This is a genomic window from Streptosporangium nanhuense, assembly GCF_059358815.1.
Window position 1 is genome coordinate 1 of sequence record NZ_JCADBG010000028.1, and the last position, 57391, is coordinate 57391.

At 71.0% G+C, this 57391-nt stretch carries 52 protein-coding genes (1 of these 52 cut by a window edge); 6 read left to right on the top strand and 46 right to left on the bottom strand.

Translation table 11 applies throughout. The features are described 5' to 3' along the window. Positions 1 to 632: 632 nt before the first annotated feature. The 10 genes from tyrS to argC all read right to left on the bottom strand — a co-directional run bounded on the left by tyrS (position 633) and on the right by argC (position 11492). The gene (tyrS, locus tag AC5L38_RS37495; RefSeq protein ID WP_495247563.1) at positions 633 to 1901 is read right to left on the bottom strand and encodes a tyrosine--tRNA ligase; all 1269 of its coding nucleotides are present in this window, start codon (positions 1899 to 1901) and stop codon (positions 633 to 635) included. A gap of 203 nt (positions 1902 to 2104) precedes the next feature. Next, positions 2105 to 2755, bottom strand: a complete 651-nt coding sequence (locus AC5L38_RS37500) for a DNA-3-methyladenine glycosylase (RefSeq protein WP_495247564.1) — start codon at positions 2753 to 2755, stop codon at positions 2105 to 2107. Between the two features lie 129 nt (positions 2756 to 2884). Continuing rightward, a complete protein-coding gene (argH, locus tag AC5L38_RS37505) occupies positions 2885 to 4282 on the bottom strand; it encodes an argininosuccinate lyase (protein WP_495247634.1) in 1398 nt (465 codons plus the stop codon). Between the two features lie 62 nt (positions 4283 to 4344). Then, positions 4345 to 5544: an argininosuccinate synthase gene (locus AC5L38_RS37510; protein WP_495247565.1), complete on the bottom strand. Its 1200-nt coding sequence runs from the start codon at positions 5542 to 5544 to the stop codon at positions 4345 to 4347. Between the two features lie 92 nt (positions 5545 to 5636). After that, positions 5637 to 6143 (bottom strand): arginine repressor, encoded by a 507-nt coding sequence (locus AC5L38_RS37515; protein WP_350967519.1) that lies wholly within the window; start codon positions 6141 to 6143, stop codon positions 5637 to 5639. Between the two features lie 5 nt (positions 6144 to 6148). Continuing rightward, on the bottom strand, positions 6149 to 7159 hold the full coding sequence (gene argF / locus AC5L38_RS37520; protein ID WP_495247566.1) for an ornithine carbamoyltransferase: 1011 nt from the start codon (positions 7157 to 7159) through the stop codon (positions 6149 to 6151). Beyond that, positions 7149 to 8300, bottom strand: coding sequence for an acetylornithine transaminase (locus tag AC5L38_RS37525; protein ID WP_495247635.1), 1152 nt, complete (start codon positions 8298 to 8300; stop codon positions 7149 to 7151). The genes argF and AC5L38_RS37525 overlap by 11 nt, the downstream gene beginning before the upstream one ends. A 56-nt stretch (positions 8301 to 8356) precedes the next feature. Next, positions 8357 to 9319 (bottom strand): acetylglutamate kinase, encoded by a 963-nt coding sequence (argB, locus tag AC5L38_RS37530; RefSeq protein WP_495247567.1) that lies wholly within the window; start codon positions 9317 to 9319, stop codon positions 8357 to 8359. Beyond that, the gene (gene argJ / locus AC5L38_RS37535; RefSeq protein WP_389923944.1) at positions 9319 to 10473 is read right to left on the bottom strand and encodes a bifunctional glutamate N-acetyltransferase/amino-acid acetyltransferase ArgJ; all 1155 of its coding nucleotides are present in this window, start codon (positions 10471 to 10473) and stop codon (positions 9319 to 9321) included. Before argJ ends, argB begins: the two co-directional genes overlap by 1 nt. Next, a complete protein-coding gene (gene argC, locus AC5L38_RS37540; RefSeq protein ID WP_495247636.1) occupies positions 10470 to 11492 on the bottom strand; it encodes an N-acetyl-gamma-glutamyl-phosphate reductase in 1023 nt (340 codons plus the stop codon). Before argC ends, argJ begins: the two co-directional genes overlap by 4 nt. 270 nt (positions 11493 to 11762) lie before the next feature. On the opposite strand from argC, the gene AC5L38_RS37545 reads away from it, so the two are divergent. The 3 genes from AC5L38_RS37545 (at position 11763) to AC5L38_RS37555 (ending at position 15541) form a co-directional block, all read left to right on the top strand. Next, entirely contained in the window at positions 11763 to 13424 is a 1662-nt protein-coding gene (locus tag AC5L38_RS37545) for a class I adenylate-forming enzyme family protein (RefSeq protein ID WP_495247568.1), read from the top strand. A gap of 202 nt (positions 13425 to 13626) precedes the next feature. Further along, on the top strand, positions 13627 to 14880 hold the full coding sequence (locus tag AC5L38_RS37550) for an MFS transporter (protein WP_495247569.1): 1254 nt from the start codon (positions 13627 to 13629) through the stop codon (positions 14878 to 14880). Positions 14881 to 14962: 82 nt separating this feature from the next. Further along, the gene (locus AC5L38_RS37555) at positions 14963 to 15541 is read left to right on the top strand and encodes a Uma2 family endonuclease (protein ID WP_495247637.1); all 579 of its coding nucleotides are present in this window, start codon (positions 14963 to 14965) and stop codon (positions 15539 to 15541) included. Positions 15542 to 15730: 189 nt separating this feature from the next. Here AC5L38_RS37555 and AC5L38_RS37560 read toward each other — a convergent pair whose 3' ends face one another. From AC5L38_RS37560 to AC5L38_RS37645, 18 genes are all read right to left on the bottom strand, one after another. Next, positions 15731 to 15976, bottom strand: coding sequence for a hypothetical protein (locus tag AC5L38_RS37560; protein WP_495247570.1), 246 nt, complete (start codon positions 15974 to 15976; stop codon positions 15731 to 15733). Between the two features lie 195 nt (positions 15977 to 16171). Then, positions 16172 to 18739 (bottom strand): phenylalanine--tRNA ligase subunit beta, encoded by a 2568-nt coding sequence (locus AC5L38_RS37565; protein WP_495247571.1) that lies wholly within the window; start codon positions 18737 to 18739, stop codon positions 16172 to 16174. Next, complete coding sequence (gene pheS, locus AC5L38_RS37570) at positions 18739 to 19788, bottom strand: phenylalanine--tRNA ligase subunit alpha (protein ID WP_389923974.1); 1050 nt, start codon at positions 19786 to 19788, stop codon at positions 18739 to 18741. The genes AC5L38_RS37565 and pheS overlap by 1 nt, the downstream gene beginning before the upstream one ends. Positions 19789 to 19909: 121 nt before the next feature. After that, positions 19910 to 20992 (bottom strand): sensor histidine kinase, encoded by a 1083-nt coding sequence (locus AC5L38_RS37575; protein WP_495247572.1) that lies wholly within the window; start codon positions 20990 to 20992, stop codon positions 19910 to 19912. A gap of 79 nt (positions 20993 to 21071) precedes the next feature. After that, positions 21072 to 21887 carry a TrmH family RNA methyltransferase gene (locus AC5L38_RS37580; protein WP_495247573.1) on the bottom strand — a complete coding sequence of 272 codons (816 nt, stop codon included), beginning with the start codon at positions 21885 to 21887 and terminating at the stop codon, positions 21072 to 21074. A gap of 81 nt (positions 21888 to 21968) precedes the next feature. Further along, positions 21969 to 22352, bottom strand: a complete 384-nt coding sequence (gene rplT / locus AC5L38_RS37585) for a 50S ribosomal protein L20 (protein WP_012892552.1) — start codon at positions 22350 to 22352, stop codon at positions 21969 to 21971. Positions 22353 to 22376: 24 nt separating this feature from the next. Next, entirely contained in the window at positions 22377 to 22571 is a 195-nt protein-coding gene (rpmI, locus tag AC5L38_RS37590) for a 50S ribosomal protein L35 (RefSeq protein ID WP_030920046.1), read from the bottom strand. 130 nt (positions 22572 to 22701) lie between these two features. After that, positions 22702 to 23319: a translation initiation factor IF-3 gene (gene infC / locus AC5L38_RS37595; protein WP_495247574.1), complete on the bottom strand. Its 618-nt coding sequence runs from the start codon at positions 23317 to 23319 to the stop codon at positions 22702 to 22704. Between the two features lie 370 nt (positions 23320 to 23689). Next, on the bottom strand, positions 23690 to 24514 hold the full coding sequence (locus AC5L38_RS37600) for a shikimate dehydrogenase (RefSeq protein WP_495247638.1): 825 nt from the start codon (positions 24512 to 24514) through the stop codon (positions 23690 to 23692). Further along, positions 24511 to 25686, bottom strand: coding sequence for an endolytic transglycosylase MltG (gene mltG / locus AC5L38_RS37605; protein WP_495247575.1), 1176 nt, complete (start codon positions 25684 to 25686; stop codon positions 24511 to 24513). The genes AC5L38_RS37600 and mltG (AC5L38_RS37605) overlap by 4 nt, the downstream gene beginning before the upstream one ends. 163 nt (positions 25687 to 25849) lie before the next feature. Continuing rightward, complete coding sequence (mltG, locus tag AC5L38_RS37610; RefSeq protein WP_495247576.1) at positions 25850 to 26887, bottom strand: endolytic transglycosylase MltG; 1038 nt, start codon at positions 26885 to 26887, stop codon at positions 25850 to 25852. Continuing rightward, positions 26884 to 27384, bottom strand: coding sequence for a Holliday junction resolvase RuvX (gene ruvX / locus AC5L38_RS37615; protein WP_495247577.1), 501 nt, complete (start codon positions 27382 to 27384; stop codon positions 26884 to 26886). The genes mltG (AC5L38_RS37610) and ruvX overlap by 4 nt, the downstream gene beginning before the upstream one ends. 52 nt (positions 27385 to 27436) lie before the next feature. Then, the gene (gene alaS / locus AC5L38_RS37620; RefSeq protein ID WP_495247578.1) at positions 27437 to 30106 is read right to left on the bottom strand and encodes an alanine--tRNA ligase; all 2670 of its coding nucleotides are present in this window, start codon (positions 30104 to 30106) and stop codon (positions 27437 to 27439) included. A 1-nt stretch (position 30107) separates the two neighbouring features. Continuing rightward, complete coding sequence (locus tag AC5L38_RS37625) at positions 30108 to 30362, bottom strand: hypothetical protein (RefSeq protein ID WP_495247579.1); 255 nt, start codon at positions 30360 to 30362, stop codon at positions 30108 to 30110. Further along, complete coding sequence (locus tag AC5L38_RS37630; protein WP_495247580.1) at positions 30359 to 30751, bottom strand: DUF948 domain-containing protein; 393 nt, start codon at positions 30749 to 30751, stop codon at positions 30359 to 30361. The genes AC5L38_RS37625 and AC5L38_RS37630 overlap by 4 nt, the downstream gene beginning before the upstream one ends. A gap of 96 nt (positions 30752 to 30847) precedes the next feature. Continuing rightward, positions 30848 to 31045 carry a hypothetical protein gene (locus AC5L38_RS37635; RefSeq protein ID WP_495247581.1) on the bottom strand — a complete coding sequence of 66 codons (198 nt, stop codon included), beginning with the start codon at positions 31043 to 31045 and terminating at the stop codon, positions 30848 to 30850. 161 nt (positions 31046 to 31206) lie between these two features. Further along, positions 31207 to 32517, bottom strand: a complete 1311-nt coding sequence (locus tag AC5L38_RS37640; RefSeq protein WP_495247582.1) for a replication-associated recombination protein A — start codon at positions 32515 to 32517, stop codon at positions 31207 to 31209. Positions 32518 to 32590: 73 nt separating this feature from the next. Further along, positions 32591 to 33052 carry a hypothetical protein gene (locus AC5L38_RS37645; RefSeq protein WP_495247583.1) on the bottom strand — a complete coding sequence of 154 codons (462 nt, stop codon included), beginning with the start codon at positions 33050 to 33052 and terminating at the stop codon, positions 32591 to 32593. A 185-nt stretch (positions 33053 to 33237) separates the two neighbouring features. On the opposite strand from AC5L38_RS37645, the gene AC5L38_RS37650 reads away from it, so the two are divergent. Then, a complete protein-coding gene (locus AC5L38_RS37650) occupies positions 33238 to 34137 on the top strand; it encodes a peptidylprolyl isomerase (protein WP_495247584.1) in 900 nt (299 codons plus the stop codon). A 504-nt stretch (positions 34138 to 34641) separates the two neighbouring features. Here the strand turns inward: AC5L38_RS37650 and aspS are convergent. From aspS to AC5L38_RS37665, 3 genes are read right to left on the bottom strand one after another with little or no spacing between them, the layout of a single operon-like run. Continuing rightward, entirely contained in the window at positions 34642 to 36378 is a 1737-nt protein-coding gene (gene aspS, locus AC5L38_RS37655; RefSeq protein ID WP_495247585.1) for an aspartate--tRNA ligase, read from the bottom strand. Beyond that, complete coding sequence (gene hisS, locus AC5L38_RS37660; RefSeq protein WP_495247586.1) at positions 36375 to 37640, bottom strand: histidine--tRNA ligase; 1266 nt, start codon at positions 37638 to 37640, stop codon at positions 36375 to 36377. Before hisS ends, aspS begins: the two co-directional genes overlap by 4 nt. Before the next feature lie 3 nt (positions 37641 to 37643). Further along, complete coding sequence (locus tag AC5L38_RS37665) at positions 37644 to 38375, bottom strand: MBL fold metallo-hydrolase (RefSeq protein ID WP_495247587.1); 732 nt, start codon at positions 38373 to 38375, stop codon at positions 37644 to 37646. 147 nt (positions 38376 to 38522) lie between these two features. On the opposite strand from AC5L38_RS37665, the gene AC5L38_RS37670 reads away from it, so the two are divergent. Both AC5L38_RS37670 and AC5L38_RS37675 read left to right on the top strand, forming a co-directional pair. Continuing rightward, positions 38523 to 39383 carry a peptidylprolyl isomerase gene (locus AC5L38_RS37670; protein WP_495247588.1) on the top strand — a complete coding sequence of 287 codons (861 nt, stop codon included), beginning with the start codon at positions 38523 to 38525 and terminating at the stop codon, positions 39381 to 39383. A gap of 65 nt (positions 39384 to 39448) precedes the next feature. Further along, positions 39449 to 40678: a DUF349 domain-containing protein gene (locus AC5L38_RS37675; protein WP_495247589.1), complete on the top strand. Its 1230-nt coding sequence runs from the start codon at positions 39449 to 39451 to the stop codon at positions 40676 to 40678. Between the two features lie 236 nt (positions 40679 to 40914). Here AC5L38_RS37675 and AC5L38_RS37680 read toward each other — a convergent pair whose 3' ends face one another. The 15 genes from AC5L38_RS37680 to AC5L38_RS37750 form a co-directional block, all read right to left on the bottom strand. After that, the gene (locus AC5L38_RS37680; RefSeq protein WP_350967490.1) at positions 40915 to 43110 is read right to left on the bottom strand and encodes a RelA/SpoT family protein; all 2196 of its coding nucleotides are present in this window, start codon (positions 43108 to 43110) and stop codon (positions 40915 to 40917) included. A gap of 237 nt (positions 43111 to 43347) precedes the next feature. Then, positions 43348 to 43866, bottom strand: coding sequence for an adenine phosphoribosyltransferase (locus AC5L38_RS37685; RefSeq protein ID WP_495247590.1), 519 nt, complete (start codon positions 43864 to 43866; stop codon positions 43348 to 43350). Between the two features lie 145 nt (positions 43867 to 44011). After that, a complete protein-coding gene (gene secF, locus AC5L38_RS37690) occupies positions 44012 to 45070 on the bottom strand; it encodes a protein translocase subunit SecF (protein WP_495247591.1) in 1059 nt (352 codons plus the stop codon). Beyond that, on the bottom strand, positions 45070 to 46827 hold the full coding sequence (gene secD / locus AC5L38_RS37695; RefSeq protein WP_495247592.1) for a protein translocase subunit SecD: 1758 nt from the start codon (positions 46825 to 46827) through the stop codon (positions 45070 to 45072). The genes secF and secD overlap by 1 nt, the downstream gene beginning before the upstream one ends. 84 nt (positions 46828 to 46911) lie before the next feature. After that, positions 46912 to 47280 (bottom strand): preprotein translocase subunit YajC, encoded by a 369-nt coding sequence (gene yajC / locus AC5L38_RS37700; RefSeq protein ID WP_495247593.1) that lies wholly within the window; start codon positions 47278 to 47280, stop codon positions 46912 to 46914. A gap of 225 nt (positions 47281 to 47505) precedes the next feature. Continuing rightward, positions 47506 to 48564, bottom strand: a complete 1059-nt coding sequence (gene ruvB, locus AC5L38_RS37705; RefSeq protein WP_495247594.1) for a Holliday junction branch migration DNA helicase RuvB — start codon at positions 48562 to 48564, stop codon at positions 47506 to 47508. Positions 48565 to 48676: 112 nt separating this feature from the next. Then, complete coding sequence (ruvA, locus tag AC5L38_RS37710; protein ID WP_495247595.1) at positions 48677 to 49297, bottom strand: Holliday junction branch migration protein RuvA; 621 nt, start codon at positions 49295 to 49297, stop codon at positions 48677 to 48679. Beyond that, positions 49294 to 49878, bottom strand: coding sequence for a crossover junction endodeoxyribonuclease RuvC (ruvC, locus tag AC5L38_RS37715; protein ID WP_495247639.1), 585 nt, complete (start codon positions 49876 to 49878; stop codon positions 49294 to 49296). Before ruvC ends, ruvA begins: the two co-directional genes overlap by 4 nt. A 150-nt stretch (positions 49879 to 50028) precedes the next feature. After that, positions 50029 to 51324, bottom strand: a complete 1296-nt coding sequence (locus AC5L38_RS37720) for a cation:proton antiporter (RefSeq protein WP_495247596.1) — start codon at positions 51322 to 51324, stop codon at positions 50029 to 50031. Positions 51325 to 51398: 74 nt separating this feature from the next. Beyond that, positions 51399 to 52151, bottom strand: coding sequence for a YebC/PmpR family DNA-binding transcriptional regulator (locus AC5L38_RS37725; protein ID WP_362874724.1), 753 nt, complete (start codon positions 52149 to 52151; stop codon positions 51399 to 51401). Positions 52152 to 52154: 3 nt separating this feature from the next. Then, positions 52155 to 52745: a pyridoxal 5'-phosphate synthase glutaminase subunit PdxT gene (pdxT, locus tag AC5L38_RS37730; protein ID WP_495247597.1), complete on the bottom strand. Its 591-nt coding sequence runs from the start codon at positions 52743 to 52745 to the stop codon at positions 52155 to 52157. 134 nt (positions 52746 to 52879) lie between these two features. After that, entirely contained in the window at positions 52880 to 54574 is a 1695-nt protein-coding gene (locus tag AC5L38_RS37735) for an alkaline phosphatase D family protein (RefSeq protein WP_495247598.1), read from the bottom strand. Between the two features lie 191 nt (positions 54575 to 54765). Continuing rightward, on the bottom strand, positions 54766 to 55680 hold the full coding sequence (gene pdxS / locus AC5L38_RS37740) for a pyridoxal 5'-phosphate synthase lyase subunit PdxS (protein ID WP_495247599.1): 915 nt from the start codon (positions 55678 to 55680) through the stop codon (positions 54766 to 54768). 150 nt (positions 55681 to 55830) lie between these two features. Then, on the bottom strand, positions 55831 to 56844 hold the full coding sequence (locus AC5L38_RS37745; protein ID WP_495247600.1) for a DUF3048 domain-containing protein: 1014 nt from the start codon (positions 56842 to 56844) through the stop codon (positions 55831 to 55833). A 115-nt stretch (positions 56845 to 56959) separates the two neighbouring features. After that, positions 56960 to 57391 carry the 3' portion of a LemA family protein gene (locus AC5L38_RS37750; RefSeq protein WP_495247601.1) on the bottom strand. 108 nt of this gene lie beyond the right edge of the window, so the window shows 432 of its 540 coding nt (coding positions 109-540); its start codon lies off the right edge, out of view — the gene reads right to left on this strand; the stop codon is at positions 56960 to 56962.

Below are 57391 nucleotides of genomic sequence, written 5' to 3' on the forward strand. Positions count from 1 at the left end.
GATTGTGCTTCATGCACTGGCTTTTAACACACTGTTGAGTTCTCAAGAAACGGACGCGTACACCATCACCCAAACCCAACCAACCGGTCGGACCCGAACTCCGGGGCGTTCCATTTCGTATTTAAACCGTACAGGCCTGTCAAGATTGTGTCAAATTGCTAGCTATCAGCCGTTTGTCACAAAACCTGCAAACTTGCTAGGATTCCCACCGCCTCGCTTCCGAGGCGACCCCCTGAAGCTACCGTGACATCCAGGACACAGCGAATCAACCGATTTTCCGGTGACCTACGCGGAGTCCGAACGCTCAGGTTCGTTCAGGTGGAGTGGCCCTGGGCCCGTCCGCCGATCGGCGTCCGGCTCGCTCCGGGGCATTGGAAAGATTATGCGCCCCTCGGAACATCGTCAAATCAGCCACGCTCAGCAAAACCGCAGGTCAGCGCAGTTCCTTAAGGAAACCAGGAGCGTTTGCTACCGGAATGTTACGCGGTGAAACGGCTGACGCCCCGGCCTGGGCCGGGGCGTCAGCTGCTCACAATCACCCCGCTGACCTGGCGGAACGCCAGGACGACACGGAAACCCCGCACAACACGGCACGGGGGCCACGCGGAGCAGAGCGGTGGGCGAAGGAGGGATCAGGGTGCGACGATCTCGACACCGCCGACGGAACGCTTGCCGCGGCGCAGCACCAGGAAGCGTCCGTGGAGCAGGTCATCGGCGGACGGCACGTACGCCTCGTCGGTGACCTTGACGTTGTTGAGGTAGGCGCCGCCCTCCTTCACCGCGCGGCGCGCCTCCGACTTCGACTTCACCAGGCCGCTCTCGGCGAGCAGGTCGACGAAGGACGCCCCCAGAGCGGGCACCTCCGCACGCGGCACCTCGGCGAGGGCCTCCCCCAGCGTGCGCGCGGGCAGCTCCTCCAGGGACCCCTGACCGAACAGGGCCGCCGAGGCGGCGATCACCGCGGCGCACTCGTCGGCGCCGTGCAGCAGCGTGGTGAACTCCTCGGCGAGCGCCCGCTGCGCCTCGCGCCCGGCGGGCCGCTCGGCGGCCGCCTTCTCCAGCCCCTCGATCTCCTCGCGGGACCGGAAGCTGTAGATCTTGAGGAACTTCACCACGTCACGGTCGTCCGCGTTCAGCCAGAACTGGTAGAACGCGTACGGGGAGGTCATCTCCGGGTTGAGCCAGACCGCGCCGCCGGCCGTCTTGCCGAACTTGGTGCCGTCGGCCTTGGTGATCAGCGGCACGGTGAGGGCGTGCACGTGGCCGCCCGTCACCCGGCGGATGAGGTCGGTTCCCGCGGTGATGTTGCCCCATTGATCGCTGCCGCCGATCTGCAGCGTGCAGCCATGACGCCTGTTCAGCTCCAGGTAGTCGTTGGCCTGCAGGATCTGGTAGCTGAACTCGGTGTAGCTCAGCCCTTCACCGCCCAGCCGGGCCGAGACCGACTCGCGGGCGAGCATGCGGTTGACCGGGAAGTGCTTGCCGACGTCGCGCAGGAAGTCGATCGCGGACATGCCCTCCGTCCAGTCGAGGTTGCTGACGAGGATCCCGGCCTTCTCGTCCGAGAAGTCGAGGAACTTCTCCACCTGGACGCGGATCCGTGCCACCCATTCGGCCACGACGTCGGAGGAGTTGAGCGAGCGCTCGGTGCTCCGGCCGCTGGGGTCGCCGATCAGACCCGTCGCACCGCCCACCAGGCCGATGGCCCGGTGGCCCGCCCGCTGGAGGCGGGTGAGGGTCAGCAGCGGGACCAGGTTGCCGACGTGCAGGGAGGGGGCGGTCGGGTCGAAGCCGCAATAGACCGTGATCGGACCCTCGGCCATCGCCGCGCGCAGGGCGTCGATGTCGGTGGACTGCGCGATCAAACCGCGCCAGGCGAGGTCATCCAGAATGTCGGTCACGATCCTTGCTTTCCAATGCTCGAAGGGACATGTAGCGCTCTTGTACACCCTGCCCGATCACGGCACCGTCGCGCCACTCGAAACCCTTCTCGCGCACGAGGCGGCAGCGAGAGAGGGGCGAACGGGAGGGAGAAGGCACGGCGGGGAGGGAGCACACGCGACCCCACCGGAGATAAGCGATCTACAGAAGTTCTACCGACGGTCTACCGACGGCGCGGGACGTGCGGGCGGTGCGGAGAGACCGTGGGCTCGCCGTCGATCCAGAAGCGCCACGGCGTCTCCTTGCCCGTCGAGACCCCGGTGCGCGGTCCCGACAGGATGGACGACGCCTTGGCCGGCTCGCCCTCGACCACGGAGAGTGATCCGGGGCCGCAGGCGTCGAGCCCGTTGTGCTCGCGGGTGAAGCCGAGCGCCACCGCCAGCCGTGCCGGTCCCCTGGCGAGGTCGGCCTCCCTGACGGGACGGGCGCCTCCCGCGTTCCGGCGGGCCAGGGCGGTCTCGACACCGGAGATCACCTCTCCGGCCCGCAGCAGCACCCCGGAGCCGACCCCCTCGGGCAGGCAGGTGAGGTTGGCGCAGAAATGCATGCCGTACGTGAAGTAGACGTACAGATGGCCCGGCGGGCCGAACATCACCGCGTTGCGCGGCGTCCGGCCCCGGTAGGTGTGCGACGCGGGATCCTCGCCCGGCACCCCGTACGCCTCGACCTCGGTGAGGCGCAAGGCGACCGGCCCGTGTACGAGCACCCGTCCCAGCAGGTCGGGGGCGACCTCGTGGGCGGGCCGGTCGAAGAAGTCGCGTGCCAGCGGCGCGGACGCGGCGGGCGGTCGCCCGCCGTGCTCGTCAGCTGCCATCGCCGAGGCCCCCCGTGAGCAGCCGGAAGCCGCTCGGTCTCCGTACGGCGAGGGAGTCGCCCGCCCCCCGGACGGCCCCGCGAGCGTGACCCGGCACCCCGGCGGCCTCGGGAGGGCCGTCGCCGGGCATCAGCTTCCGCTCGCCCAGGAGGCCTGGGCGTCGACGATCTCACGCAGCGCGATGAGCTGGTCACGGACCCGGTCGGGTGCCGTGCCGCCGTGCGCCTTGCGGGCGGCCAGCGCGCCGGGCACCGAGAGGACCTCGCGGGAGTCGGGCGTGAAGTGCGGGGAGACCTTGGCCAGCTCCTCGTCGGTGAGCTCGCCGAAGTCCTTGTCGTTGACCTGGCACCAGACGACCAGGTGCCCGACCGCCTCGTGGGCCTCGCGGAAGGCGACGCCCCTGCGGACCAGCAGCTCGGCCAGGTCGGTGGCGAGCGCGAACCCGTCGGGGGCCGAGGCCTCCAGTTTCGCGGTGTTGACCCGCATGGTCGCGACCAGCCCGGCCATGGCGGGAAGGACGAGCAGCAGGCTGTCGACGGAGTCGAACACCGGCTCCTTGTCCTCCTGCAGGTCGCGGTTGTAGGTCAGCGGCAGGCCCTTGAGCGTCGTCAGCAGCGTCATGAGGTTGCCGATGAGACGGCCGCTCTTGCCCCGGGCGAGCTCCGCCACGTCGGGGTTCTTCTTCTGCGGCATGATCGACGAGCCGGTGGAGTAGGCGTCGTCCATCTCGATCCAGCGGAACTCCTGCGAGGCCCACAGGACGATCTCCTCGCCCAGCCGCGACAGGTGCACGCCGATCATCGCCGCGTCGAACAGGAACTCGGCGGCGAAGTCGCGGTCGGCGACGGCGTCCATCGAGTTGGACGCGGCGGAGTCGAAGCCCAGCTCCCTGGCCACGGCCTGCGGGTCGAGCGGCAGGGAGGATCCGGCCAGCGCCCCCGAGCCCAGCGGGGAGACGGCCGCGCGCCGGTCCCAGTCGCGCAGGCGGTCGATGTCGCGGGCGAAGGCGTGCACGTGCGCCAGCAGCTGGTGTCCGAAGGAGACCGGCTGGGCGTGCTGCAGGTGGGTCATGCCGGGGGCGGCCGTCTCGGCGTGCTCCTCGGCCTGGCTCATCAGCGCGGTCTCCAGCTCCACCAGCCGGGACACGATGTGCCTGACGTGGTCGCGGAGGTAGAGCCGCAGGTCGGTGGCGACCTGGTCGTTGCGGCTGCGACCGGCCCGGAGCTTGCCGCCGAGCGTGCCGAGGCGTTCCAGCAGGCCGCGCTCCAGCGCGGTGTGGACGTCCTCGTCGGCGACGGTCGGCCGGAACTCGCCCTCCTTGCAGGCGCGCTCCAGGTCGTCCAGGGCGCCGATCATGCGCGCCAGCTCGTCGTCGCTCAGCAGGTTCGCGCGGTGCAGCACCCTGGCGTGCGCGCGCGAGGCCAGCAGGTCGTACGGCACCAGCCGCCAGTCGAAGTGGACGCTCACCGAGAGCCTGGTCAGCGCGTCGGCCGGACCTCCCTCGAACCGGCCGCCCCACAGCCGCATGGGCTTGCCACCATCAGTCACCGTTGTTCTCCCTCCCCATTCAATCCGCGACCTTAGCCCACTCAGACCAGCCGGGCGTCCCGGGCCGAGGCAATCTTGGAGGGCAGGCTCCACAGCTCGACGAAGCCTTTGGCCAGGGACTGGTCGAAGGTGTCGCCGGTGTCGTAGGTCGCGAGGTTGAAGTCGTACAGCGAGGCCTCGGAGCGGCGCCCGGTGACGGTGGCCCGGCCGCCGTGCAGGGTCATCCGGATCTCGCCGGTGACGTGCTCCTGGGCCTCGGCGACGAAGGTGTCGAGGGCCTTCTTGAGCGGGGAGAACCAGAGGCCGTCGTAGACGAGCTCGCCCCAGCGCTGGTCCACCGACCGCTTGAAGCGGGCGAGGTCGCGCTCGACGGTGACGTTCTCCAGCTCCATGTGCGCGGTGATCAGGGCGATGGCGCCGGGCGCCTCGTAGACCTCGCGGGACTTGATGCCGACGAGCCGGTCCTCGACCATGTCGAGGCGGCCGACGCCCTGGGCGCCGGCGCGGCGGTTGAGCTCCTCGATGATCTGGAACGGGGTGAGGTGCCGCCCGTCCAGCGCCACCGGGACGCCCTTGACGAAGCTGACGATGACCTCGTCCGCGTCGCGCGGCTGCGCCGGGTCGGCGGTGTAGGCGTAGACGTCCTCGATCGGGCCGTTCCAGATGTCCTCCAGGAAGCCGGTCTCGACGGCCCTGCCCCAGATGTTCTGGTCGATGGAGTACGGGTTCTTCTTGCTGGTCTCGATCGGCAGGTTCTTCTCCTCGGCGTAGGCGATCGCCTTGTCCCGGGTCCACGCGTAGTCGCGGGCCGGGGCGATGACCTTGAGCTCGGGGTGGAGGGCGGCCAGGCCGGCCTCGAAGCGGACCTGGTCGTTGCCCTTGCCGGTGCAGCCGTGCGAGACGTGGGTGCCGCCGAACTCCTTGGCCGCCGCGGCCAGGTGCTTGACGATCAGCGGCCGCGACAGGGCGGAGACCAGCGGGTAGCGGTCCATGTAGAGGGCGTTGGCCTGCAGGGCGGGCACGCAGAAGTCGGTGGCGAACTCCTCGCGGGCGTCCACGACGACGGACTCCACCGCGCCGCAGTCGATGGCGCGCTTGCGGACGACCTCCATGTCCTCACCGCCCTGGCCGACGTCGACGGCCACCGCGACGACCTCGGCCCCGGTCTTCTCGGCGAGGAAGGGAATGGCGACGGAGGTGTCGAGTCCTCCGGAGAAGGCGAGTACGACCCGATCGGTCATGATGGGTATCTCCAAGATCTTTGTTGGTCACGGGTGCCGGACGATGCCGTCACGGCTGTCGGATGCCGCCGAGGATGGCCCGCCGGAGCGGGCTAGATACGTCGGTCGGCGTGCCGGAGCAGCCCTTCCGCGACCGCCGCCCCGCCCAGCGGGTCGCGGCTGATGACGAGGATCGTGTCGTCTCCCGCGACCGTGCCGAGGATGGACTCCCAGTCGGCGTGGTCGATGGCGGAGGCGAGGAACTGCGCGGCCCCCGGTGGCGTACGGACGATGACCAGGTTGGCGGAGGCCTCGGCGGAGACCAGGAGCTCCTCCGCGAGCCTGCCGAGCCTGGCGGCCGGGGACTCGCCGGTACCGAGCCTGGCGAGCCTTATCCGGCCGCCGCCCTCTCCCGGCAGGGCGTAGACCAGGGAGCCGTCCTCGGCGCGCAGCTTGAGCGCGCCGAGTTCGTCCAGGTCGCGGGAGAGGGTGGCCTGGGTGACCTCGACACCGCTCTCCAGCAGGAGTTTGGCCAGCTCGGGCTGGGACCTGACCGGCTGCCGCTGCAGGAGGTCGGTGATCCGTGCCTGGCGGGCGACCTTGGTCATCGGGATCGTCATGCGGGTCACCCGCCTCCGGGCGCGTCGCCGCGCGGGGAGTCGTACCCGGTGTCCGGGGACGCGTCCCGGCCCACCACCGCGACCAGCCAGTGCAGCAGGGCCTTCTGGGCGTGCAGCCGGTTCTCCGCCTGGTCCCACACCAGGCTGCGCGGGCCGTCGAGGACCTCGGCGGAGATCTCCAGGTCGCGGTAGGCGGGCAGGCAGTGCAGGACGACGGCGCCGGGGGCCGCCCGGCTCACCAGCGCGGCGTTGACCTGGTACGGCATGAGGTCGGCGATCCGCTGCTCCTTGCCCTCCTGGCCCATGGAGACCCAGGTGTCGGTGGCGAGCACGTCCGCGCCCTCGGCGGCCTCGGCCGGGTCGGCGAGGACGGCGACCGAGCCGCCCGTCTGCGCGGCGACCTCGGCGGCCCGCCGCAGGATCTCCGGGTCGGGCAGGTATCCGGCGGGGGCGGCGACCCGCACGTGCATGCCCGCGACGGCCCCGCCGAGCAGGTAGGAGTGGGCCATGTTGTTGGCCCCGTCGCCGAAGTAGGCCAGCGTGAGCCCCGCCGTCTTGCCGAAGTGCTCCCTGATGGTCTGCAGGTCGGCGAGGATCTGGCAGGGGTGGAACTCGTCGGTGAGGGCGTTGACCACCGGCACCGAGGACGCCGAGGCCATGGCCTCGATCCGCTCCTGGCCCGAGGTGCGCCACACGATGGCGCCCACCTGGCGCTCCAGGACCCGGGCGGTGTCCTCGATCGACTCGCCCCGGCCCATCTGGGAGGAACCGGCGTCGAGGATCAGTGGGAGGCCGCCGAGCTCGCCGATGCCGACCGCGAAGGAGATGCGGGTGCGGGTGGAGTGCTTGTCGAAGAGGACGGCGACGGTCTGCGGCCCCTCGAAGGGCCGGTAGGCGTAGCGGTCCTTCTTCACGGCCTCGGCCAGGTCGAGCACCTGGGCCTGCTCCGCGGGCGAGAGGTCGTCGTCCCTCAGGAAGTGCCTGACGTGCGCCTGTCCGGCGAGGTTACTGGGCATCTGCGGCCTCGTCGAGGATGGCGGGGAGCGCGGCCACGAAGGCCGCGACCTGGGCGGAGGTGATCACCAGCGGGGGCGCGAGCCGTACCGCGTCGGGCTGGAGGGCGTTGACCAGGAAGCCCGCGCGCTGGGCGGCGGCCTGGACCTGGGCGGAGCGGGCGCCGGTCAGCACGACGGCCCGCCACAGGCCCCGGCCGCGGACGCCGGCGAGCAGCGGGTGGCCGATCGCGGCGATGCCCTCGGCGAGTTCGGCGCCGACGGTGCGGGCGCGCTCCAGCAGGCCGTCCGCGTCGATGGTGTCGAGCACGGCGAGCGCGGCGGCGGCCGAGACCGGGTTGCCGCCGAAGGTGGAGCCGTGGTCGCCCTGGGCGAAGACGGTGCCCGCCGCGCCGAAGCCGACGCAGGCGCCGATCGGCATGCCGCCGCCGAGGCCCTTGGCCAGGGTGAGCACGTCGGGCAGGACGCCCTCGTGCTGGTGGGCGAACCAGTGCCCGGTGCGGCCGATCGCCGACTGGATCTCGTCGGCGACCAGCAGCGCGCCGGTGGCGTCGCAGATCTGCCTGGCGGCCGTGAAGTAGCCCTCGGGCGGGGGCACGACCCCCGCCTCGCCCTGGGTGGGTTCGAGGAAGACCGCGGCGCACTCGCCGGTGACCGCGTTCTTGAGCGCGTCGGCGTCACCGTACGGGACGAAGCGGACATCGATCGAGAACGGCCCGAACTGGTCGCGGATGGAGGGCTTGCCGGTCAGGGCGAGCGCGCCGAGGCTACGGCCGTGGAAGCCGTTCTCCGCGGCCACGAAGTAGGTGCGGCCGTTCGACTTCCCGTACTTGAGGGAGAGCTTCAGGGCGGCCTCGTTGGCCTCGGTCCCGGAGTTGGTGAGGAACACCCTGGCCGGGGCGCCGAGCAGGCCGAGCAGGCGCTCGGCGAGCAGCACCTCGGGCTCGTGCAGGAAGAGGTTGCTGGTGTGGGCGAGCGTGGCGACCTGCCGGGAGACGGCCTCCACCAGGGCGGGGTGGGCGTGGCCGAGCGAGCTGACCGCGATGCCACCGATCAGGTCGAGGTACTCGCGGCCGTCGACGTCCCAGACCCTCGCGCCCTCGCCGCGGGCCAGCGCCACCGGGGGCACGCCGTAGTTGGGCATGAAGGCGGCCTCGAAGCGCCTGGCGAGCGCCTCTCCTGCGGAACTGTCCTGCGGGCTCACTGGTCGTTCCCCTTCAGCTGGGCGGGGGCCTCGGGCCGCCGCCTGACCGGATCGGGCGCGGCCGCCGCCTCGGGGGCGTCGGGCAGCACCATGGTTCCTATGCCCTCGTCGGTGAAGATCTCCAGCAGCACCGAGTGGGGCACCCTGCCGTCGAGCACGTGGGCCCGTGGCACACCGCCCTGGATGGCGGTCAGGCACGCCTCCATCTTGGGGATCATGCCGCTGGACAGGCCCGGCAGAAGCTTCTCCAGCTCGGTGGCCGACAGCCGCTCGATGATCTCGTTCTCGTCGGCGTCGGGCCGCCAGTCGCGGTACAGGCCCTCGACGTCGGTCAGGATGATCAGCTTGGACGCCTGGAGCGCCACGGCGAGCGCGGCGGCGGCGGTGTCGGCGTTGACGTTGTAGACGGTGCCGTCGTCGCTGCGCGCGATGGAGGAGATCACCGGGATCCGCCCGTCGTCCAGCAGCGCCCGCACGGCCCCGGCCTCGACCCTGACGATGTCGCCGACCTGGCCGATGTCGACGCCGACGCCGTCGACGACGGCGTGCTTGCGTACGGCGGTGAACAGGTGGGCGTCCTCGCCGGACATGCCGATCGCGAACGGCCCGTGCCGGTTGATCAGGCCGACCACGTCGCGGTTGACCTGGCCGACGAGGACCATCCTGACGACCTGCATGGCCTCGGGGGTGGTGACCCGCAGCCCGGCGGTGAAGGTGGACTCGATGCCCAGCAGGTCGAGCTGGGCGTTGATCTGCGGCCCTCCCCCGTGCACGATCACCGGCCGCAGCCCGGCGTAGCGCAGGAAGACGACGTCGGCGGCGAACTTCTCGCGCAGGTGCTCCTCGGTCATCGCGTTGCCGCCGTACTTGATGACGACGGTCGCGCCGTGGAAGCTCGCGAGCCAGGGCAGCGCCTCGATCAGCGTGGTGGCCTTCGCCAGGGCCTCGGCGCGTCTCATCATGAGGAGTACGCCGAGTTCTCGTGGACGTAGGCCGTGGTGAGGTCGGTGGTGTGGATCGTCGCCGCGTGCGGCCCCGCCGACAGGTCGATGATGACCGTCACCTCGCGCGGGGTGAGGTCGACCTTGGAGCGGTCGTCGCCCGCGGCTCCGCCCCGGCAGATCCAGATGCCGTTGATGGCCACGTTGAGCCGGTCGGGCTCGAAGACGGCGTCGGTGGTGCCGACGGCCGACAGCACCCGGCCCCAGTTGGGGTCCTCGCCGAAGATGGCGCACTTGAAGAGGTTGGAGCGCGAGACGGCGCGGCCTACGGTGACCGCGTCGTCCTCGGAGGCGGCGCCGACGACCTCGATGGCGATCGCCTTGGAGGCGCCCTCGGCGTCCATCAGCAGCTGGCGGGCGAGGTCGGCGCAGACCGCCAGCAGGACCTGCTCGAACTCGGCGAGGTCGGGGACGACCTCCGAGGCGCCGCTGGCCAGCAGCAGCACGGTGTCGTTGGTGGACATGCAGCCGTCGGCGTCGAGCCGGTCGAAGGTGACCCGCGTCACCTTGCGCAGCACCGCGTCGAGCTGCTCGGCGGACAGGTCGGCGTCGGTGGTGATCACCGACAGCATGGTGGCGAGGCCGGGGGCGAGCATGCCCGCCCCCTTGGCCATGCCGCCGACCATGTAGCCGCCCGCGCCCTTCCTGAAGGAGATCTTCGAGATGGTGTCGGTGGTGCGGATGGCGTCGGCGGCGGCCAGGCCGCCGTCCCTGGCGAGCTGGGAGACCGCGAGGTCGACCCCGGCCAGCAGCGGGTCCATCGGCAGCCGCTCGCCGATCAGGCCGGTGGAGCAGACCGCGACCTCCCCCGCCGAGTCGCCCAGGGCGGCGGCGACCTTCTCCGCGGTGGCGTGGGTGTCCTGGAAGCCGAGCGGCCCGGTGCAGGCGTTGGCGCCGCCGGAGTTGAGGACGACGGCGTGGACGCGGCCCCCGGCCAGCACCTGGGCGGACCACAGGACCGGCGCGGCCTTCACCCGGTTCCTGGTGAAGACCCCGGCGGCGGCGCGCGAGGGGCCGTCGTTGACGACCAGCGCCAGGTCACGGTCGGCGCTGGACTTGATCCCGGCGGCGACACCCGCCGCGCGGAAGCCGAGAGGGGCGGTCACGCTCATGGGGCGACTCCGTTGAGAGGAAGGCCGAGCTCTTCCGGCAGGCCGAGGGCGAGGTTGGCGCTCTGGATCGCGCCTCCGGCCGTGCCCTTGGTGAGGTTGTCGATGGCGACGACGGCGACGACGCGGCCCGCGCGCTCGTCCAGGACGACCTGGAGGGCGGCGGTGTTGGCGCCGAGGGTCATCGAGGTGGCGGGCCACTGGCCCTCGGGCAGCAGCCGCAGGAACGGCTCGTCCTTGGTGGCGACCTCGTAGGCCTCGCGCAGGGCCTCGGGGGTGAGGCCGGGCCTGGCGGGGGCGGTGCAGGTGGCGAGGATGCCCCGGCTCATCGGCGCCAGCACGGGGGTGAAGGAGACGGTGACCGGCCCGCCCGCCAGCGAGGAGAGGTTCTGCTCCATCTCCGGGGTGTGCCGGTGGACGCCGCCGACGCCGTACGCGCTGGCGGAGCCCATCACCTCGCTGCCCAGGAGGTTCGGCTTGGCAGCGCGGCCGGCCCCGCTGGTGCCGCTGGCGGCGACCACCACCACGTCGGGCTCGACGAGACCGGCGGCGAAGGCGGGGAACATGGCCAGGGTGACGGCCGTCGGGTAACACCCCGGCACCGCGATCCTGCGGGTGGCGCGCAGCTCCTCGCGCCGTCCCGGCAGCTCGGGCAGCCCGTACGGCCAGGTGCCCGCGTGGACGCCGCCGTAGAAGTGCTCCCAGGCGGCGGGGTCGGAGAGACGGAAGTCCGCGCCGCAGTCGACCACGAGGGTGCCCTCGCCGAGCTGCTCGGCGACGGCGGCCGACTGGCCGTGCGGCAGGGCGAGGAAGACCAGGTCGTGGCCGCCGAGCGTCTCGACACCGGTCTCCAGCAGGATCCTGTCGGCCAGCGGGGCCAGGTGTGGCTGGTGGGCGCCGAGGGCGGTGCCCGCGCTCGACGCCGCGGTCAGCGCGCCGATCTCGATGCCGGGGTGGGACAGCAGCAGGCGCAGGAGCTCACCTCCGGCGTAGCCGCTGGCACCCGCGATCGCCGCTCTCATCCGTCCCCCCACCGTCTGCATGTTCATGCATTGCTACTCATGGACTTACTGGAAAGATTATGCATCGTGAGGGATTGTCATGCAAGCCGGTTATGACGCGGGCCGCCCACCCAGAGGTAACCCGCCGGAGCGGAAAAACCAAGGGGGCACCGCTTTATCGGCTCGCGAACACGGGCACGAAGCCATCGGTCATGTTTCGGCACTGTTGCACGTACCTACCGGTCGGTATCGTGACGTTTCCGGCCCCTCCACCTCCAGGAGCGCGAACGAATGACTGTCACCCACGCCCAGGTCCAGGCCCGGCTCACCGGTCCGGGGCAGCTTTTCGAGACGGAAGAGATCCCCAGTCACGGCGGGACCGTCAGAACCTGGAAGCACGCGCCCCGCGACTTCCGGGCCCTCCTGGAGACGAGCAGGTTCCACGGCGACAAGGTCTTCCTGACGTACGAGGACGAGCACATCACCTACGAGGAGCACTACCGGCGGGCCGCCACGCTCGCGCGGCGCCTCGTGGACGAGTACGGCGTGGTCAAGGGCGACCGGGTGGCCATCGCCATGCGCAACTACCCCGAGTGGGTGATCTCCTTCTCGGCCGCGCTGGCCGCCGGGGCGATAGCCGTGCCGCTCAACGCGTGGTGGACGCCCCAGGAGCTGGAGTACGGGCTGTCGGACTCGGGGGCCAAGGTGCTCATCGCCGACGGCGAGCGGGCGGCCGGGCTCGCCGGCCTGGCCCCGGAGCTGATCGTGACCCGCGGCGAGGCGCCCGAGGGCGCCCGCTCCTTCGACGACGTGATGGGCGAGGTGAGGGCCGACGTCACACTGCCGCCGGTCGAGCTCTCCCCCGAGGATCCCGCGACGATCTTCTACACCTCCGGCACCACGGGCCGCCCCAAGGGCGCGCTCGGCAGCCACCGCAACCTCGGCCAGTCGCCGATGACCGTCGCCTACGGCCTGTACCGCGCCGTGATCAAGGCGGGCAAGGACCCGGGCGAGGCGGCCGGGCAGCGGCGGGTCACCCTGCTCACCGTGCCGCTCTTCCACGTCACCGGCTGCTTCGCGGTGATGACCACCACCATGTTCACCGGGGGCGGCCTGGTGCTGATGTACAAGTGGGACCCGGGCCGCGCGCTGGAACTGATCGAGCGTGAGAAGATCACCGGCCTCACCGGGGTGCCCACCAACGTGTGGCAGCTCCTGTCCCACCCCGACCTGGACAAGTACGACATCTCCAGCCTCAGCGGCCTCGGGTACGGCGGCGCCCCCGCCCCGCCGAAGCTGCTGGAGCGCATCACCGAGCAGCTGCCCAACCGCGCCCCCTCCAACGGGTACGGCATGACCGAGACCACCGCGCTCGCCATCAGCAACGCCGGGGCCGACTACCTGGCCAAGCCCGACAGCATCGGCCTGCCGATGGCCGTGGTCGAGGTCAAGATCGCCGACCCGCTCGGCGGCGAGCTGCCGGTCGGCACGGTCGGCGAGCTCTGCCTGCGCGGCCCGAACGTCATCCTGGGCTACTGGAACCGGCCCGAGGCCACCGCGGAGACCTTCGTGGGCGGCTGGCTGCACACCGGCGACCTGGCCAGGGTGGACGAGGACGGGTTCGTGTTCATCGTGGACCGGGCCAAGGACATGGTCATCCGCGGCGGCGAGAACGTCTACTGTGCCGAGGTCGAGGCCGCCCTGTTCGAACACCCGGCGGTCGAGGACGCCGCGGTGATCGGGATCCCCCACGACGAGCTGGGCGAGGAGGTCGGCGCGGTGCTCCGGCTGTCGGCCCCCGTCACCGACGAGGAGCTGCGGGCCTTCCTGCGCGAGCGGATCGCCCCCTTCAAGGTCCCGGTCAGGTTCTGGGCGCGTGAGACGGAACTCCCCCGCAACCCGGGCGGCAAGATCCTCAAGACCCGGCTGCGCCAGGAGGTGCTGGGCCCCTGACGCCCGCCGGACGACACCCCGCCGCCGCCCCCGCGCCGCCGCCCGGCGCCGGGGGGCGGCTCTCCCCGGCCGCGACCTCCGCGGTGACCTCCGCGGTGACCTGCCGAAAATGATTTGCCTCCGCGTAGGTCACCACCGAAACTAGCTGTTCGTGCCGGAAAACGCCGATCGATCGATCACAAACCTGCTGCGCCGTCTGGCGATGGATCTCAGCCCCCTTCGCGACTCGCGCGACTTCCGGCTGCTCTTCGCCTCCGGCGTCATCACGATGTTCGGCACCTTCCTGACGCTGGTCGCGGTGCCGCTGCAGATGAAGGAGCTCACCGGCTCCTACCTGGCGGTCGGCCTGGTCAGCGTCGCCGAGTTCGTCCCGATGGTGGTGTGCGGGCTCTGGGGCGGGGCGATCGCCGACGCCCTCGACCGGCGCAAGATCATTCTTCTCACCGAGGTGGGCCTCTGCGTCACGGTCACGATCCTGACCGTCAACGCGCTGCTCCCGAAACCGCAGGTCTGGGTGCTGTACGTCGTCGGCGCGCTCTCGGCCGGGCTGGGCAGCCTGCAGCGGCCCAGCCTGGAGTCGCTGATGCCGCGCGTGGTCAGGCACGACCAGCTGACCGCGGCCGCCGCCCTCGGCGCCTTCCGGTGGAACCTGGGCGCCATCGTCGCCCCGGGCCTCAGCGGCCTGATCGCGGCCTGGTACGGCGTCGCCGTCGCGTACGGCGTCAACGTCGTGACCTTCCTGGCGTCCCTGGTCCTGCTCTGGATGGTCCGGGCCCAGCCCCGCCCCGAGGACACCCCCTCCGCCTCGATCAGGTCCCTGGTCGAAGGGGTTCGCTACGCCGTGGGCCGCTCCGACCTGATGGGCACCTACCTGGTCGACATCGCCGCGATGGTCTTCGCGTTCTCCACCGCCCTCTACCCCTTCCTCGCCGACGAGCTGGGCGCGCACGAGGCCCTGGGGCTCTTCTTCTCGGCCTCGGCCATCGGCTCGCTGATCGCCTCGGTCACCTCCGGCTGGACCGCGCGCGTGCACCGGCACGGCCTCGGCGTGATCATCGCGGCGGCCGTGTGGGGGGTGGCGGTGGCGCTGGCGGCCCTGATGCCCAACGTCTGGGGCATCTTCGCCTTCCTCGCCGTGGCCGGGGCCGCCGACATGATCAGCGGTGTCTTCCGCTCGACCATCTGGAACCAGACCATCCCCGACGAGTTCCGCGGCCGCCTGGCGGGCATCGAGCTGCTCTCCTACACCAGCGGCCCGATGCTCGGCAACGCCAGGGCCGGCTTCATGGCCGGCATCGGCGGCACCCGCTTCTCCCTGGGCGTCGGGGGTCTGCTGTGCGTCGGCGCGGTGGCCGCGATGGCCGCGCTGCTGCCGAGGTTCCGCACCTACGACGCCCGCATCGACGAGCACGCGATCAGGGAGCGCGCCCGCCGCGAGGAGGCCGCCCGCACCTGACACGAGCACCGGCAAGTATCCTCACGGAACGGAATCCCGTTGCTACTGTAAGCCTATGACGGTCGACGTACGGAGCCCCGAGATGACGGAGTCCTCGCTGCCCGACTGGGTGTTCCCCCCGCCGGAGGGATTCCTCGCGGAGGATCTCGATCACATTCCGCAATTGCCCGCACACACAGAGTTAATCGATGGAAGCCTGGTCTTCGTGAGCCCTCGGGCTTCTTTTCACACGCGCACCATGTTTCTCCTGGAGGCGGGTCTCCGCCGGACCATTCCGGAAGATCTTCGAGCGCGCCGGGAGATGAGCGTCGTGCTGGGCGAGCGGCAGCGGCCCGAGCCCGACATCAGCGTCATCCACGCCTCCGCCGAGCACAGCCCGGAGCAGACCTTCTACCGGGCGGAAGACGTCGTGCTGGTGGTGGAGGTCGTCTCCCCCGAATCCACGAGCCGCGACCGCGACCGCAAGCCCTTGCTGTACGCCGAGGCGGGCATCGCGCACTTCTGGCTGGTCGAGAACCAGTCGGGAAGGCCCACGATCTACGTCTACGAGCTCGCCCCGGTCACCCACTCCTACGCGCTCACCGGCATCCACCGCGACCGGCTCAAGGTCTCGGTCCCCTTCGACATCGACATCGACCTGACGGGGATCGACCGGCTCTAGGGTCCGTCCCCGGGCGGCGCTCACCACCGCCCGCCACAGGCTCCGGCACGCCATCCGCTCACCGCTCCACCCGGACGTCCCGCCACCCGTCGCGGGCTTTCCCGCTCCACCCGGACTCCCCGCCGAACGTCCCGCACCTCGCCTCTCCGCGCGGGAGCCCGCCGGACGAGGCCGCGTCTCACCCGCGTCTCACCCGCTCTCGCGCCAGCCCTCGTACTCCTCGGCCAGCGCCTCCAGGCGGGCCACGCCCTCCGGCGGCAGTGCCCCGGAGGGGTCCTCGACCACCACCAGCCACTGGGCGTCCTCGGCGTCGTCCTCGCCCGCGAGGGTCTCCCTGACCACCGCGGGCATGCCGATCACCGGGAACTCCCCGGCCACGGTCTCGGCGACCTCCTCGGCGTCGTCGCGCTCGGCGAACACCAGCAGGTGCCTCATCGCCCCCTCCCGGGGAAAGGCCCTTCTCCGCTCCGGGCGGGCGATCCGCCCTGAGCGACCGGCGGGTACGTCATCGTCGCCTCCTGAAGGAGAATCCACCCGAACCGCGAACGTCCCGGTTCATCCGGAACGCGAAATCCCGGCCCGGTACGGCGAAAGGGGCCCGGGACACGCCCCGGGCCCCTCGTGAACCGGTCAGACGCCGCGCAGCCGCGCCCCGGCGCGCTCCCCGGCGAGGGCCACGGCCGCGTCTCGGGCCGCGGTGGTCTCCTCCACGGTGAGCGTCCGGTCCGGCGCCCGGAAGCGCATCGAGTAGGCGAGGGACTTCTTGCCCTCGCCCGCCTGGGCGCCGGTGTAGACGTCGAACAGCCGGATCGACTCCAGCAGCGGGCCCGCGCCCTCGCGCAGCGCCGCCTCCACGGTGGCCACCGGGGTCGCCGCGTCGACGATGAGCGCGACGTCCTGACCCGCGACGGGGTACGCGGAGATCGCCGGGGCCTGCGGCGGACCCGCGGTGAGCGGCTCCAGCCGGGTCAGCTCCAGCTCCATCGCGCAGGTGCGCGGGGGCAGGCCGTACGCCTCGACGACGCGCGGGTGCAGCTCACCGGCGTGACCGACGAGCACGTCACCGGCGTACAGCGCGGCGCAGCGGCCCGGGTGCCAGGGCTCGTGCCGGTCGGCGCGGACGTCGAGGGTGACCCCGGCCTCGGCGGCCACCACCCTGGCCGCCTCGACGGCGTCCGCCCAACCGGCCGCGCGGCCCCTGCCCCACCAGCCGGACGGCTCGAACTCCCCGGCCAGCACCGCCCCGACCCGGAGCGGCTGGGCGGGCAGCGCGGACTCGATCGAGGCGAGCTCCTCCGGGGTCGGCCTGCGGTCGACGCCCAGCACGGGGGCGACGGCGGGCGCGTCGGACGAGGGCCGGTAGACCAGGCCCGCCTCGAACAGCGCCACGTCGCCGAAGCCCCGGCCCACGTTGCGGACCAGCGTCTTGAGCAGGCCGGGCAGCAGGGTCGTCCGCATCAGCGGCTCGTCCTCGCTGAGCGGGTTGGCCAGCCGCACGGCCAGGCGGCGCGCGTCGTCGGCGGGCAGCTGCAGGTTGTCGAAGTCGCGCTCCCCGTTGAACGGGTAGGCGAGGATCTCGACGTAGCCGGCGGCGGCGAGGGCGCGGCCGACCCGGCGGCGCAGGCGCTGGCTCTCGCTGAGGCCGGCGCCCGCGGGGGCGGCGGGCAGGATCGAGGGCAGGTTCTCGTAGCCCTCCAGCCTGATGACCTCCTCGGCGAGGTCGTTCGGGTCGGTCAGGTCGGGCCGCCACGAGGGCGGGGTGACCGCCAGCATGTCGTCACCGGTGACCGCGAGCCTCGCGGCGATCCCCGCGGAGGCGGGGTCGCCGGTGGCGGCGGTGCCGGCCACGGTGCCGCCCGTCGCCGGGACGGTCGCGGTGGTGCTCTCCACCGCGCAGCCGACCTGCTCCAGGCGGCGGATCACCGTCTCGCGGTCGTAGGCGGTGCCCGCGACCCGGCCGGGGTAGTCGCTCGGGATGGCGATGTGAACCGGCTCGACCTCCACCTCGGCGTGGGTGACGCCCGGCTGGATCGTGCCGCCGCCGAGCTCGGCCAGCAGTTGGGCCGCGCGCCAGGAGGCGTACAGCGGAAGCTCCCTGTCGACGCCCCGCTCGAAGCGCTTGGAGGCCTCGCTCACCAGGTTGTGCCGGCGCGACATGCGCGCGGTGCCGCTGGCGGAGAAGTGGGCCGCCTCGATCACGATGTCGGCGGAGGCGTCGGAGATCTCGGTGTGCAGGCCGCCCATGGTGCCGGCCATCGAGATCGCGCCCGACCCGTCGGTGATCAGGATGTCGTCCGGGTGGAGCTTGCGGACCACGTGGTCGAGCGTCTCCAGCGTCTCGCCCGGCTCGGCCCTGCGCACCACGATCTCGCCGGTCAGCTTGGCCGCGTCGAAGGCGTGCAGCGGCTGGCCCAGCTCCAGCATGACGTAGTTGGTGACGTCGACGGCGAGCGAGACCGGGCGCATGCCGGCGCGGGAGAGCCGCGCGCGCATCCACAGCGGGCTCGGCGCCGACGGGTCGAACCCGCGGATCTCGCGGAGCACGAAGCGGTCGCAGGCCGACGGGTCGGCGATCGAGGCCGGGTAGGACGGGCCCGCCGGGGCGGGCGGGGAGACGTCCGAGGGGTCGATGAACGCCGAGTCGAAGGCGGTGGCCGCCTCGCGGGCCACGCCCCGGATGGAGAGGGCGTAGCCGATGTCGGGGGTGATCTCCAGCTCGATCACGTCGTCGCGCAGGCCGAGCAGCTCGACCACGTCCGCGCCGATCGGGGTGCCGGCCGGCAGCACGAGGATGCCGGGCGAGGAGTCGGCCACGCCGAGCTCCGCCTCCGAGCAGATCATGCCGTCGGACAGACGCCCGTAGGTCTTGCGCGAGGCGATCTCGAACCCGCCGGGCAGCACGGCGCCGGGCAGCGCGACCGGGACGCGGTCGCCGGCCTCGAAGTTGGTCGCGCCGCAGACGATCTCGCGGGGCGCGGCCTCCCCCACCTCGACCTGGCAGTGGCGGATGGGCTTCTTGAACCCCTCCAGCGTCTCGATGGAGATCACCTCGCCCACGACGACGTTCTTGATGTCGTGGCCGTAGGAGATGACGGACTCGAGCTTGAGCCCGGCGGCGGTGAGCTTCTCGGCGATCTCGTGCGCCGTGACGGCGGGGAGATCGACGTACTCCCGCAGCCATGAAAGCGGGACCTTCATCAGACCTCCATTCCGAAGGGAAGGGTGAAGCGGACGTCTCCCTCGACCATGTCGCGCATGTCCTCGGCGTTGTGGCGGAACATCAGGGTGCGCTCGACGCCCATGCCGAAGGCGAAGCCGCTGTAGCGGGCGGGGTCGACGCCGCAGGCGATGAGCACCCGCGGGTTGACCATGCCGCAGCCGCCCCACTCGATCCAGCCCTCCGACTTGCAGGTGCGGCAGGGCGGGTTGCCGGGCACCGCGGAGGCGCCTCGGCAGACGAAGCACTTCAGGTCCATCTCGGCGGAGGGCTCGGTGAAGGGGAAGTAGTTGGGCCGGAACCGGGTGGTGATGCCCTCGCCGAACATGACCTCGGCGAACCGGTCGAGGGTGCCCTTGAGGTGGGCCATGGTCAGGCCCTCGTCGATCGCCAGGCCCTCGACCTGGTGGAAGACGGGGGTGTGGGTGGCGTCGAGCTCGTCGGTTCGGAACACCTTGCCCGGCGAGATCACGTAGACCGGGAGCTCCCTGCCGAGCAGTGCCCGGATCTGGACGGGAGAGGTCTGGGTGCGCAGCACCTTGCCGGAGTCGACGGACTCCACGAAGAAGGTGTCGTGCTCCGAGCGCGCCGGGTGGTCGGCGGAGATGTTCAGCGCGTCGAAGTTGAACCACTCCCCCTCCAGCTCGGGGCCCTCGGCCACCTCGTAGCCCATCGCGACGAAGGCGTCGGCGATGCGCTCCTGGAGGGTGGTCAGGGGGTGCCTGGCCCCGCGGGGGGCACGGGCGGAGGGCAGCGTGACGTCGACGGTCTCCTCGACGAGGACCCTCTCGTCACGCTCGGCCTCCAGCTGCGCCTGCCGCTCGGCGAGGGCGTCGGCGACCGCCTTGCGGGCGCCGCCGATGCGCTTGCCCGCCTCGGAGCGGGCCGCCGGGGGCAGGGCGCCGATCTCGCGGTTGGCCAGGGCGATCGGTGAGCGGTCACCGGCGTGCGCGAGGCGCACCTGCTTGAGTTCTTCGAGGTCGCGCGCCGCCTTGACGGCGTCGAGCGCGTCGGCCTGCATGCGCGCCATCTCGTCGGCGTGCAGCGGGGTCACCTCGACCGGGTCGTAGTTTGACAAGAGAGAGCTCCGAATCCAGGGCTTGAGCGGCCATGAGTCTAGTCGGATGAGCCCACCGGGCCGACATTCGCGATCAGGCGAAATCGGGGGTGCCGGTGGGCACCATAAATCGAAACTCGGCGCCGCCCTCGGGCCCGCGCTGCACGGAGATGGTGCCGCCGTGCGCCTCGATCAGCCCCTTGACGATGAACAGGCCGAGCCCGGTGCCGCCACGGCGGCGGGCGTTGCCCCGCCAGAACTGCCGGAAGACGCGCGTGACCAGCTCGGGCGGGATGCCCTCCCCCTGGTCGCGGACGGACACGGTCACTCCCCATTCGCTCGGCTCGACGACTATTGTCACCGTACCGCGCCCGTGACGCACCGCGTTTTCCATCAGGTTGGCGAGCACCTGGTCGATCTTGTCCTGGTCGAGCCAGGTCTCGGGCAGCTCGCCGCGCACCTGGAGCACGAAGCGGTCCTCCGGCTCGCCCGCCGCCACCCGTCCCGCGACGATCCTCGCGATCCTGGCCGGGATGTCGACCACCTGGCGGTGGATCTCCAGCCGCCCCGACTCGATGCGCGAGACGTCGAGCAGCTCGGTGATCAGCCGGGTCACCCGGTCGGCGTCGGCGTTGACGGTCTCCAGCATGACGAGCTTCTGGTCGTCGGTGAAGCGGGTCCACTTGGCCAGCAGGGTCGCGGTGAACCCCTTGACGCTGGTGAGCGGGGAGCGGAGCTCGTGGGCGACCGTGGAGACCAGGTCGGCGCGGCTGCGTTCCAGGCGGGCGCGGGCCCCGGCGTCGCGCAACGTGATGACCACCCGGACGACCTCCCCGCCCCGCCGGGGCTCGCGCACCAGCCGGGCGGCCACCAGCAACTCCTGGCCGCCGGGGGTGCGCAGCGGCAGCTCGGGCTGGCGGGCGCGGCTGGAGAGCCCGCCGTAGGTGTCGAGCCACTTCCACCAGTCGCGCCCGTCGTGGTCGCGGAAGGAGAACACGTCGCGCAGGTGCCGCCCCGCGGCCCGCTCGCGGGTGACTCCGGTCAGCAGGGCGGCGGCCCGGTTGACGGTGAGCACGTGGCCGTCGCCGTCGGTCACCACGAGACCGTCGGGAAGCTCGTCGACGTCGATCACGGAAACGGAATCGGTGCTCCGCTCGCCGGTGTGTTCGCCGTGCACGACCCCGCCTCCTCGACGCTACATGGCCGACAATAGCGGGTTTCCCGCACCGTACGGCAGCCTCGCCGGGCGGGGAGCCTCACGCGGAGCCGGCACCGGTGCGCTGAGACCGGGCAGATGCGTACAGACAGACCGCGGCGGCGGTCGCGAGGTTCAGGCTCTCGGCCCGCCCGTGGATGGGAACCCGGACGACCTCGTCGGCCAGCTTCAGGATCTCCTCGGGAAGCCCCCACGCCTCGTTGCCGAAGATCCAGGCGGTCGGTCCGGACAAATCCACGTCGTCCAGGGTCTGCTTCCCCGCGCCGTCGGCGGCGAGCACCCGCAGCCCCGCCCCCTTGAGGTGCTCCACGGCCCGCGCCACCGGGACGCCCGTGGTGACCGGGAGATGGAACAGGCTGCCGGCGCTGGCCCGCACGCACTTGCCGTTGTAGGGATCGACCGAGGCGTCGGTGAAGACGACGGAGTCGGCGCCCGCGGCGTCGGCCGTGCGCAGCACGGTGCCCGCGTTGCCGGGGTCGCGGACGTGGGCCAGCACCGCCACCAGCTTGGAGCCGGGGACGACGGAGGCGTCCAGCGGCACGTGCACGAAGCGGCACACGGCCAGCAGCCCCTGGGGGGTGACGGTCTGGGCCAGCTCGGCCATGACCTCGCCGCTGGCCCGGAAGAGCGGCACCCCGGCGGCGGTGGCGGCGGTGACGACGTCGGCGTGGCGCAGCTCGGCCTCGGCCGTGGCGAACAGCTCCACCACCACGCCGTCCAGCGCCAGCGCCTCGCGGACCGCCTGCGGCCCCTCCGCCAGGAAGGAACGGTCGCGGTCCCTGAAGGCCCGCTTCGTCAGCCTGCGCGCGGCCTTGACCCGCGGCGACTTGATGTTGGTCAGCTCAGACCCGGCCATGCCCGTCCCCCAAGAACCCCAAGAATGCGAATGCGGCCCGCAGCGTGATCGCTGCGGGCCGCATGGTCGTCAGTGCCTCGCTCAGCCGGCGACCGGCGCGTTCACGTCGGCCGGGAGCGCCTTCTTGGCGGCCTCGACCAGCGTCGCGAACGTGGCGGCGTCGTTGACCGCGAGGTCGGCGAGGATCTTGCGGTCGACCTCGATGGAGGCGAGCCGCAGGCCCTGGATGAGCCTGTTGTAGGTGATGCCGTTCTGGCGGGCAGCGGCGTTGATGCGCTGGATCCAGAGACGGCGGAAGGTGCCCTTGCGGTCCTTGCGGTCGCGGTAGGCGTACGTCATCGAGTGGAGCATCTGCTCCTTGGCCTTGCGGTACAGCCTGGATCGCTGACCCCGGTAGCCCTTCGCCCGCTCGAGAACGACCTTGCGCTTCTTCTTGGCGTTGATCGCCCGCTTCACGCGTGCCATGTGTATCTATCTCCCCGGGGGCGGTTACTTAGCGAGCAGCTTCTTGATCTTCTTGGAGTCGGCGTCGGAGAGCACGACCTCGGGCTTGAGACGACGCGTCAAGGTGGACGGCTTGTGCTCGTTGTAGTGCGCACGGTTGGCGCGACGGCGCACAAGCTTGCCGGAACCCGTGAGCCTGAACCGCTTCTTCGCACCGCTGTGCGTCTTCATCTTCGGCATCTCAGCCGTCTCTCCCTCGATCGTGCCGATGTCCCGGGCCGGTAACCCAAGTCAAGGGCGTGCCTGACTACGAGACCGGACCCGGTCTCGGACTGATCTCGCGACTACCTGACGATCCAGGCTATGCGAGTTACTCCTGCGGAGCCGCCACCGCTCCGCTGACGGACACCTCGTCGTCGACGCGCGTCTCGTCCGCGGCCGGTGACCCGTCACCAGGAGCGTTCTCGTCATGCCGCGCCTTGGCCGCCGCCTTCTCGGCCTTGGCCTCGGCCTTCTTCTTGTGCGGGCCGATCACCATGATCATGTTTCGACCGTCCTGCTTGGGCTGGGACTCGACGAAGCCGAGCTCCGTCACGTCCTCCGCCAGCCGCTGCAGGAGCCGGAAGCCCAGCTCGGGCCGGGACTGCTCCCGGCCGCGGAACATGATGGTGACCTTGACCTTGTCGCCGGCCTTGAGGAACCGCACCACGTGACCCTTCTTGGTCTCGTAGTCGTGCGGGTCGATCTTCGGCCGAAGCTTGATCTCCTTGATGATGGTGTACGCCTGGTTACGGCGCGCCTCGCGTGCCTTCATCGCGGACTCGTACTTGAACTTGCCGTAGTCCATGAGCTTGCACACCGGCGGGCGGGCCGTTGCCGCGACCTCGACCAGGTCGAGGTCGGATTCTTGAGCCAGCTTCAAGGCATCGCCGATGGAGACGATGCCCACCTGCTCGCCGTTCGGGCCGACGAGGCGGACCTCGGGCACGCGAATGCGGTCATTGATGCGGGGCTCGGCGCTGATGGGGCCTCCTAGGTTGCGATCCGCGGCCATCCTGGAGGAGGCCGCAACATGCTCGATCGTGCCGGGAGGTCGTAGAACGCGCACCCTGTTGAGGGCGCTCGAACGCAAGATGCCCCGCACGTCACGCATGCGGGGCCACAAGAACTCGAAGGCTTGACGCCGTAAGCTCCCCGGGGACCTAACCCCGGTTGTGATCCTGACCTGTCAGCCTTGCGGCCGACGAGGTGGGAGGACGACCTCCGCTTGCGCGTCCAGCAGGCACGCCGGACCGATCGAGTCGTTACTCTACCACAACAGCGCGTTCACACAGAATCATCCCGGCGCCGGACCAGGATCACTCCGCCGGGGCCGCGCGCCTGACGATCTCGGCCTTCCCCGCCTCGCGCATCGCCTCCACCGGCACGTCCGCGCGGCCGGTCATCATCTCGACCTGCCGGACCGCCTGGTGCAGGAGCATCGGGAAGCCGCCGACGACGATCCCGCCCCGCTCGGCCACGGCCGCGGCCGGCCGGGTGGGCCAGGGCGCGTAGATCACGTCGAAGAGGGCCGGCACGCCCGCCAGCGTCCCGGCGAAGTCGTCGGCCGCCCCGGAGGGCAGGGTCGAGACGACCAGGTCGACCTCCAGCGCGGTGTCGAGCTTGTCGAGGGTCCGCACCGACAGGTCCATGCCCAGCCGCTCGGCGACCTCCACGGTCTCCCCCGCCCTGGCGGGGTCGCGGACCACGAGGATCGCCTCGCCGAGGCCGAGTTCGCGCAGGGCGGCCAGCGCGGAGGCCGCCGTGGCCCCGCCGCCGAGGACGGTCGCCGCCCGCGGCGGGGCCACGCCCGCCTCGGCGAGCGCCCGGACGATGCCGTACACGTCGGTGTTGTCGCCGTGCCGGGCGCCGTCGCGCAGGATCACCGTGTTGACCCCGCCCACCTGGACCGCGAGCTCGGAGACGGTGTCGAGCAGCGGCATCACCGCCCGTTTGAGCGGCATCGTGAGCGACAGGCCGGCCCAGTCACCGTCCAGCCCGGCGAGGAGGCCGGCGAGACCGGCCTCGTCGCACTCGATCGCCTCGTAGTGCCAGTCGTACAGCCCCATGCCCCGGTGGGCGGCGCGGTGCAGGTGCGGGGAGAGCGAGTGGACGATCGGAGATCCCAGGACCGCCGCCCTCAGCACCCGTTCACCTTGTTCCTCTCGTACTCCTGCTTGAGCACGAGGAAGTCGGACTCCACCGAGGCGAACTTGGTGATGCGCTTGCCCGGGCAGGTGGTCACGAACCAGATCCAGTCGCCCCTGGTGGGGTTGAGCGCCGCCTGGATGGCGTCGTCGCCCGGGTTGGCGATCGGGCCGGGGGGCAGCCCCATGTGCTCGTAGGTGTTGTACGGCGATTTGCTCTCGAGGTCCTTGTGAGTGGCCTCGATGCCGTACTTGTTCAGCGCGTACATCACCGTGCTGTCCATCGCCAGCTCGCGGGGCGGGTTGCCGTCGAGCCGGTTGTAGATGACGCGGGCCACCTTGCCCATGTCCTCCTCGGTGCCCGACTCCGCCTGGACGATGCTGGCGATCGTCATGATCTCGTGCGGGGTGTGCCCGAGGGCCTTGGCCTTGCTCTGGAGATCGTCCTTGTCGGCGGTCTCGTTGAAGCGGTCGACCATCTTGGTCAGGATCTCCGAGGCCGTCATCTTGGGCGTGATCTCGTAGGTGGCCGGGAAGGCGTAGCCCTCCAGCTTGCCCCTGGCGTAGGGGGGCAGGCCGAGCTCCCGGACGTTCCTGGCGGCCTGCTGGAACTCCCGCAGCGGCTTGCCCGTCTGCTTGGAGAGCTGCTTGAGGGTGTCGGCCAGGCGCAGCCCCTCCTTGAGGGTGACCTTCTCGTGCAGCCGCTTGTCCGGGTCGAGGAGCTTGACGGCCTCGGCGGCCGACATCTGCTTGCGCATGGTGTACTCGCCCGGCTGCAGGGAGGCGCTCTTGCCCGCCGCGCCGACGGCGTTGACGAAGGCCTTGACGCTCTTCACCACGTCCTGCTCCTGCAGGGTCTGCGCGATTTCGGAGGCGCTCTGGCCGTCCTTGATCTCCACGACGATCTCGCCGGACCCCTGGCCGGTGTAGTCGTCGGGGGTCATCACGTCCTGGACCCAGGTGTAGCCGTAGAAGCCGGCGGCGCCGACGCCGCCGATCAGGACGATGATCGCGAGCATGGGGGCGAGGAAGCCGCCCCGGTTGCGGCGGCGCTTCCTGCGGCGGCCGCGCCGGCCGCCGGAGTCTCGGCCCGGGGACGTGTTTGCTCCTCGGCGCGACCGACCTTCGTCGTCGGAACCGACCAGGAAGTCCATATCGAGATCGTTCATAGCGTCGCTGGCCAATCTCCCGCTAGAGACGGCCTGGCGTCAAGCGGGTGTGCCGAACCGAAGAAGGACACCCGGCCGGACGTCCCGGTGCTCCGGGAGCCGTCGTCCGAACCACGGGTGCGGGTCGCCGCCTGCGGCGGAACGGGAGGTATTCCGCCGGGCATCAACGCTTCCCGAGGTATCTGTTCAGCTCTTCCCGGTATCTCACAAACTCACTCTCTTTGTCAGTGAATTTCGTGATTCTATGCTCCGGACTGGTAGTGACAAACCAGAACCAATCACCTTGGTCTGGCTGGAGTGCCGCGATCAGCGCCTTCTCCCCGGGGTTCGCGATGGGTCCGGGCGGCAGGCCACGTTTGAGGTAGGTGTTGTACGGAGACCTCACCTCGGTGTCCCTTTCGGAGACCTCCAGGGTCCTGCGCCCCTGGGCGTACAGCACCGTGGTGTCCAGCTGGAGCGGCGTCCGTGCCCTGATCCGGTTGTAGATCACTCTAGCGATCTTCGGGTAGTCACGGTCCCGCCCGCCCTCCGCCTGGACGATGCTCGCCACCGTGACGGCCTCCCGGGGCGACAGTCCTTTCTTCGCGGCCCGTTCCTCGAGGTTTAGCTGGGCCGCCATCTGCTTGTAACGTTCCACCATCGCGGCGAGCAGGGCAAGGGCGGTCGTGCCCGGCTCGATCTCGTAGGTGGCGGGGAACAGGAAGCCCTCGGCGCCCCTGGCGTACCGGGGCAGGCCCAGCGCCCGCCCGTCGGCCGCGGCCCCGGCCAGGTCGGCCCGGCGCATGCCGGTCTCCCCGGCGAGGCGGTCGAGCAGTTCGGACAGGCGGAGCCCCTCGGGAACGGTGACCGTGCGGATCACCCGCGACTCGGGCGCCACCAGCATGCCCAGCGCCGACAGGGCGTCCATGCCCTTTTTGAGCCTGAAGCGGCCGGGGGGCAGGCTGCCCGTCCTGGCCTGCTCCTTCGCCACCGCGACGAACGCCCTGGCGCTGGCCACCACCCCCGCGTCGGCCAGCACCAGCCCGATCTGGGCGGCGCTCGCCCCCTTGGGGATCTCCACGACGACCGATCCCGACCCCGGTCCCTCGAAGTCGGCGGGCGTGAGGTAGGAGCGGACGACGACGAGCCCGGCCGTCCCCGTGGCGACGGCGAGCACGGACGTCCCGGTCACCAGCAGCCACAGCGGCCGCAGACGGCTCACCGGACGGTCCCGCCACCCGGCCTCTCCGCGTTCCCCCCGCCCGGGGAAGGCCCGGCGAGGACGCCGGGAGGCCTGCCGGTGGCGCGCTCGGCGTCCAGCGCGGCCTGGAGCAGCACGATGGCCGCGGCCTGGTCCACCACGCCGCGCTGGTTCTTCGCCTTCACCCCGCTGGCCCTCAGGCCCTGCTGGGCGGTGACGGTGGTCAGCCGCTCGTCGAACAGCCGCACCGGGACGGGTGCCAGCCGCAGCGAGATCCGGTTCGCGAAGTCGCGGGCGGCCTCCGCCGCCTGCCCCTCGCGCCCGGAGAGCGAGGTCGGCAGGCCGACCACCACCTCGACGACCTCGTACTCGGCCGCGATCTCCGCGAGCCGGTCGAGGTCGCCCTTGCCGCGCCGGACGGTCTCCACCGGTGTGGCCAGCAACCCCGAGGGGTCGCTGCGGGCCACACCGATGCGGACCGAGCCGACGTCGACGCCCAGCCGAATGCCGTTTCTCATCGTTCCCGTCTCCGCCGGCGCGCCGGACGCGGCGCGCGGGCGTCGTTCCTCGTCAGGTGAGCGTCTGCGCGATCGCCTGCTCGACGGCGGCGAGAGCCTCGCCGATCGCCTCGGGACGCACACCGCCTCCCTGAGCGACGTCATCCTTGCCGCCACCGCCACCTCCGAGAGCCTTCGCGGCGACGCCGACCAGGCGGCCCGCCTTCAGGCCACGGCCGCGTCCCGCCTCGTTGACCGCGGCCACCACGACCGGCCGGTCGCCGGGGACACCGGCGACGACGACCACCGCGGCGCGATCACCCGGGAACCGGCCGCGCACGTCAAGCGCGAGCTTACGCAGGTCGTCGGGGGAGGTGCCATCAGGCGCGCGGTGTGTCACGACGGACACTCCGTGCAGGTCGGCGGCGCTTTCCGCCATCTGCCCGGCGCCGGCGAGCACCTGGGCCGAGCGCAGCGCGCCCAGCTCCTTCTCCGCGGTGCGCAGCCGGGTGACGATGCCCTCGATGCGCTCGGGCAGCTCCTCCCTGCGGGCCTTGAGCTGCTCCGACAGCTGGGCGACGAGCACGCTCTCCCTGGCCAGGAAGCGGAAGGCGTCGAGGCCGACGAGGGCCTCCACCCGGCGCACGCCGGCGCCGATCGAGGCCTCGCCGAGCACCTTGACCAGGCCCAGCTGCCCGGAGCTGGCGACGTGGGTGCCGCCGCAGAGCTCGCGGGAGTATTCGCCGACCTCGACGATGCGGACGGTGTCGCCGTACTTCTCGCCGAACAGGGCCAGCGCGCCCATCGCGCGGGCCTCCGCCTGGGAGGTGTGGAAGGCGTTGACCCGCAGGTCGTTGATGAGGACGGCGTTGACCTCGTCCTCGACGTCGCGCAGCACGCTGGGCGGCACGGCGCCGGCGGCGGTGAAGTCGAAGCGGAAGCGGCCCGGCGAGTTCTCCGAACCGGCCTGCGCCGCGGTCTCGCCCAGCGCGTTGCGGAAGCCGCGGTGCACCAGGTGGGTGGCGGTGTGGCTGCGGGAGATGGCCCGGCGCCGCTCGACGTCGATCTCGGCCTGAGCCTGGTCGCCCACCCTGATCTCCCCGGAGCGGACCTTGCCCCGGTGCACGACGACCCCGGGGACCGGGGACTGCACGTCCACGATCTCCACCTCGGCCCCGCCGGTGCGGATGACGCCCTGGTCGGAGAGCTGGCCGCCGCCCTCGGCGTAGAAGGGGGTGCGGCCCAGCACGACCTCGACCGACGTGCCCGCGCCCGCGGCGGGCACGGAGGCGCCATCGACGAGGAGGCCGACGACCTCGGCCTCGGCCGTCACGTGGTCGTAGCCGAGGAACTCGACCTTGCCGGTCTTCTCCAGGAGCGTGCCGAAGATCGAGATGTCGGCGTTGCCGGTCTTCTTGGAGGCGGCGTCGGCCTTGGCGAGGTCCTTCTGCTCCTTCATCAGCCGGCGGAAGCCCTCCTCGTCGACCTGCAGCCCCTGCTCGGAGGCCATCTCCAGGGTGAGGTCGATCGGGAAGCCGTAGGTGTCGTGGAGCTGGAAGGCCTGGGCCGCGGCGAGCGTGGCCTGCCCCTTGCGCTTGGTCTCCTCGGCCGCCACGTCGAAGATCGCGCTGCCGGTGCGGAGGGTGCGCAGGAAGGACTCCTCCTCGGCGTCGATGACGCCGTGGATCTGCGGGGCGTCGGCCCGAAGCTCCTCGTACTGCTCGCCCATCACGTCGACGGTCACGCCGGTGAGCTCGTGCATGTAGCGCTCCTCGCCCGCGCCCAGCAGGCGCAGGTTGCGGATGGCGCGGCGCAGGATGCGGCGCAGCACGTAGCCCCTGCCCTCGTTGGAGGGCAGCACCCCGTCGGCGACGAGCATGACGCCGGTCCTGACGTGGTCGGCGACCACCCGCAGCGACACGTCGGCGCGCTCGTCGCGGCCGTAGCGCGTCTTGGTGAGGTCGGCGGCCCGGTCGAGGATCTTGTACGTGGTGTCGATCTCGTAGATGTTGTCGACGCCCTGCAGGATCGCCGCCATGCGCTCCAGGCCCATGCCCGTGTCGACGCTCTTGGCGGGCAGCTCACCGGCGATGTCGAAGTCGATCTTGCTGCGTACCGCGCTGAGCTGGTACTGCATGAAGACGTTGTTCCACACCTCGAGGTAGCGGTTCTCGTCGACGACCGGGCCGCCGTCGCGCCCGTACTCGGGGCCGCGGTCGTAGTAGATCTCGCTGCAGGGGCCGCCGGGGCCCGGCACGCCCATGTGCCAGTAGTTGTCGGCCAGGTCGCGGCGCTGGATGCGCTCCTGCGGCACCCCGGCCTTGCGCCAGATGTCGGCGGCCTCGTCGTCGTCGAGGTAGACGGTGGCCCAGAGGCGCTCCTCGGGGAAGCCGAACCCTCCCTCGGACTCGGGCCTGGTCAGCAGCTCCCAGGCGAACGGGATCGCCTGCTCCTTGAAGTAGTCGCCGAAGGAGAAGTTGCCGAGCATCTGGAAGAAGCTGGCGTGCCTGGTCGTCTTGCCGACCTCGTCGATGTCGAGGGTCCGCACGACCTTCTGCGCGCTGGCGGCCCGCTTGTAGGGCGGCTTCTGCTGGCCCAGGAAGTAGGGCTTGAAGGGGACCATGCCCGCGTTGACTAAAAGCAGCGTCGGGTCCTCGGCGATGAGGCTGGCCGAGGGCACAACGGTGTGCCCACGCTCCTCGAAGAAGCGCAGGAAGCGGCGGGCGATCTCTGCCGACTCCATGTCAGCGGCCATCCTTTACGTTGGAGTGATAGGGGTTTTCCACGGTGTCGAGCCCGAACCTGGACCGCAACTCGATTTCCCGCTCGGCCGCGCCCCGCAGGGCGTCGGCGGCGAGGTCGCGCGCCTGTCCCAGGGCGCCGGCGGCGTTGTGCGCGGCCCTTCTGGCCAGGTGGTTCGGGTGCAGTGCCTGAAGCTTACGCATGACCCACACCGCGCCGAACGCGCCCAGGCCCATGTAGAAAAGCCTGCGGATCATCGCGGGCGCCTCTCCAGCTCCGGCGCGGCGGCCCTGGGCCGCCTGCGGGTGCCCAGGGCCCTGCGGACGCCGTGGGTGAGGGCCGCGACTTTGATCATCGGCCCGGTGACCAGGTTCTGGGTGACGTCGCTGACCCTGGCCACGTGCCCGCTGACCTGCTTGACGTCCTTGGTGATGGCCTCGATGGCGACCAGTTGCCGGTTGGTCTCGCCGACGGCGGCCGAGACGTCCTCGAGCAGCGGCACGACGCGGTCGCCCAGCTGGGAGACCATCTTGGTGGTCTCGGTGAGCAGCCGGGCCAGCCTGACCATGACGACGGCCGTGAAGGAGACCAGGATCGCCCAGGCCATCGCGGCGATCAGCCACGCGACCTCTCCTGCGGTAAGCATCTGCGGACCCGCTCCCCTCATAGGTTCATAGGTGACCCCGGCCATGGTCGGGCGGATTGGCAAAACCCTATCGTGCCCGATACCACTCATCCCCGCTTACCGCGCTCCCCGGGGCGCGGGCCCCCGGGATCGTCGCGGGCCTCCGGGCGTGTCCGGCTGTCCGGGCCCGGAGACCGCGAACTCGCGCGCCGCGGCCACGCCGAGCAGCAGCGGCACGGCGAGCGCCTGGACGAGGAAGCCGAGCACCCAGCCCGGCTGCCGCCGGACCCCGGTCAGCGCGACGGGCAGGACCACTCCCAGGCCCCCGCGAGGACGACCTGCATCAGGGAGCGGGCGAACAGCCCGTGGTCGCGCACCGTCCGGCGGACCCGCCCGGCGGGACGGGAGGCCCCGACGGTGGACGCCCCGCGAAGGCCGTACGGGCTCGGTCCTCGGCGGTCATGCCCGGGAGCGCGTCACTCCCCGCGCAGGAAGGCGCGGATCCTGGACCAGCGGTCGGCGAAGCCCGCCTCGGCGCCGTGGCGGGTGGGCTGGTAGTAGCGCCGGTCCCTGAGCTCCTCGGGGGCGTACTCCTGGCGCACCAGGCCGTGCTCGAACTCGTGGGGGTACTTGTAGCCCCTGCCGTGGCCGAGCTGCTTGGCCCCGGCGTAGTGGGAGTCGCGCAGATGGTTGGGGACGTGGCCGATGTTGCCGCGCCGCACGTCCTCGGAGGCCGCGCCGATGGCGTTGATCACCGCGTTCGACTTGGGGGCCAGCGCGCAGTGGATCACGGCCTGGGCCAGGTTGAGCCGCCCCTCGGGCAGGCCGATGAACTCCACCGCCTGGGCGGCGGCCACCGCGATCTGCAGGCAGGTGGGGTCGGCCATGCCGACGTCCTCGGAGGCGAAGATGACGATCCTGCGGGCGATGAACCGGGGGTCCTCCCCCGCCTCGATCATCCGGGCGAGGTAGTGCAGCGCGGCGTCGGCGTCGGAGCCCCGCATGCTCTTGATGAAGCCGCTGATCACGTCGTAGTGCTGGTCGCCCTGGCGGTCGTAGCGCACGGCCGCCTTGTCGACCGCCCGTTCCACCACCTCGACGGTGACCTCGCCGTCGGCGATCAGCGCGGCGGCCTCCAGATAGGTGAGCGACCTGCGGGCGTCCCCACCGGCCAGCCGCACCAGGTGCTCGGCGGCCTCCGGCGCCAGGCTCACCCTCCCGTCCAGGCCGCGCGGATCGGCTACGGCGCGCTCCAGCACCACCCGGATGTCGTCCTCGGTCAGCGACTCCAACGTCAGCAGCAGCGAGCGCGACAGCAGGGGCGAGATGACGGAGAAGAAGGGGTTCTCGGTGGTGGCGCCGATGAAGGTGACCCAGCGGTTCTCCACGGCGGGCAGCAGGGCGTCCTGCTGCGCCTTGTTGAAGCGGTGCACCTCGTCGACGAACAGGACGGTCTGGCGGCCGGACATGCCCAGCTCGCGCCGGGCCTGCTCGATGGCCGCCCGGACCTCCTTGACGCCCGCCGACACCGCGGAGACCTCCACGAACCGGCGCTTGGTCACACCCGCCACCACGTAGGCGAGGGTGGTCTTGCCGGTGCCCGGAGGCCCCCACAGGAACAGCGACATCGGCGCCTCTGCCTCGACGAGGCGGCGCAGCGGCGTGCCGGAGCCCAGCAGGTGCCGCTGGCCGATCACCTCGTCCAGGCTCCGGGGGCGCATCCGCACCGCCAGGGGCTCCTGGCCGCGATGGGCCTCCTCCGCCGCCGAATCGAACAGGCTGTCCACGCCTGAGACAGTACCGCCGCCCGGCGGGGCCCCGGCCCTCCCGGACCCCGTGGGGCCCGGGGGCCGTACGGGCTCAGCTTCCCCAGACCGCGACGGCCCCGCTGTGCCCGGTCCGCACCACGTAGTAGAGCGCCACGACGGCCAGGACCACGGTCAGCGCCGAGACCACCAGCCCGGCCAGGCGGCCGAACCTGTCGCCGCGGGTGACGTAGACGAGGGCCGCGGAGACCACCCCGAGGGCGAAGGTGACGAGCATCAGGGGGGTGCCGAAGCTCGCGTGCTCGGTGATGCGCTCGCCGAGCTCCCCGCTCGCCGAGGCGAAGCGGCCCTCCTCCAGCGCCTCCCCGCTCTGCCGCGCCGCGAAGACGCTCACCGGAACGACCGGGGCGAGACCGACCACCGCCCAGGTGAGCACCGGCCGCGTGCGGGGCGCCAGGGCGTACACGGCGGCGAGCACCGCGAGGAGCGGCGTGAGGACCACGGCCGCGTGAACGATCAGGGGGTGAAGGGGCAGACCGAGGATCTCGTCGAACATGGGGGCACTCCGGTGGCGCGTGGTTCATCATCAGCAAGTACGGATCCCACCATGAGTGGGTTATGGGGAGCGTGAAGAGATACCGTCCTCCCCTCTGTCCCCATCTGATGAATTCCTCCACTTACGTACAGCACATGTCAGGGCCGGTACTCTTTTCGCCATCCCGTAACCATGGAACATCAATCTTGGAGGACATCGCGGTGAGCGCCGAGGACCGCCAGAGCCAGCTGGCTCGGGAACACAAGGAGCGGCAGGCGAAGCGTGCCGAGCAGACGACCGCGTCCAAGCGCAACGTCGTCATCGGAGCCGTCGCCGCACTGGTCGTCGTCGCGGGAGGACTGTTCGCCGGGGTCACCCTCCTCGGAAACGACGGCGACAACGTGAAGACACCGGCCGCCGCCAGTTCACCGGTTCCCTCGGAGACCGCCGCCGCGACGCCGGAGCCGACCTTCACCGCCAATCCGACCGACACGAAGTGCTCCTACCGCAAGGACACCAGCGGCAGCCCGGCGAAGACCGTGGGCATGCCGCCGACCAAGCCCAACCTGAAGCTGAAGACCATGACGATCACCACCAACCACGGCGACGTCGTGATCGACCTGGCGACCGCGCAGGCTCCCTGCACGGTCAACTCCTTCGCCTTCCTGGCCAGGAAGAACTTCTTCGACAACACCAAGTGCCACCGCCTGGCCACCCCCGAGAACTCCGGTCTGAGCCTGCTGCAGTGCGGCGACCCGCAGGCCAAGGCCGACGGGAAGAACCCCACCGACGGCCAGGGCAGCTCGGGCTACGTCTACGACAGCGAGAACCTCGGCGGGATCCCGTACACCAAGGGCACGATCGCGGTGGCCCAGGCGGTCGACGCCGTCAACCAGAACGGCAGCCAATTCTGGATCTCGCTGGGGGACGAGACCCAGCAGGTGGAGAAGGCCTACACGCCCTTCGGTGTCGTCTCCCAGGGCATGGAGATCCTGGAGAAGATCGCCAAGGGCGGGTGGATCACCAACCCCGACGACATCACCGGCGACGGCGGCTCCAACGCCCCCAAGATCCCGGTGGTCATCAAGAACGTGCGGCTCTCCTAGCCGGACCCGCGGCGGCCCGCCGCCACAGGACGCCCCGCCGGTCGTACGACCGGCGGGGCGTTTCCATGTCCGCACCCCGCGCGTGTCCGCATCCCGCACACGTCCGCACCTCGCGCATGTCCGCACCCGCACACGTCCGCCCCGCGCATGTCCACACCCCGCGCATGTCCACACCCCGCGCGTGTCCACACCCGTATACGTCCGCACCCGCACGTGCCCGCACTCAGAGCACACCCGTCTCGCGCGCCCCGGGCTCCGCGCGGCCGGTACCGGTCGTCACGGATCCCAGCGTGGCCGTACGCGGGCCTCGGGCCCTTCCCGCCCCCCGAGTCCCGGTGACCCCCGCCGGCTGCCCAGGAGGCCTGTGAGGCGCGCGGAGAGCGCTGTCACGGGCCGACCTCCCGCGATCTCCGGTCCCGGAACGCGGCGAGGGCCCCCGGAACACCGTCCGGGGGCCCTCGTCACACCTGGCTCACATGTCTCACGTCCGGGGCAGGCCCCGGGTCAGGCGTCGGCCTTGGGCTTGGCGTCGACGCCGGCCTCCTTGCGCTGCTCCCCCGTGATCGGGGTGGGCGCGCCGGTCAGCGGGTCGAACCCGGAGGCCGTCTTCGGGAAGGCGATGACGTCGCGGATGGAGTCGGTGCCCGCCAGGAGCATGCAGATCCGGTCCCAGCCGTAGGCGATGCCGCCGTGCGGCGGCGGGCCGTACTTGAACGCCTCCAGCAGGAAGCCGAACTTGCCCTCCGCGTCCTCCTTGGAGATGCCCAGCACGTCGAAGACGCGCTGCTGCATCTCGGCCCGGTGGATACGGATCGAGCCGCCGCCGATCTCCATGCCGTTGCAGACCATGTCGTAGGCGTAGGCCAGTGCCTCGCCGGGGTGGTCCTGGAAGGTGTCGGCCCACTCGGGCTTGGGACCGGTGAAGGGGTGGTGGACCGCGGTCCAGCCGCCCTCGCCGTCCTCCTCGAACATGGGGGCGTCGACGACCCACAGGAAGTTCCAGGCCGACTCGTCGATCAGGCCGCAGCGACGGCCGATCTCCAGGCGGGCCGCGCCGAGCAGGTCGCGGGAGGCGGAGGCCGCACCGGCCGCGAAGAAGATCGCGTCACCGGGCGCCGCGCCGACCTTGGCGGCCAGGCCGGCCGACTCGGTCTCCGACAGGTTCTTGGCGACCGGCCCGCCGAGCGTGCCGTCCTCGCCCACCAGCACGTAGGCCAGGCCCCTGGCACCGCGCGACTTGGCCCACTCCTGCCAGGCGTCCAGCTCCTTGCGGGTCTGCGAGGCGCCGCCCGGCATGACCACGGCGCCCACGTACGGCGCCTGGAACACGCGGAAGGTGGTGTCGGCGAAGAACTCCGTCATCTCGACGAGCTCCTGGCCGAAGCGCAGGTCGGGCTTGTCGGAGCCGTAGCGCGCCATGGCGTCCCGGTAGGTCATCCGGGGCAGGGGCGTCGGCAGGTCGTAGCCGACCGTCTCCTTCCAGATGCGGCCGACGAGCCTCTCGCCCAGCGCGATGACGTCGTCCTGGTCCACGAAGGACATCTCGACGTCGATCTGGGTGAACTCCGGCTGCCGGTCGGCGCGCAGGTCCTCGTCGCGGTAGCACTTGGCGAGCTGGTAGTAGCGCTCGAGCCCGGCGACCTGGAGGAGCTGCTTGAACAGCTGGGGCGACTGGGGCAGGGCGTACCAGCTGCCGGGCTGGAGGCGGACCGGGACCAGGAAGTCGCGGGCGCCCTCCGGGGTCGAGCGGGTCAGCGTCGGGGTCTCGACGTAGGTGAACCCCTGCTCGTTCATCACCTCGTGGGCGAGGTAGGTGGCCCGGGAGCGGATGCGCATGGCGTGCGCGACCTGCTGGCGGCGGATGTCGAGGTAGCGGTACTTCAGCCGCGCCTCCTCCGAGATGCCCGCGGTGCCCTCGATGGGGAACGGCAGCGGCGCGGACTCGCTGAGCACCTCGACCTCGGAGGCGACGACCTCGATCGCGCCGGTCGGCAGCTCGGGGTTCTCGTTGCCCTCGGGGCGGACCCGCACCTCTCCGACGACCTTGACGCAGTATTCGGCGCGCAGGCCGTGGGCGTCGTCCTCCTCGCGGAAGACCACCTGGGCCGAGCCCGAGGCGTCACGCAGGTCGATGAAGACCACGCCGCCGTGGTCGCGGCGCCGCGCCACCCACCCGGCGAGCGTCACCCGCTGCCCGGCGTGCTCCTCGCGCAGTGATCCCGCTTCGTGCGTGCGGATCATTTGTCCAGTCTCTCCTTCAACATCGTGACGATCTCGGCGAGCGGTACGGCGGTCTGGTCCCCGCTGCCCAGGTCCTTGACCTGCGCGACCCCGGCGGCGATGTCCCGCTCGCCGAGGATCACCGCGTAGCCGGCACCCGAGCGGTCGGCGCCCTTCATGGCGCCCTTGACACCCTTGCCGCCGAACGCCATGTCGGCGGCCAGGCCGGCCCGGCGCAGCTCGGTGACGAGCAGGAACATCCGGCGGCGTGCCTCCTCGCCCAGCGGCACACCGTACACCCGCACGCGCGACTCGGCGCTCTCGTCCCCGAACAGGCCCTCGGCCTCCATGGCCAGGACCGTGCGGTCGACGCCCAGCGCCCAGCCGACGCTGGGCAGGGCGGGCCCGCCGAGCATCTCGCTCAGCCCGTCGTAGCGGCCGCCGCCGCCCACCGCGGACTGCGAGCCGAGCCCGTCGTGGACGAACTCGAACGTGGTGCGCGTGTAGTAGTCGAGGCCGCGTACCAGCCGGGGGTCGTCGGTGTAGGCCACGCCTGAGGCGGTCAGCAGCGAGCGGACCTCCTCGTGGTAGGCCTTGCACGCCTCGCACAGGTGGTCGACGACCAGCGGCGCTCCGGCCAGCTGCGCCTGCACCTCGGGGCGCTTGTCGTCGAGCACGCGCAACGGATTGATCTCGATTCGCTGCCGGGTGGTCTCGTCGAGGTCGAGGCCGCGCAGGAAGTCCTGGAGCGCGGCCCGGTAGACGGGACGGCACTCCTTGTCACCCAGCGTGTTGATCAGCAGCCGGACCCCGGTGAGCCCCAGGGAGGCGTAGCCGTCGACGGCGAGCAGGATCAGCTCGGCGTCGAGCGCCGGGTCCTCGGAGCCCAGGGCCTCGGCGCCGACCTGCCAGAAGTGGCGGTAGCGGCCCTTCTGGGACTTCTCGTAGCGGAACTGGCTGCCCGAGTACCAGAGCTTCACCGGCAGCTGCCCGTTGTGCAGGCCGTGCTGCAGGACCGCCCGCACCACCGACGCGGTGCCCTCGGGGCGCAGTGTGAGGGAGCGCCCGCCCTTGTCCTCGAAGGTGTACATCTCCTTGGAGACGATGTCGGTCGACTCGCCGACACCGCGGACGAACAGCGCGGTGTCCTCGAAGACCGGGGTCTCGATGTAGCCGTAGCCCGCGCGGCGGGCGGGCTCGGTGAGCGCCTCGCGCACGGCGAGCGCCCGCTCGGAGCGCGGCGGAAGCCAGTCGAAGGTGCCCTTGGGCGCCTGCAAAGTCATTGTCTAAAGTCCCCTGCCGGGGCCGCGGTCGTGCCCGGCACCCGCGGGGCCCGCGGGATCCGCGGCCGCCCTCGCCTCCGCGAGATACGGGTTGGTGGCACGCTCGTGACCGATCGTGGTCTGTGGTCCGTGGCCGGGCAGGACCACCGTGTCCTCCGGCAGCGGCAGGCACTTGGCCGCCAGGCTGCGCAGGATGGTCGGGTAGTCGCCGCCCGGAAGGTCTGTGCGGCCGATGGAGCCGGCGAACAGCAGGTCGCCCGAGAACAGCACGTCCGGGATCTCCCGGGTGCTGGGCAGCCTGAACGTCACCGACCCCCTGGTATGGCCGGGGGCGTGGTCGACGGTGAGCTCCAGGCCCGCCAGCCGCAGCACCTCGCCGTCGGCGAGCTCGCGCACGTCGTCGGGCTCGGTGAAGGTGAGCCCCCCGAACATCTGCTGCTTCGTCGACAGCGACAGCCCCTTGCCGGGATCGGACAGAAGATCGCGGTCCTCCGGGTGGATCCACGCGGGAACGTCACGCGCGCCGCAGACCGGGGCGACCGACCACATGTGATCGATGTGACCGTGGGTGACCAGCACCGCGACCGGCTTGAGCCGGTGCTCGCGCAGCAGGTCGTCGAGGTCGCCGACGGCGTTCTGACCGGGATCGACGACCACGCACTCCTCGCCCGCGGCGGGAGCGACGACGTAACAGTTGGTCTGGAAGGACCCTGCGGGAAAGCCGGCGATGAGCATCTGCCTCAGCTGATCTCGTCAAGAATGCGGATGGGAATGTAACCGAAGGGTACCGGTGCGGGTCGGCGGGCTGCGAACCATTACCCATTGGCCGATACGATTCGCCCACCTCATTAAGTACTACTCGGCACTCGGGAGGGCGAAGCGGTGAGCGGCAAGGAGCGTCAGAAGCAGTTGGCGCGCGAGCACTACGAGCGGCAGACGCAGCGACGCGTCGAACGTGAGTCCAAGGCCAAGCGCAACGCGATCATCGGCAGCACCGCGGCCGGTGTGATCGTGGTGGCGGGTGTGATCGCCGCGACGACCATGTTCGGGGGCTCCGACACGACGGCGACCGCGACCACCGACCCGGCGCCGTCCGACAACGCCTCGCCGGCCGCGTCGGCGGCGGCCGGAGCGCAGCCGAAGGCCTTCGACCCGGCGAGCGGCACCTGTGGCTACGCCCCGGAGGCCGGTGGCGGCCCGGCCAAGAACGTGGGCCTGCCCCCGGAGAAGGTCGACCTGACGCCCAAGAAGATGACCCTGAAGACCAACCAGGGCGACATCGTCATCAAGGTGTCGGCCGACAAGACACCGTGCACGGTCAACTCCTTCGCCTTCCTGGCGCAGAAGAAGTACTTCGACGGTTCCAAGTGCCACCGGCTGGGTTCCGACCAGTTCCCGATGCTGCAGTGCGGCGACCCGCTGGCCAAGGCCGACGGCAAGGGCCAGACCGACGGCCAGGGCGGCCCCGGCTACCGTTTCGTGAACGAGAACCTGGAGGGCGCCAAGTACACGCGCGGTGTCGTGGCCATGGCCAACAGCGGTCCCGACACCAACGGCAGCCAGTTCTTCATCGTCTTCGGCGACGCCCCGCTGAGCCCGGACTACACACCGTTCGGTACGGTCACCAAGGGTCTGGAGATCCTCGACAAGGTGAACAAGGCCGGCGTCATCACCCCGGGCCCCGACGGCACGGGGGCACCGAAGGAAACCGTCGAAATCAAAGACGTGACAATGTCCAGTTAGAGCTGACGTAATACATACAAGGGGCGGTAAGTCCCGAAAGGCTGATGAAAGTGCGGGAGGACACGGTGAGCACCGACCCGTGGGGCCGGGTAGACGACGACGGCACCGTCTACGTACGTACGGCTGAGGGAGAGCGGGCCGTCGGGTCCTGGAAGGCCGGCGAACCGGAGGAGGCGCTTGCCTACTTCCATCGCAAGTTCGACGAGCTGGCCGGGCAGGTCACCCTGCTGGAACAGCGGGTTCGTGGCACCGACCTGCCACCCGCCCAGGCCGAGGCGACGATCGTCAAGCTCCGTGAGGCGATCACCGACGCGCACGCGGTCGGCGATCTCGACGCGCTGCTGGGCCGCCTCAACGCCCTCACGGAGCTGGTCGCCCAGCGCCGGGAGGAGGTCAAGGCCGCCCGCGACGTGGCCAGGGCCGAGGCCAAGGGTGTCAAGGAGCGGATCGTCGCCGAGGCCGAGCGCATCGCCGACGACACGACCCACTGGAAGACCGGTGGCGAGCGGCTGCGCCAGCTGATCGAGGAGTGGAAGGCCGCCGAGCGCATCGACCGGGTGACCGAGGCGGCGCTGTGGAAGCGTCTCTCGGCGGCCCGTACGGCCTTCGCCAAGCGGCGCAAGGCCTACTTCGCGGGTCTGGACGAGCAGCGAGAGGGCGTGCGTTCCACCAAGGAGCGCATCGTGGCCGAGGCCGAGACGCTGGCCTCATCCACCGACTGGGGCGCCACCGCGTCGGCCTACCGCGAGCTGATGCAGGAGTGGAAGACGGCGGGCAGGGCCTCACGCGAGGTCGAGGACGAGCTCTGGGGCCGTTTCAAGGGCGCCCAGGACCAGTTCTTCCAGGCGCGTTCTGCCGTCTTCGCCGAGCGCGACGCCTCGCTGGCGGCCAACGCCGAGATCAAGGAGCAGCTCCTAGTCGAGGCGGAGAAGATCCTTCCGGTCACCGACGCCCGCGCCGCCAGGGGTGCCCTGCGCAACCTCCTGGAGCGCTGGGAGGCCGCGGGCCCGGTCCCGCGCGAGCAGCGCGACCGCCTTGAGGGCGGCCTGCGCAAGATCGACGACGCGGTCCGCAAGGCCGAGGAGACGGAGTGGAAGCGCTCCAACCCCGAGGCCCGCGCCCGCGCCCAGAACACGGTCGACCAGCTGCGCAAGTCGATCGCGCAGCTGGAGGGCCGCCTGGCCAAGGCCAGGGACGCCGGCAAGGACAAGGACGTCAAGGACTCCGAGGAGGCCCTGGCCGCCCGCCGTTCCTGGCTGGAGGAGGCGGAGCGCACGCTCGCCGAGTTCTCCTGACCCCCGGCTGACACGCGCCACCAGGGCCGCGGGGAGCACTCCTGCCACGGAGTGCCCCCGCGGCCCTGCCGTTTGCTACGGGGTCGTCAGAGGGTCGTACGGGACGGTGGGAGGAACCGGGTTCACCACGGCCACCGCCGAACACACCGGCCGCCGAGGAGGCGTACGGGAGGACCCGGCCGCCGCCGAACACACCGACCGCCGAGGGGGCGTGCGGGACGGCGGAAAGGGACGCCTCAGGAGCCGGCGCCGCTGACCCGGTAGACGTCGTAGACGCCCTGGATGTTGCGGACGGCCTTCAGGACGTGGCCCAGGTGCTTGGGGTCGCCCATCTCGAAGGTGAACTTGCTGATCGCCACCCTGTCCCTGGACGTCGTCACCGACGCCGACAGGATGTTGACGTGCTGGTCGGAGAGGGTCCGGGTCACGTCGGAGAGCAGCCGGGGCCGGTCGAGCGCCTCGACCTGCAGCGCGACCAGGAACACCGAGTCGTCGGCGGCGGACCAGGCGACCTCGACCAGGCGGTCGGGCTCCGACTGGAGCTGGTCCATGTTGGGGCAGTTGGTGCGGTGCACCGACACGCCGTGCCCGCGGGTGACGAAGCCGACGATCTCGTCGCCGGGCACCGGGGTGCAACATCGCGACAGGCGCACCCACACGTCGGAGTCGCCCGCGACGACCACTCCCGCGCCGCCGCTGCCGCGGGGACGCCCGCGCAGCTTGGTCGGCACGGAGGTCTCGGCGATGTCGTCCTCGGCGCCCTCGACCCCCCCGATGGACGTCACGAGCTTCTGCACGACCGTCTGCGCGGCCACGTGGCCCTCACCGACGGCCGCGTAGAGCGCGGAGACGTCCGGATAGCGCAGGTCCCTGGCGAGGGCCAGGAGGGACTCTCCGGACATCAGGCGCTGCAGCGGCAGGCCCTGCTTGCGCATGGCGCGGCCGATCGCCTCCTTGCCCGCCTCGATCGCGGTCTCGCGGCGTTCCTTGGAGAACCACTGCCGGATCTTGTTGCGGGCCCGGCCGGACTTGACGAACTTCAGCCAGTCGCGCGAGGGGCCCGCGTCGGGCGACTTGGAGGTGAAGATCTCCACGGTGTCGCCGTTGCCCAGGCGCGACTCCAAGGGCACCAGGCGGCCGTTGACCCTGGCCCCGATGCAGCGGTGGCCGACCTCGGTGTGCACGGCGTAGGCGAAGTCGACGGGCGTCGCGTTCTCCGGCAGGGCGATGACCTGGCCCCTGGGGGTGAAGACGTAGACCTCCGAGACCGACAGGTCGAACCTGAGCGACTCCAGGAACTCGCCCGGGTCGGCGGTCTCCTTCTGCCAGTCGAGGAGCTGGCGCAGCCAGGCCATGTCGCTGGCGGGCTTCAGCTTCGCCCCGGGAGGACCCGCGGTGGTCATGTCCTCCTTGTACTTCCAGTGCGCCGCCACGCCGTACTCGGCCCTGTGGTGCATGCCGTGGGTGCGGATCTGCAGCTCCACCGGCTTGCCCTCGGGGCCGATGACCGTGGTGTGCAGCGACTGGTACATGTTGAACTTGGGCATCGCGATGTAGTCCTTGAACCGGCCGGGGACCGGGTTCCATCGCGCGTGGATCGTGCCGAGCGCCGCGTAGCAGTCGCGGACCGAGTCGACCAGCACCCGGATGCCGACCAGGTCGTAGATGTCGTCGAAGGCGACGTCCCTGGCGATCATCTTCTGGTAGACGGAGTAGTAGTGCTTGGGGCGCCCCTTGACGGCCGCGCGGATCTTGGCGTCGCGCAGGTCTCCGGAGACCTTCTCGATGACCTCCTGCAGGAACAGGTCCCTGCGCGGGGCCCGCTCCGACACCATCCGGGCGATCTCGTCGTACCGCTTGGGGTAGAGCATGGCGAACGCGAGGTCCTCCAGCTCCCACTTGATGGTGTTCATGCCCAGCCGGTGGGCGAGCGGCGCGAAGATCTCCAGCGTCTCCCGCGACTTCTGGTGCCGCTTGTGCTCGGGCAGGTAGCGCATGGTGCGCATGTTGTGCAGCCGGTCGGCGAGCTTGATCACCAGCACCCGGATGTCGCGGGACATCGCCACGACCATCTTGCGCACGGTCTCGGCCTCGGCGGCGGCGCCGAACTTGACCTTGTCGAGCTTGGTGACGCCGTCGACCAGCAGCGCGATGTTGTCGCCGAAGTCCGAGCGCAGCTCGTCGAGGCCGTAGGCGGTGTCCTCGACGGTGTCGTGCAGCAGCGCCGCGCACAGCGTCTCGTCGTCGGTGCCGAGCTCGGCCAGGATCGTGGCGACCGCCAGCGGGTGGGTGATGTACGGGTCGCCGCTCTTACGCTTCTGGTCGCGGTGGTGGTAGGCGGCCACGTCGTAGGAGCGCTCGATGAGCCGGAGGTCCGCCTTCGGATGGGTCGCGCGGACCGTCCGGAACAGCGGCTCCAGGACCGGATTCATGCCGCCACCCCATTGCCCCCCAAAACGTGCGAGCCTTCGCCTTACCGCCGGCTTCTCCTCAGCGGCTCCGGACATGGCGGAACCGGCATCGCCTGCTGGGACGGCCGTCTCGGGACCGCCACCGCCGACGGTCGTGTCGGGGACGACCACATCACGGGGCACTCAGACTCCTTACGTTCGAGTCCAGATCCCTCAGTGTATCCAGACCGGGTTGTGTGCTTTTGTCCGCGGGGTCGATCAGACGACGACGAGAGTGTGCAGCTCCACGTCGGTCAGGCGCTCGCGGCCCTTGAGGAAGGCCAGCTCCATGAGCACGGCGATCGCGACGACGTCGGCGCCCGCCCTGCGGACCAGCTCCACCGCCGCGCGCGCCGTACCTCCCGTGGCGAGCACGTCATCGACGATGAGGACGCGCTCCCCGGGGGCGAAGGCGTCCCGGTGAACCTCGATGGTGGCGGAGCCGTACTCCAGATCGTAGGACGCCTCAAGCGTCTCAGAGGGCAGTTTGCCTTTCTTCCGTACCGGGACGAAGCCCGCGCCCGCCCGGATCGCGACCGGGGCGGCCAGGATGAAGCCCCGCGCCTCGATCCCGACGATCTTGTCCACCTGGTACAGCCCGGCCAGCTCCTCGGTCACCGCGGTGAACGCCACCGGGTCGGCGAGCAGGGGGGTGATGTCCTTGAACAGCACCCCGCGCTGCGGGTAGTCGGGCACGTCGCGGATGCGGTCGAGGATCAGGCTGCTCAGGTCGGTCATGGCCGGCGCTCCTGTGGAGGTCTCGGGACGGCGGACACCGGGGCCGGTGCCGCCGAGGGTACGGGGAGGGCGAAAAGGAACCGGGGAGGTACGGAAAACGCCTCCGCTCCCTGTGCGGGGAGCGGAGGCGCGGACGTGCCCGTGCTTACTTCTTCTTCCGTTTGTCGCCGGCGGAGGTGGCTCCGCCCGCGGTCGCGGCGGCGCCGTTGGAGGCTCCCGCGGTGACCGGCTGGCGCACCGTCTTGACGCCGGAGCTCCCGCCGTGGGCGGCGAGCCTGCGGGCGAGCGCCTGGTAGCGCGGCTCGCGCTCCTTGAGCGTGACCAGCAGCGGCGTCGCGACGCACAGCGAGGAGTAGGTGCCGACGAGCATGCCGACGAACAGCGACAGCGACAGGTCCTTCAGCGTTCCCGCGCCGAACAGCGTGGTGCCGATGAACAGGATCGCCGCGACCGGCAGGATCGCCACCAGGGTGGTGTTCAGCGACCGGATCAGCGTGTGGTTCAGCGCGTTGTTGGCGGCCTCGGTGTAGGTGAGCTTGGAGGTCGTGCCGAGCTTGGCGGTGACCTCCTTGATCATGTCGAAGACGACGACGGCGTCGTACAGCGAGTATCCGAGGATCGTCAGGAAGCCCAGCAGGGTGGCCGGGGTGACCTCGAAGCCGGACCACGCGTAGACGCCGGCGGTGATCACCAGGTCGTGCAGCAGCGCCACGACGGCGGCCAGCGCCATCTTCCACTCGAAGGCCATCGTCAGGTACAGGATGATCGCCAGCATGAAGACGATCAGGCCGATGATGGCCTTGTTGGCCACCTGACCGCCCCACGAGGCGCCGATGACCTGCAGGTTGACCTGGTCGGCCGGCAGCTTGAACTCGCTGGCGACCGCCTTCTGGACGGCGGTGACCTGGTCGGCCGGGAGGCTCTCCGTGGTGACCCGCCAGCCGTTCTGGGTCGTCTGCGCGATGACCTGGTGCGCACCGGCCTCGGTGAACGTGGCGCGCACCTGCTCGATGTTGGCGGTCGGCGCCTTGAAGGAGAAGACGGACCCGCCCTTGAACTCCACGCCCAGGTTGAGGCCGTTGAAGACCAGACCGGCGATGGAGATCACCAGCAGAACTGCGGAAAGGGAGTACCAGAGCTTCTTGCGGCCGACGAAGTCGACGTCGACCTCGCCCCGGTACAGCCGGCGCGCGATGCCGGACATCAGGCCTCCTGCGGAACGGACTTGGGCGCGACGGGGGCCTCACTCATGCGCTCGGCGTCGAGCCCGGAGAGCTTGTGCCCCTTGGCGAAGAACGGCAACCTGGCCAGCATCGCGACGAACGGCTTGGTGAACATGAACACCACCGCGATGTCGATGAGCGTGGTCAGGCCCATGGCGAAGGCGAACCCGGCCACACCGCCGACGGCCAGGAAGTAGAGGACCACGGCGGCGATGAACATGACGGCGTCGGCGATGAGGATCGTCCGCCGGGCGCGGACCCAGGCGACCTCGATGGCCGTGCGCAGCGAGCGCCGGCCCTCCTTCATCTCGTCGCGGATCCGTTCGAAGTAGACGATGAACGAGTCCGCGGTGATACCGATCGAGACGATCAGTCCGATGATGTGCGGCAGCGAGAGGCGGAAGCCCGCGAACGCGCCGAGCAGCACGACGGCCTGGTAGGTCACGACCGTGGCCACCACGAGGCTCAGCACCGACACGACGCCCAGGCCGCGGTAGTAGAGCATCGAGTAGACGACGACCAGCAGGAGGCCGATCGCGCCCGCGATGAGGCCGCCGCGCAGCTGGTCGGCGCCCAGAGTGGAGGAGACCTCCTCGATGGAGCTCTTCTCGAACTTCAGCGGCAGCGCGCCGTACTTGAGCTGGTTGGCCAGCTCGTCGGCCGTCACCTGGGTGAAGCTGCCGGAGATCTGCGCCCGGCCCCCGGTGATGGGCTCCTGGATGACGGGCGCGGAGATGACCACGCCGTCGAGGACCATGGCGACCTGGTTGCGGGGGGCCGCCGAGTTGAAGGCGGTGGTGGTGACCTTCGACCACTGGTCGGGGCCCTGGCCCTTGAAGGCGAGCTGGACGAGCCACTCACCGGTGGTCTGGTCGACGCCGGAGGACGCGCTGTCGATCGAGGTGCCGGTCACGGCCGCCTTGTCGAGCACGAACTTGGTGCTGCCGTCCTGGCTGCAGCCGACGTACTGCTTGTCCGGCGCGTCCTGGGCGCCCACCCCGGCGTCCTTGGCGCAGTCGAGCGTCTCGAACCGCTTGAGCGCCGCGGGGTCGATCCCGTTGGTGTCGACGCCCGCCATGGGGTCGTCGGGCGCCGCGGGCGGGGCCGACGGCGGGGCGCTGGCGTCGGGGGCCGCGCTCTTGCCCGGCTTGGCGGACTTGTCGCCGCTCGGCTCGGCTGAGGGCGCGGGGGTGGCGCCGGGGCTCGGGTTGGTGAGCGCCGACGACAGGGCGCGCCCGGCCGGGGTGGCTCCCGTGTCGGGCGCGGCGGTCGCGTCCGGCTTCGGGGTCTGCGACCCGGCGGGCTTGGACTCCTTGTCCCCCTTGCGCCCGGAGGCGCTGGGCGTGGGAGCCGGCGTCGGCGCCTGGGTGGAGAGCTGCCCCGGGGGCGGAGGCGACCCGGCCCCGATCGCCAGCACTTGGCGGAACCTCAGCTCCGCGGTGGTGCCGACCAGCTTGACGACTTCCTCCTGGCCGGCTCCGGGAACGGAGATGACGATGTTGTCGCCGGATTTGGCGACCTCGGCGTCGGAGATGCCGCTGCCGTTCACCCGCTCGCGGATGATGTTCACCGCGAGGTCGAGGCTCTCCTGCGAGGGAGCGCTCCCGTTCGGCGTGACGGGCTGCAGCGTCACGGTCGTGCCGCCGGCGAGGTCGAGGCCATACTCCGGCGTGTACGCCTTGTTGAGGAGCATCGCCCCGCCCATGGCGAGAATGATCGCCAGAAGCACCAGGAGCATGCGCCCCGGTCTGCTCTGGCCGCTGGTCGGTCGGGCCACTGGTCGTCAGTTCTTTCGGTTATAGGGGGTTGGAGGTGAGGCTACTCACGGCTTCTTGGTCGTCGTGTCGTGGTCTGCACCCTGCTGTTCCGCCGTCTCCACGACAACATCGTGGTCGACAGCCTTGACATTCTCCTCCTCCGCGTCGTCAACCGGAACCAGGACGCGGCCGATGGCCGCCTTGACCCAGCGGGTCTCCACGCCGGGGGCGATCTCCAGGATCACGTCGTCGGCGTCGATGGCCACCACGGTCGCGAAGAGACCCGTCGTGGTCATGACGCCGGTGCCCGGCGTGAGACTGTTCTGCATCTTGGCCTGCTCCTGCTGCCGCTTGCGCTGCGGCCGGATGAGCAGGAAGTAGAACACCACGACCATGAGAGCGATCATGATCAGGCTCGAATAGTTGCCGCCCACAGGGCCGCTCCCTCTCTTGAGATTGACCGGCGGAAGCCGGACGTCACATACGGCCACGCCGCTCAGCACGTCAGCCTACACAGCCATCCAAGGCTCGGAGTTTAGGCGAGCTGTTAAGAGCGCGGCAACGAAGTCACGTTCCGGCACGCAGGGAAGTTCCCATTTCGATACAGTTGTCATCGATCTGTGATCAATCCTGTACGACTTCCCTACCGACTCCCAACGTTAGACGCGCCCGGGATCATCCTCAAGATCGATGAGGAACGAGGCGCCGAAGGCGTCAGGCGGGGGCACCAGCCCCAGGTGGGTCCAGGCCGCCGCGGTCGCCACCCGGCCACGGGGGGTGCGGGCCAGCAGCCCCTGCCGCACCAGGAACGGCTCGGCGACCACCTCGACCGTCTCCGGCTCCTCCCCCACCGCGACCGCCAGCGTCGACAGGCCCACCGGGCCGCCGCCGAACTTGCGCAGCAGCGCCCCGAGCACCGCCCGGTCGAGCCTGTCGAGCCCTTCCGCGTCGACCTCGTAGAGGTTGAGCGCGGCGGAGGCGACGTCCCTGGTGACGACGCCCTCGGCGCGCACCTCGGCGAAGTCGCGGACCCGGCGCAGCAGCCGGTTGGCGATGCGGGGGGTGCCCCGGGAGCGGCCGGCGATCTCGCGGGCGGCGTCGCCGGGGAGCGTGACGCCCAGCAGGCGTGAGGAGCGGTGCAGCACCTGCTCCAGCTCGTCGACCCCGTAGAAGTCCATGTGCGCGACGAAACCGAAGCGGTCGCGCAGCGGCGCGGGGAGCATGCCGGCCCGGGTGGTGGCCCCGACCAGGGTGAACGGGGCGATCTCCAGGGGGATCGCGGTCGCCCCCGGCCCCTTGCCCACCACGATGTCGACGCGGAAGTCCTCCATCGCGAGGTAGAGCATCTCCTCGGCGGGCCTGGCCATCCGGTGGATCTCGTCGATGAACAGGACCTCGCCCTCGGAGAGGGTCGACAGGATCGCCGCGAGGTCACCGGCCCGCTCCAGCGCGGGCCCGGAGGTGATCCGGAGGGGCACCGAGAGCTCGGTCGCGATGATCATGGCGAGGGTGGTCTTGCCCAGCCCGGGGCCGCCGCTCATCAGCACGTGGTCCGGCGGCCGGTCGCGCCGCAGCGCGCTCTGCAGCACCAGCGACAGCTGCTCGCGCACCCGCGCCTGGCCGATGAACTCCTCCAGCCGCTTGGGCCGCAGCGCCGCCTCGATGTATCTCTCGTCGCCCTCGGCGTCCGGCGACACCAGATCACGGTCGGAACTCACGCCGCCCCTCCCCCGCTCGCCGCGTCGCGGAACCGCCCGAGCCCTTCGGGCACCGCGCGACGGCTCCTTCCAGGATCTCCCGGCACACGCCGCCCTGCGGCACGCTCGCCCCTCATCGCACGCTCAGCGCGCGGAGCGCGGCCTTGAGCAGGGCTCCCACCTGCGGGGCGCGGCCCTCGGCCAGCTCGGCGTCGGCCTGCGGCTCGACGGCGGCGACCGCCTCGTCGGCGTCTCGCCCCGAGTAGCCCAGGCCGACCAGCCCGGAGTGGACCTGGGTGCGCCAGGCGGGCGCGACGGCGCGGCCGTCGAGGGCGGCGTTGACGGCCTCCTCGGGCGTGCCGAGCTTGTTCTTGAGGTCGACGATGATCCGCTGGGCGCCCTTCGGGCCCACCCCGGGGACCCTGGTCAGCGCCTTGACGTCGGCGGAGGCCACCGCCACCCGCAGCGCGTCGGGAGTGTGCACGGCCAGCATCGCCAGGGCGACCTTGGGGCCGACCCCGCTGGCCGTCTGCAGCATCTCGAAGATGCCGCGCTCGTCGTCGGTGGTGAAGCCGAACAGGGTGAGCGACTCCTCGCGGACCACCAGCGAGGTGGCCAGCCTGGCCTCCTCGCCCGTCCTGAGCGTCGCCAGCGTGCCCGGCGTGCAGTGCACGAGGACTCCCACCCCGCCGACCTCGACGACCGCCCCGCCGGGCGTGATCGCGGTCACCTGTCCTCGCACCGAGGCGATCACTTGGCGGTTCCTCTCGGGTGTCCGGCCCTGCCACGGCCGCGGAAGTAGGCGGCGGGGGTCGTGGTGGCGCCCGCCGCCTTCGCGGCGGCCTCGGCCAGCCTGCTCTGGGCCCCGCCCCGCCACACGTGGCAGATCGCGAGGGCGAGCGCGTCGGCCGCGTCGGCGGGCTTGGGCATGGCGTCCAGCCGCAGCAGGCGGGTCACCATCGTGCCGACCTGCTGCTTGTCGGCCGTGCCGCTGCCGGTGATGGCGGCCTTGACCTCGGACGGCGTGTGCAGCGCGACCGGCAGGCCCCTGCGGGACGCGCACAGGATCGCCACGGCGGAGGCCTGCGCGGTGCCCATCACGGTCCTGAGGTTGTGCTGGGCGAAGACCCGCTCCACGGCCACCGCGTCGGGCCGGACCTCGTCGAGCCACTGCTCGATGCCCGCCTCGATCGCCACCAGCCGGGCGCCGATCTCGTCGTCGGCGGGGGTGCGGACGACCCCGACCTTGACCAGGCTCAGCGGCGCGCCGGGCCGCCCCACGACGGCGCCGAGCCCGCATCGGGTAAGCCCGGGATCGACCCCCATCACCCGCAACTCGGGCAACCGCACCGACACGCCTCCGCTCGCCGAACACCTGTTCGGTGGCAGACTCTACCGCGTGGGAGCGGCCCGCGCACGGCTCTTCCCCGGCCCGTCGAAGGGGCCCGCCGGGAGTCCTCGGCGGGCCTGGGGCGGGCTCCCGGCTCACAGGTGCTGGGCGGCGGGTTCGGTGTTCTCGTCGTTCTCGCCGCTCTTCTTGTCCCGCAGCCGGTCCAGGCGGTTCATCACCGGCGAGGCCGAGATGCCGTGGATCGCCAGGGAGGCCAGCACGGTGAAGGCGACCACGGCCCAGAGCTCCTCGGCGGGCACGCCGAAGTCGGCCTGGCCGAGGGCGTAGGCGAGATAGAACAGCGAGCCGATGCCGCGGATGCCGAAGAACGCCGTCGCGACGCGCTCGCGCGGCCCCGCCCTGCCGCCCAGCCCGGCGAGCCAGCCGGTCAGCGGCCGGATGACCAGCAGCAGCGACAGGCCGACCGCGGCGCCCCGCCAGGTGAGCGCGGCCAGGCCGCCCACCGCGACGAAGCCGCCGAGCAGCAGGATCAGCCAGGCGGTGAACAGCCGCTCGACCTGCTCGATGAAGCCGTGCAGCACCCTGTTGTAGCCGTGGCTGTGCTCGGCCGCCCTGATGGTGCAGGCGGTCACGAACACCGCGATGAAGCCGTACCCGTGCACCAGCTCGGTGAGGCCGTAGGCCAGGAACGTCGCGGCCAGCGCCACGAAGCCGTCGCGGTGCTCGGACAGGCGCAGGTCGGACTTCTGTGCGCGGAAAAACAGCCGCGCCAGCCCCTTGCCGATCAGCAGCCCGCACACCACGCCCGCGGCGCACCGGTAGAGCAGGTCCACCAGCGTCCACTCGGCGATCCAGCCGACGCCCCCGCTGACGGCCAGCGCGATCGCGGCGTACACCAGGGGGAAGGCGAGGCCGTCGTTGAGACCGGCCTCCGAGGTGAGGGTGAAGCGGACCTCGTCGTCGGCCTTCTCCGAGTCGACGGGCTCGCCGACCTGCACGTCGGAGGCGAGCACCGGGTCGGTCGGCGCGAGCACCGCGCCCAGCAGCAGCGCCGCGGCCAGCGGCCAGCCGAGCAGGCCGTACGCGACGGCGGCCACCGCGAGGACGGTCAGCGGGAGCGTCCATCCCAGCAGGCGCCAGGTCGAGGACCAGGTGCGCCGTCCGAAGGGCCGGTTGATGGCCAGTCCGGCGCCCATGAGCGAGATCAGCACGCAGATCTCGGTGGCGTGCTCGACCAGCGACCGGTGGGCCACCGGATCGGGATCCGGCAGCTCCAAGGGCAGCATGTAGGGGAGCGTGTAGAGGAGGAGACCGCCCAGCAGGCAGGCCAGCGGGAGCGAGAAGGGACGCCGGTCGAGGAGCCGGGGCAGCGTGGCCGCGAGCAGCGCGGCGACGCCCGCCACGGCAAAGATCAGATCAGGATTGCCCATTGTCCGCGTGATATGCCCTTGACCACGCGGACAAACCTCGCAGACGACACGAGATCACACCGTGACAACCCGGGTCAGGCGTCGAGCTTCTCCATGACCTCGTCGGAGACGTCGAAGTTGGCCCAGACGTTCTGCACGTCGTCGCTGTCCTCCAGGGCGTCGATCAGCCTGAAGACCTTGCGCGCGCCGTCCTCGTCGAGCGGGACGTTCATCGTCGGCATGAAGCTGGACTCGGCCGAGTCGTAGTCGATCCCGGCCTCCTGCAGGGCCTTGCGGACCGGGACGAGGTCGGTGGCCTCGGAGACGACCTCGAACTGGTCGCCCAGGTCGTTGACCTCCTCGGCGCCCGCGTCGAGGACCGCGGTCAGCACGTCGTCCTCGCCCAGCTCACCCTTGGGGACAAGCACGACGCCCTTGCGGTTGAACATGTAGGACACCGAGCCGGGGTCGGCCAGCGAGCCGCCGTTGCGGGTCAGCGCGACGCGGACCTCGGAGGCCGCGCGGTTGCGGTTGTCGGTGAGGCACTCGATCAGCACCGCGACGCCGCCGGGGGCGTAGCCCTCGTACATGATCGTCTGCCAGTCGGCGCCGCCGGCCTCCAGGCCGCCGCCGCGCTTGCGGGCGCGCTCGATGTTGTCGATCGGGACCGAGCTCTTGCGCGCCTTGGTGATGGCGTCGTACAGCGTCGGGTTGCCGTCCGGATCGGGGCCGCCCGTCCGGGCCGCGACCTCGATGTTCTTGATGAGCTTGGCGAACAGCTTGCCGCGCTTGGAGTCGAGCGCGGCCTTCTTGTGCTTCGTCGTCGCCCATTTGGAGTGGCCGGACATCGCCTAGAGCTCCCTCACCATCTCAGCGAAATATGAATGCACACCGACATCCCCGGTAAGTTCCGGGTGGAAGGACGTGGCGAGCAACGGTCCTTGACGGACCGCGACGATCCTATCCCCAGGTTCGGCCAGCGCCAGCACTTCGACCTCCGAACCCACGGATTCCACCCAGGGTGCGCGGATGAACACGGCCCGCATGTCGCCGCGGCCGGCGAAGTCGATGTCGGCCTCGAAGGAGTCGACCTGGCGCCCGAAGGCGTTGCGGCGCACGACCATGTCGATGCCGCCGATCGTCTGCTGGCCCTCGATCCCGCCCTCGATCCGGTCGGCCAGCATGATCATTCCGGCGCAGGAGCCGTAGGCGGGCATGCCCGCCTTGATCCGCATCCGGAGCGGTTCGAGCAGCTCGAAGGTGTCGGCGAGCTTCCACATCGTGGTGGACTCCCCGCCCGGGATGACGAGGCCGTCGACCGCCTCCAGCTCGCGGGGACGCCGTACGGTGACCGCTCTGGCGCCCACCGCCTCCAGGCAGCGCACGTGCTCGCGCACGTCTCCCTGCAGCGCGAAGACGCCGATCGTGGGGACGTTGGTCACCGATGGTCCTTCCGTGCGGGTGAATTGCCCCTTCAGCGTATGGCCACCGCTCGCGGGGCCCAAAATCCCGGCCGGACGCGCGACGGGCGCCCCGGCGAGGATCGGCCGGGGCGCCCGCGACGGCGGATGAGAGGTCAGGGACGCTTGGTCTCCAGGTCCACGGTCTCCTGGATCCAGTCGATGCCGGGGGTCCTGGCGGCCGAGGGGTCGACCGGGCGCAGGTAGGTCCGCTGCACGCCGGGGACCCGGTCCTCGACCACGAAGGTCGCCTTGGTGTGCGCCGCCGCGCCCGGCCGTGTCACCTGCGGCAGCACCTTGAAGTCGGCGGTGAGCAGGTCGCGCTCGATCCGGGTCATCACGTAGCCGCGCTGGTTGTTGTAGAACTTCAGGTGCGGGTTGATCGTCAGGTACGGGTGGGTCGCCGGGTCCGAGTCGAGGCCGTCGCCGCCCGTGGTGATGGACGAGGCGACCAGCTCGGAGCCGACCGTGCGGGTGGTGGGGTCGTCGTAGTCGAGCTTGAGGTCGCTCGCCCAGTGGGCGTGCACGTCGCCGGTGAGCACCACGGGGTTGCGCACCTCGGCGTCCACCCAGCCCTGGGTGATGCGCTGCCGCGAGGCGACGTAGCCGTCCCAGGCGTCCTGGCTGGTGATCTTCGCGGGCCCGGCGTTGTTGTCGCGCTGGGCGAAGAAGACCTGCTGGCCGATCACGTCCCAGCGCGCCTCGGAGTGCCGCATGCCCTCCAGCAGCCAGCGCTCCTGGGCGTCACCGGTGATCGAGCGGGCGGGGTCGACCGCCGCCGGGCAGTCGCTGTAGCCGTCGCCGCAGCCCTGGTCGCTGCGGTACTGGCGGGTGTCGAGCATGTGGAAGGTGGCCATCCTCCCCCACCGGACCCGCCGGTAGAGCTGCATGTCGACGCCCCGGGGGATGGAGGCGCGCCGCAGCGGCATGTTCTCGTAGTACGCCCGGAAGGCCGCCTCGCGCCGGGCGAGGAAGTTCGGCTGGGGCACCTCGGGCTTCTCGGGCACCTCGTCGGCCCAGTTGTTGTCCAGCTCGTGGTCGTCCCAGACGACCAGCCAGGGGGCGGCGGCGTGCGCGGCCTGCAGGTCGGGGTCGGTCTTGTACTGGGCGTGCCGCTGGCGGTAGTTCGCCAGGCTCTCGGTCTCGGGCCCCTCGTGGTGGCGGATGTTGCCGCCGGGGATGGTGTAGGTGTCGCGCCGGTACTCGTACTGGTAGTCGCCCAGGTGCAGGACCAGGTCGGGCCGCTCCTCGGCCAGGCGGCGGTAGGCGGTGAAGTAGCCGTGCTCGTACTGGGCGCAGGAGACGAAGGCCATCGCCAGGGCCGAGCCGTAGGAGAACACGTGCGGGGCCGTCCTGGCCCTGCCGATCGGCGAGAGGTACGGGCCGACCTTGAAGCGGTACCAGTAGTCCCTGTCGGAGGGCAGCCCGTTCAGCTCGACGTGGACGCTGTGGCCCCACTCGGGGGTGGCCACGGCCACGCCCCTGCGCAGCACGCGGCGGCCCCTCTCGTCGCCGTAGACGTGCCACTCGACGGGGAAGGGCCGGGCGGGCATGCCGCCCAGGCCGTCCTCGGCGAGCGGCTGGGGCGCCAGGCGGGTCCAGATCACGAAGCCGCCGGAGTCGGGGTCCCCGCAGGCGACGCCGAGCGTGAAGGGGTCCGAGCGCAGGCCCCGGGAGGCGAGGGACTCCAGAGACGCCGCGCTCTCCTGGGCGGGCTCGGGACCGGCGTGCGCGGCCGCGGCGGGGATGCCCGCCGCCGCGCCGGCCGCGATGCCGGTGACGAGGAAGGACCGGCGGGTGAACTTCGACAAGGGAAACCTCCCGGGTGATCGGGCACGAACGCCCGTCAGCCTCGCGGAGCACCATGACTGCGGAGTTAACTCCCCCTGTCAGAAAAAAGGCGATCTCCAGGACGGAGATCGCCTTCTGCCGGTTTCCCGGAGCTTCCCGGGGTTTCCGGGATTTCCGGGGTTTCCAGGGGCTCTCGGCGCCCCCGTCCGCTCTACCAGCCGCGCTCGGCCAGCCGGTGCGGGGCCGGGATGTCGTCGACGTTGATGCCGACCATGGCCTCACCCAGACCTCGGGAGACCTTCGCGATGACGTCGGGGTCATCGTAGAAGGTGGTGGCCTTGACGATCGCGGAGGCGCGCTCGGCCGGGTTGCCGGACTTGAAGATGCCCGAGCCCACGAACACGCCCTCGGCGCCGAGCTGCATCATCATCGCCGCGTCGGCCGGGGTGGCGATGCCGCCGGCGGTGAACAGCACGACGGGCAGCTTGCCGGTCCTGGCGACCTCGGCGACCAGCTCGTACGGCGCCTGGAGCTCCTTGGCCGCGACGTAGAGCTCGTCCTCGGGCAGCGAGCCCAGGCGCTTGATCTCGCCCCTGATCTTGCGCATGTGGGTGGTGGCGTTGGAGACGTCGCCGGTGCCGGCCTCGCCCTTGGAGCGGATCATCGCCGCGCCCTCGGTGAGGCGGCGCAGCGCCTCGCCCAGGTTGGTCGCGCCGCAGACGAAGGGCACCGTGAACTTCCACTTGTCGATGTGGTTGGCGTAGTCGGCCGGGGTGAGCACCTCGGACTCGTCGATGTAGTCGACGCCGAGCGACTGGAGCACCTGGGCCTCGACGAAGTGGCCGATGCGGGCCTTGGCCATCACCGGGATCGAGACGGCGGCGATGATGCCGTCGATCATGTCGGGGTCGCTCATCCGGGAGACGCCGCCCTGGGCGCGGATGTCGGCGGGCACCCGCTCGAGGGCCATGACGGCGACGGCGCCGGCGTCTTCGGCGATCTTGGCCTGCTCGGCGTTGACGACGTCCATGATGACGCCGCCCTTGAGCATCTCTGCCATGCCGCGCTTGACCCGGGCGGTTCCGGTGACGGTCGTCTCGCTGACTTCGGGCGTGCTGCTGGACACGGTCTCTACCTCACGACGGCTGGCTGCGGATCATGGGCCGTCCAGGGGACGGCCACTACGCTTCCATCGTAGGCGCTGGCGGCCTGCCCCCTTACACGACGCCTTGTCGCTCTCGGGCGATCTTCTTGGACATCATGTAGCGCTCGCGCGTCAGGGAATGACGGGCTTGGCGGAGGCGAGCACGACCCAGACCTGCCCCGGCGCGAAGTTCATCGGCTCGCCCGCCTCGGTGGTGAAGACGGTGCCGTCCTTCTCCTTGGGACGCGACCAGCGGGCCTTGAAGGCCTGGCCGTCGCGGAGCACGATCGCCCTCCCCTTGCCGGTGCTGTGCACCAGCGGGGTGTAGCTCTGGTTCTTGTCGTGGAACTGCGAGCGCTCCGTCTTGGTGTACTGCACGACGATCGTGGGCGCGCCGAGCTGGCCGCCCTCGGCCGCCATGTCCTTCTTGCCGTCCTGCCAGATCAGCCACTTGCCCGCCGTCTCCGACCAGCCGAAGCTGAACCTCGCCGCCGGGTACTTCACGCTGTACATCTTGCGCGGCACGCCGCCCTCGGGCGCGTCGCCGAAGGTGAACCCGATGTCCTTGGCCTTGGTCGCCTTGGGCGCCCCGGCCAGCAGCCGCTTGGTGTTGGCGAACAGGTTGTAGGGGGCGAAACGGCCCGGCTGGCGGAAGTACGCGCCCGGCTGCCTGCTGTCGGAGACGTCGAAGAGCGGCGCCTCGGCGATGAAGGGGAGCATCTTGGTCTGCGCGCCCGAGTAGGCGAAGGCGGGCCTGCCGAACTGCGGGACGATGTGCAGGTCGGAGATGCGGGCGCTGCGGACCGGGCCGACCTTGGCCGGGATCTTCGAGGAGAAGATCGCCATCAGGCGGGTCAGGCCCGCCTCGACCTGCTCGACGTAGACGACGTCGGCGCTCTTCAGGCCCAGCTGGGGCTTGCCCGCCGAGGTGTTCTCGATCTTCACCGCGAGCACCGCCCTGCGGGCCGCGCCGGGCAGGCCGGTGAAGGGGTGGGTCGGCTCGGGCGTGGGGGTCGGGGCCGTGCTCGGCTCGCCGGCCGCGCCCGCGGGGTTGCCCGGCGCGGCCGGGTCGTCGGAGGAGCAGGCGGCGGGCGCCAGGATCGCGGCTCCCGCCAGCGTGACGGCGATCATCCGGGGCACCCGCACGGCTCATCTCCTCAAGTCGGCCACTCGGTCACTCGGCCACTCAGTCGTGAATCGCCAAGAGCTTACCGGTGTCCGACTTGTCAGATACTCCGCTTCATGTACGCCTTAATCATCCTTATTCGGCAGCCAGGGCCTTCGGAGGGGCGTCGTCGATCTCGAAGAAGGCCGGATACTCGGTGTGCCCGGCCAGCCGCAGCGTGCGGGCCAGCCAGCGGCGCTGCGCCGTCCGGGTGACGCCCACCGCGTTGTTGTAGAACCGGCGGGAGTACAGGACCTTGGCCACCGCCGCGTCCAGCTCCTCCAGCAGGTCGGACCCGGCCGGGGTGTCGGCCAGCCGGTCGCGGAAGCGCTCCTGGTCGACGACGGCGCGCAGGGCGCGCGACAGGTCGCTCTCGGCGTGCTCGCGCTCCTCGGGGCCCGCGGTACGGGCCTCGTGGGCGGCCGCGGCCAGCACCAGGCTCGTGGCCGGGTCCAGCAGCCGGGAGGCCGCCAGCTCCAGGCTGACGGCGGTGCGCCGCACCAGGGCGGCGTCCAGGGACTCGCGGGC

Excerpts from the sequence above, each read along its gene's own strand:
- AC5L38_RS37500 (WP_495247564.1), bottom strand. The coding sequence starts at position 2,755 with ATGGCAGCTGACGAGCACGGCGGGCGACCGCCCGCCGCGTCCGCGCCG.
- argH (WP_495247634.1), bottom strand. The coding sequence starts at position 4,282 with ATGCGGCTGTGGGGCGGCCGGTTCGAGGGAGGTCCGGCCGACGCGCTG.
- AC5L38_RS37510 (WP_495247565.1), bottom strand. The coding sequence starts at position 5,544 with ATGACCGATCGGGTCGTACTCGCCTTCTCCGGAGGACTCGACACCTCC.
- AC5L38_RS37515 (WP_350967519.1), bottom strand. The coding sequence starts at position 6,143 with ATGACGATCCCGATGACCAAGGTCGCCCGCCAGGCACGGATCACCGAC.
- argF (WP_495247566.1), bottom strand. The coding sequence starts at position 7,159 with ATGCCCAGTAACCTCGCCGGACAGGCGCACGTCAGGCACTTCCTGAGG.
- AC5L38_RS37525 (WP_495247635.1), bottom strand. The coding sequence starts at position 8,300 with ATGCCCAACTACGGCGTGCCCCCGGTGGCGCTGGCCCGCGGCGAGGGC.
- argB (WP_495247567.1), bottom strand. The coding sequence starts at position 9,319 with ATGAGACGCGCCGAGGCCCTGGCGAAGGCCACCACGCTGATCGAGGCG.
- argJ (WP_389923944.1), bottom strand. The coding sequence starts at position 10,473 with ATGAGCGTGACCGCCCCTCTCGGCTTCCGCGCGGCGGGTGTCGCCGCC.
- argC (WP_495247636.1), bottom strand. The coding sequence starts at position 11,492 with ATGAGAGCGGCGATCGCGGGTGCCAGCGGCTACGCCGGAGGTGAGCTC.
- AC5L38_RS37545 (WP_495247568.1), top strand. The coding sequence starts at position 11,763 with ATGACTGTCACCCACGCCCAGGTCCAGGCCCGGCTCACCGGTCCGGGG.
- AC5L38_RS37550 (WP_495247569.1), top strand. The coding sequence starts at position 13,627 with ATGGATCTCAGCCCCCTTCGCGACTCGCGCGACTTCCGGCTGCTCTTC.
- AC5L38_RS37555 (WP_495247637.1), top strand. The coding sequence starts at position 14,963 with ATGACGGAGTCCTCGCTGCCCGACTGGGTGTTCCCCCCGCCGGAGGGA.
- AC5L38_RS37560 (WP_495247570.1), bottom strand. The coding sequence starts at position 15,976 with ATGAGGCACCTGCTGGTGTTCGCCGAGCGCGACGACGCCGAGGAGGTC.
- AC5L38_RS37565 (WP_495247571.1), bottom strand. The coding sequence starts at position 18,739 with ATGAAGGTCCCGCTTTCATGGCTGCGGGAGTACGTCGATCTCCCCGCC.
- pheS (WP_389923974.1), bottom strand. The coding sequence starts at position 19,788 with ATGGCGCGCATGCAGGCCGACGCGCTCGACGCCGTCAAGGCGGCGCGC.
- AC5L38_RS37580 (WP_495247573.1), bottom strand. The coding sequence starts at position 21,887 with ATGGCCGGGTCTGAGCTGACCAACATCAAGTCGCCGCGGGTCAAGGCC.
- rplT (WP_012892552.1), bottom strand. The coding sequence starts at position 22,352 with ATGGCACGCGTGAAGCGGGCGATCAACGCCAAGAAGAAGCGCAAGGTC.
- rpmI (WP_030920046.1), bottom strand. The coding sequence starts at position 22,571 with ATGCCGAAGATGAAGACGCACAGCGGTGCGAAGAAGCGGTTCAGGCTC.
- mltG (WP_495247575.1), bottom strand. The coding sequence starts at position 25,686 with ATGAACGATCTCGATATGGACTTCCTGGTCGGTTCCGACGACGAAGGT.
- ruvX (WP_495247577.1), bottom strand. The coding sequence starts at position 27,384 with ATGAGAAACGGCATTCGGCTGGGCGTCGACGTCGGCTCGGTCCGCATC.
- alaS (WP_495247578.1), bottom strand. The coding sequence starts at position 30,106 with ATGGAGTCGGCAGAGATCGCCCGCCGCTTCCTGCGCTTCTTCGAGGAG.
- AC5L38_RS37625 (WP_495247579.1), bottom strand. The coding sequence starts at position 30,362 with ATGATCCGCAGGCTTTTCTACATGGGCCTGGGCGCGTTCGGCGCGGTG.
- AC5L38_RS37630 (WP_495247580.1), bottom strand. The coding sequence starts at position 30,751 with ATGCTTACCGCAGGAGAGGTCGCGTGGCTGATCGCCGCGATGGCCTGG.
- AC5L38_RS37645 (WP_495247583.1), bottom strand. The coding sequence starts at position 33,052 with ATGTTCGACGAGATCCTCGGTCTGCCCCTTCACCCCCTGATCGTTCAC.
- aspS (WP_495247585.1), bottom strand. The coding sequence starts at position 36,378 with ATGATCCGCACGCACGAAGCGGGATCACTGCGCGAGGAGCACGCCGGG.
- hisS (WP_495247586.1), bottom strand. The coding sequence starts at position 37,640 with ATGACTTTGCAGGCGCCCAAGGGCACCTTCGACTGGCTTCCGCCGCGC.
- AC5L38_RS37665 (WP_495247587.1), bottom strand. The coding sequence starts at position 38,375 with ATGCTCATCGCCGGCTTTCCCGCAGGGTCCTTCCAGACCAACTGTTAC.
- AC5L38_RS37680 (WP_350967490.1), bottom strand. The coding sequence starts at position 43,110 with ATGAATCCGGTCCTGGAGCCGCTGTTCCGGACGGTCCGCGCGACCCAT.
- AC5L38_RS37685 (WP_495247590.1), bottom strand. The coding sequence starts at position 43,866 with ATGACCGACCTGAGCAGCCTGATCCTCGACCGCATCCGCGACGTGCCC.
- secF (WP_495247591.1), bottom strand. The coding sequence starts at position 45,070 with ATGTCCGGCATCGCGCGCCGGCTGTACCGGGGCGAGGTCGACGTCGAC.
- secD (WP_495247592.1), bottom strand. The coding sequence starts at position 46,827 with ATGCTCCTGGTGCTTCTGGCGATCATTCTCGCCATGGGCGGGGCGATG.
- AC5L38_RS37720 (WP_495247596.1), bottom strand. The coding sequence starts at position 51,324 with ATGGGCAATCCTGATCTGATCTTTGCCGTGGCGGGCGTCGCCGCGCTG.
- AC5L38_RS37725 (WP_362874724.1), bottom strand. The coding sequence starts at position 52,151 with ATGTCCGGCCACTCCAAATGGGCGACGACGAAGCACAAGAAGGCCGCG.